At 71.3% G+C, this 54,268-nt stretch carries 54 protein-coding genes and 1 pseudogene (1 of these 55 running past the window's edge); 33 read left to right on the top strand and 22 right to left on the bottom strand.

The features are described 5' to 3' along the window. The 3 genes in view from ACFYZJ_RS16570 to ACFYZJ_RS16560 are tightly spaced (each overlapping or abutting the next) and all read right to left on the bottom strand, a layout consistent with a single transcriptional unit that may run on beyond the window. Positions 1 to 723, bottom strand: partial view of an ABC transporter permease gene (locus ACFYZJ_RS16570; protein WP_388568153.1) — the 5' portion only. 234 nt of this gene lie to the left of the window's left edge; the window shows 723 of its 957 coding nt (coding positions 1–723); it begins with the start codon at positions 721 to 723; its stop codon lies off the left edge, out of view. Next, on the bottom strand, positions 720 to 1,730 hold the full coding sequence (locus ACFYZJ_RS16565) for an ABC transporter permease (protein WP_388568151.1): 1,011 nt from the start codon (positions 1,728 to 1,730) through the stop codon (positions 720 to 722). Before ACFYZJ_RS16565 ends, ACFYZJ_RS16570 begins: the two co-directional genes overlap by 4 nt. Continuing rightward, the gene (locus ACFYZJ_RS16560; protein ID WP_388568148.1) at positions 1,730 to 3,592 is read right to left on the bottom strand and encodes an ABC transporter substrate-binding protein; all 1,863 of its coding nucleotides are present in this window, start codon (positions 3,590 to 3,592) and stop codon (positions 1,730 to 1,732) included. The genes ACFYZJ_RS16565 and ACFYZJ_RS16560 overlap by 1 nt, the downstream gene beginning before the upstream one ends. A 354-nt stretch (positions 3,593 to 3,946) precedes the next feature. Between ACFYZJ_RS16560 and ACFYZJ_RS16555 the strand changes: the two genes are divergently transcribed. From ACFYZJ_RS16555 to ACFYZJ_RS16535, 5 genes are read left to right on the top strand one after another with little or no spacing between them, the layout of a single operon-like run. After that, positions 3,947 to 5,563, top strand: coding sequence for an ABC transporter substrate-binding protein (locus tag ACFYZJ_RS16555; protein ID WP_388568145.1), 1,617 nt, complete (start codon positions 3,947 to 3,949; stop codon positions 5,561 to 5,563). A 33-nt stretch (positions 5,564 to 5,596) separates the two neighbouring features. Further along, positions 5,597 to 6,520, top strand: coding sequence for an ABC transporter permease (locus ACFYZJ_RS16550; protein ID WP_388568142.1), 924 nt, complete (start codon positions 5,597 to 5,599; stop codon positions 6,518 to 6,520). After that, the gene (locus ACFYZJ_RS16545; RefSeq protein ID WP_388568139.1) at positions 6,513 to 7,481 is read left to right on the top strand and encodes an ABC transporter permease; all 969 of its coding nucleotides are present in this window, start codon (positions 6,513 to 6,515) and stop codon (positions 7,479 to 7,481) included. The genes ACFYZJ_RS16550 and ACFYZJ_RS16545 overlap by 8 nt, the downstream gene beginning before the upstream one ends. A 5-nt stretch (positions 7,482 to 7,486) precedes the next feature. Further along, positions 7,487 to 8,467, top strand: coding sequence for an ABC transporter ATP-binding protein (locus tag ACFYZJ_RS16540; RefSeq protein WP_388568136.1), 981 nt, complete (start codon positions 7,487 to 7,489; stop codon positions 8,465 to 8,467). Continuing rightward, positions 8,454 to 9,668, top strand: coding sequence for an ABC transporter ATP-binding protein (locus ACFYZJ_RS16535; protein WP_388568133.1), 1,215 nt, complete (start codon positions 8,454 to 8,456; stop codon positions 9,666 to 9,668). Before ACFYZJ_RS16540 ends, ACFYZJ_RS16535 begins: the two co-directional genes overlap by 14 nt. 130 nt (positions 9,669 to 9,798) lie before the next feature. Here the strand turns inward: ACFYZJ_RS16535 and ACFYZJ_RS16530 are convergent, their stop codons facing one another. Further along, positions 9,799 to 11,919, bottom strand: coding sequence for a prolyl oligopeptidase family serine peptidase (locus ACFYZJ_RS16530; RefSeq protein ID WP_388568130.1), 2,121 nt, complete (start codon positions 11,917 to 11,919; stop codon positions 9,799 to 9,801). A gap of 191 nt (positions 11,920 to 12,110) precedes the next feature. Between ACFYZJ_RS16530 and ACFYZJ_RS16525 the strand changes: the two genes are divergently transcribed. Continuing rightward, on the top strand, positions 12,111 to 12,305 hold the full coding sequence (locus ACFYZJ_RS16525) for a hypothetical protein (protein ID WP_103838433.1): 195 nt from the start codon (positions 12,111 to 12,113) through the stop codon (positions 12,303 to 12,305). Between the two features lie 54 nt (positions 12,306 to 12,359). Here ACFYZJ_RS16525 and ACFYZJ_RS16520 read toward each other — a convergent pair whose 3' ends face one another. Continuing rightward, positions 12,360 to 12,569, bottom strand: coding sequence for a DUF397 domain-containing protein (locus tag ACFYZJ_RS16520; protein ID WP_388568127.1), 210 nt, complete (start codon positions 12,567 to 12,569; stop codon positions 12,360 to 12,362). Next, on the bottom strand, positions 12,566 to 13,441 hold the full coding sequence (locus ACFYZJ_RS16515; RefSeq protein WP_388568124.1) for a helix-turn-helix transcriptional regulator: 876 nt from the start codon (positions 13,439 to 13,441) through the stop codon (positions 12,566 to 12,568). The genes ACFYZJ_RS16520 and ACFYZJ_RS16515 overlap by 4 nt, the downstream gene beginning before the upstream one ends. A gap of 349 nt (positions 13,442 to 13,790) precedes the next feature. Between ACFYZJ_RS16515 and ACFYZJ_RS16510 the strand changes: the two genes are divergently transcribed. The 9 genes from ACFYZJ_RS16510 to ACFYZJ_RS16470 all read left to right on the top strand — a co-directional run bounded on the left by ACFYZJ_RS16510 (position 13,791) and on the right by ACFYZJ_RS16470 (position 22,819). Next, positions 13,791 to 14,660, top strand: a complete 870-nt coding sequence (locus ACFYZJ_RS16510) for a helix-turn-helix domain-containing protein (RefSeq protein WP_388568121.1) — start codon at positions 13,791 to 13,793, stop codon at positions 14,658 to 14,660. A gap of 52 nt (positions 14,661 to 14,712) precedes the next feature. Beyond that, complete coding sequence (locus tag ACFYZJ_RS16505; RefSeq protein WP_388568118.1) at positions 14,713 to 15,333, top strand: Uma2 family endonuclease; 621 nt, start codon at positions 14,713 to 14,715, stop codon at positions 15,331 to 15,333. A 37-nt stretch (positions 15,334 to 15,370) separates the two neighbouring features. Further along, positions 15,371 to 16,255: an N-acetyl-1-D-myo-inositol-2-amino-2-deoxy-alpha-D-glucopyranoside deacetylase gene (gene mshB / locus ACFYZJ_RS16500; RefSeq protein ID WP_388568116.1), complete on the top strand. Its 885-nt coding sequence runs from the start codon at positions 15,371 to 15,373 to the stop codon at positions 16,253 to 16,255. Further along, positions 16,252 to 16,671: a DUF6113 family protein gene (locus ACFYZJ_RS16495; protein WP_388568113.1), complete on the top strand. Its 420-nt coding sequence runs from the start codon at positions 16,252 to 16,254 to the stop codon at positions 16,669 to 16,671. Before mshB ends, ACFYZJ_RS16495 begins: the two co-directional genes overlap by 4 nt. Positions 16,672 to 16,898: 227 nt before the next feature. Beyond that, positions 16,899 to 19,220, top strand: a complete 2,322-nt coding sequence (locus ACFYZJ_RS16490; protein WP_388568110.1) for a hypothetical protein — start codon at positions 16,899 to 16,901, stop codon at positions 19,218 to 19,220. Between the two features lie 131 nt (positions 19,221 to 19,351). Next, positions 19,352 to 20,275, top strand: coding sequence for an ABC transporter ATP-binding protein (locus ACFYZJ_RS16485; protein WP_388568107.1), 924 nt, complete (start codon positions 19,352 to 19,354; stop codon positions 20,273 to 20,275). Next, a complete protein-coding gene (locus ACFYZJ_RS16480) occupies positions 20,272 to 21,003 on the top strand; it encodes an ABC transporter permease (protein WP_388568104.1) in 732 nt (243 codons plus the stop codon). Before ACFYZJ_RS16485 ends, ACFYZJ_RS16480 begins: the two co-directional genes overlap by 4 nt. A gap of 5 nt (positions 21,004 to 21,008) precedes the next feature. Next, a complete protein-coding gene (locus ACFYZJ_RS16475; RefSeq protein ID WP_388568598.1) occupies positions 21,009 to 22,208 on the top strand; it encodes a sensor histidine kinase in 1,200 nt (399 codons plus the stop codon). Beyond that, the gene (locus tag ACFYZJ_RS16470) at positions 22,205 to 22,819 is read left to right on the top strand and encodes a response regulator transcription factor (protein ID WP_388568101.1); all 615 of its coding nucleotides are present in this window, start codon (positions 22,205 to 22,207) and stop codon (positions 22,817 to 22,819) included. Before ACFYZJ_RS16475 ends, ACFYZJ_RS16470 begins: the two co-directional genes overlap by 4 nt. Before the next feature lie 16 nt (positions 22,820 to 22,835). On the opposite strand, the gene ACFYZJ_RS16465 is transcribed toward ACFYZJ_RS16470, so the two are convergent. Next, the gene (locus tag ACFYZJ_RS16465) at positions 22,836 to 23,684 is read right to left on the bottom strand and encodes a transglutaminase-like domain-containing protein (protein ID WP_388568596.1); all 849 of its coding nucleotides are present in this window, start codon (positions 23,682 to 23,684) and stop codon (positions 22,836 to 22,838) included. 17 nt (positions 23,685 to 23,701) lie between these two features. Beyond that, positions 23,702 to 24,787: a GNAT family N-acetyltransferase gene (locus ACFYZJ_RS16460; protein ID WP_388568098.1), complete on the bottom strand. Its 1,086-nt coding sequence runs from the start codon at positions 24,785 to 24,787 to the stop codon at positions 23,702 to 23,704. 140 nt (positions 24,788 to 24,927) lie between these two features. Between ACFYZJ_RS16460 and fdxA the strand changes: the two genes are divergently transcribed. Together fdxA and ACFYZJ_RS16450 are read left to right on the top strand one after the other, a co-directional pair. Then, positions 24,928 to 25,248: a ferredoxin gene (gene fdxA, locus ACFYZJ_RS16455; protein ID WP_043443616.1), complete on the top strand. Its 321-nt coding sequence runs from the start codon at positions 24,928 to 24,930 to the stop codon at positions 25,246 to 25,248. Positions 25,249 to 25,374: 126 nt separating this feature from the next. Next, complete coding sequence (locus ACFYZJ_RS16450) at positions 25,375 to 26,517, top strand: bifunctional succinyldiaminopimelate transaminase/glutamate-prephenate aminotransferase (protein WP_388568095.1); 1,143 nt, start codon at positions 25,375 to 25,377, stop codon at positions 26,515 to 26,517. Positions 26,518 to 26,629: 112 nt separating this feature from the next. Here ACFYZJ_RS16450 and ACFYZJ_RS16445 read toward each other — a convergent pair whose 3' ends face one another. Together ACFYZJ_RS16445 and ACFYZJ_RS16440 are read right to left on the bottom strand one after the other, a co-directional pair. After that, positions 26,630 to 27,064 (bottom strand): ATP-binding protein, encoded by a 435-nt coding sequence (locus tag ACFYZJ_RS16445; protein WP_388568092.1) that lies wholly within the window; start codon positions 27,062 to 27,064, stop codon positions 26,630 to 26,632. A gap of 341 nt (positions 27,065 to 27,405) precedes the next feature. Continuing rightward, positions 27,406 to 28,365 carry a heavy metal transporter gene (locus ACFYZJ_RS16440; protein ID WP_388568089.1) on the bottom strand — a complete coding sequence of 320 codons (960 nt, stop codon included), beginning with the start codon at positions 28,363 to 28,365 and terminating at the stop codon, positions 27,406 to 27,408. Between the two features lie 96 nt (positions 28,366 to 28,461). Between ACFYZJ_RS16440 and dapE the strand changes: the two genes are divergently transcribed. Continuing rightward, positions 28,462 to 29,541: a succinyl-diaminopimelate desuccinylase gene (gene dapE / locus ACFYZJ_RS16435; RefSeq protein WP_388568087.1), complete on the top strand. Its 1,080-nt coding sequence runs from the start codon at positions 28,462 to 28,464 to the stop codon at positions 29,539 to 29,541. A 114-nt stretch (positions 29,542 to 29,655) separates the two neighbouring features. Further along, on the top strand, positions 29,656 to 30,414 hold the full coding sequence (locus ACFYZJ_RS16430; protein ID WP_388568084.1) for a TIGR00730 family Rossman fold protein: 759 nt from the start codon (positions 29,656 to 29,658) through the stop codon (positions 30,412 to 30,414). Between the two features lie 223 nt (positions 30,415 to 30,637). On the opposite strand, the gene folP is transcribed toward ACFYZJ_RS16430, so the two are convergent. Then, positions 30,638 to 31,498: a dihydropteroate synthase gene (folP, locus tag ACFYZJ_RS16425; RefSeq protein WP_388568081.1), complete on the bottom strand. Its 861-nt coding sequence runs from the start codon at positions 31,496 to 31,498 to the stop codon at positions 30,638 to 30,640. 160 nt (positions 31,499 to 31,658) lie between these two features. Here folP and ACFYZJ_RS16420 point away from each other — a divergent pair, with 160 nt between their 5' ends. Together ACFYZJ_RS16420 and ACFYZJ_RS16415 are read left to right on the top strand one after the other, a co-directional pair. Next, complete coding sequence (locus tag ACFYZJ_RS16420; protein WP_388568078.1) at positions 31,659 to 32,006, top strand: DivIVA domain-containing protein; 348 nt, start codon at positions 31,659 to 31,661, stop codon at positions 32,004 to 32,006. Further along, positions 32,003 to 32,584 (top strand): DNA-3-methyladenine glycosylase I, encoded by a 582-nt coding sequence (locus ACFYZJ_RS16415; protein ID WP_388568075.1) that lies wholly within the window; start codon positions 32,003 to 32,005, stop codon positions 32,582 to 32,584. The genes ACFYZJ_RS16420 and ACFYZJ_RS16415 overlap by 4 nt, the downstream gene beginning before the upstream one ends. Positions 32,585 to 32,617: 33 nt before the next feature. On the opposite strand, the gene ACFYZJ_RS16410 is transcribed toward ACFYZJ_RS16415, so the two are convergent. Then, on the bottom strand, positions 32,618 to 33,421 hold the full coding sequence (locus ACFYZJ_RS16410; RefSeq protein ID WP_388568073.1) for an enoyl-CoA hydratase/isomerase family protein: 804 nt from the start codon (positions 33,419 to 33,421) through the stop codon (positions 32,618 to 32,620). Positions 33,422 to 33,793: 372 nt separating this feature from the next. Here ACFYZJ_RS16410 and ACFYZJ_RS16405 point away from each other — a divergent pair, with 372 nt between their 5' ends. Beyond that, complete coding sequence (locus ACFYZJ_RS16405; RefSeq protein ID WP_003966491.1) at positions 33,794 to 33,961, top strand: DUF3117 domain-containing protein; 168 nt, start codon at positions 33,794 to 33,796, stop codon at positions 33,959 to 33,961. A 151-nt stretch (positions 33,962 to 34,112) separates the two neighbouring features. Here ACFYZJ_RS16405 and ACFYZJ_RS16400 read toward each other — a convergent pair whose 3' ends face one another. Beyond that, on the bottom strand, positions 34,113 to 34,907 hold the full coding sequence (locus ACFYZJ_RS16400; RefSeq protein ID WP_388568070.1) for an O-methyltransferase: 795 nt from the start codon (positions 34,905 to 34,907) through the stop codon (positions 34,113 to 34,115). Between the two features lie 129 nt (positions 34,908 to 35,036). Between ACFYZJ_RS16400 and sigE the strand changes: the two genes are divergently transcribed. The 5 genes from sigE (at position 35,037) to ACFYZJ_RS16375 (ending at position 40,265) form a co-directional block, all read left to right on the top strand. Further along, on the top strand, positions 35,037 to 35,738 hold the full coding sequence (gene sigE, locus ACFYZJ_RS16395) for an RNA polymerase sigma factor SigE (RefSeq protein WP_388568067.1): 702 nt from the start codon (positions 35,037 to 35,039) through the stop codon (positions 35,736 to 35,738). Continuing rightward, positions 35,735 to 36,709: an anti-sigma factor family protein gene (locus tag ACFYZJ_RS16390; RefSeq protein WP_388568064.1), complete on the top strand. Its 975-nt coding sequence runs from the start codon at positions 35,735 to 35,737 to the stop codon at positions 36,707 to 36,709. The genes sigE and ACFYZJ_RS16390 overlap by 4 nt, the downstream gene beginning before the upstream one ends. Before the next feature lie 125 nt (positions 36,710 to 36,834). Further along, positions 36,835 to 38,697 (top strand): trypsin-like peptidase domain-containing protein, encoded by a 1,863-nt coding sequence (locus tag ACFYZJ_RS16385; protein ID WP_388568061.1) that lies wholly within the window; start codon positions 36,835 to 36,837, stop codon positions 38,695 to 38,697. Between the two features lie 198 nt (positions 38,698 to 38,895). Next, a complete protein-coding gene (locus ACFYZJ_RS16380) occupies positions 38,896 to 39,360 on the top strand; it encodes a sec-independent translocase (RefSeq protein ID WP_388568059.1) in 465 nt (154 codons plus the stop codon). A gap of 245 nt (positions 39,361 to 39,605) precedes the next feature. Continuing rightward, positions 39,606 to 40,265: a hypothetical protein gene (locus tag ACFYZJ_RS16375; RefSeq protein WP_388568056.1), complete on the top strand. Its 660-nt coding sequence runs from the start codon at positions 39,606 to 39,608 to the stop codon at positions 40,263 to 40,265. Positions 40,266 to 40,371: 106 nt separating this feature from the next. Here the strand turns inward: ACFYZJ_RS16375 and ACFYZJ_RS16370 are convergent, their stop codons facing one another. Genes ACFYZJ_RS16370 through ACFYZJ_RS16360 form a run of 3 tightly spaced genes read right to left on the bottom strand, consistent with a single transcriptional unit; the run spans position 40,372 to position 43,396 of the window. Further along, positions 40,372 to 41,505, bottom strand: a complete 1,134-nt coding sequence (locus ACFYZJ_RS16370; protein WP_388568053.1) for an Mrp/NBP35 family ATP-binding protein — start codon at positions 41,503 to 41,505, stop codon at positions 40,372 to 40,374. Positions 41,506 to 41,547: 42 nt separating this feature from the next. Then, entirely contained in the window at positions 41,548 to 42,126 is a 579-nt protein-coding gene (locus ACFYZJ_RS16365; protein ID WP_388568050.1) for a DUF1003 domain-containing protein, read from the bottom strand. Beyond that, positions 42,116 to 43,396 carry a magnesium transporter MgtE N-terminal domain-containing protein gene (locus ACFYZJ_RS16360; protein ID WP_388568047.1) on the bottom strand — a complete coding sequence of 427 codons (1,281 nt, stop codon included), beginning with the start codon at positions 43,394 to 43,396 and terminating at the stop codon, positions 42,116 to 42,118. Before ACFYZJ_RS16360 ends, ACFYZJ_RS16365 begins: the two co-directional genes overlap by 11 nt. Positions 43,397 to 43,569: 173 nt before the next feature. Between ACFYZJ_RS16360 and ACFYZJ_RS16355 the strand changes: the two genes are divergently transcribed. Further along, on the top strand, positions 43,570 to 44,325 hold the full coding sequence (locus ACFYZJ_RS16355; RefSeq protein ID WP_388568044.1) for a hypothetical protein: 756 nt from the start codon (positions 43,570 to 43,572) through the stop codon (positions 44,323 to 44,325). A gap of 222 nt (positions 44,326 to 44,547) precedes the next feature. On the opposite strand, the gene ACFYZJ_RS16350 is transcribed toward ACFYZJ_RS16355, so the two are convergent. Beyond that, positions 44,548 to 45,069 (bottom strand): hypothetical protein, encoded by a 522-nt coding sequence (locus tag ACFYZJ_RS16350; protein ID WP_388568041.1) that lies wholly within the window; start codon positions 45,067 to 45,069, stop codon positions 44,548 to 44,550. A gap of 34 nt (positions 45,070 to 45,103) precedes the next feature. Beyond that, entirely contained in the window at positions 45,104 to 46,219 is a 1,116-nt protein-coding gene (locus tag ACFYZJ_RS16345) for a magnesium and cobalt transport protein CorA (protein WP_388568038.1), read from the bottom strand. Positions 46,220 to 46,764: 545 nt separating this feature from the next. On the opposite strand from ACFYZJ_RS16345, the gene ACFYZJ_RS16340 reads away from it, so the two are divergent. Then, complete coding sequence (locus tag ACFYZJ_RS16340) at positions 46,765 to 47,349, top strand: suppressor of fused domain protein (RefSeq protein ID WP_388568035.1); 585 nt, start codon at positions 46,765 to 46,767, stop codon at positions 47,347 to 47,349. A gap of 42 nt (positions 47,350 to 47,391) precedes the next feature. Here the strand turns inward: ACFYZJ_RS16340 and ACFYZJ_RS16335 are convergent, their stop codons facing one another. Beyond that, positions 47,392 to 48,657, bottom strand: a complete 1,266-nt coding sequence (locus ACFYZJ_RS16335; RefSeq protein ID WP_388568032.1) for an MFS transporter — start codon at positions 48,655 to 48,657, stop codon at positions 47,392 to 47,394. Positions 48,658 to 48,851: 194 nt separating this feature from the next. Between ACFYZJ_RS16335 and ACFYZJ_RS16330 the strand changes: the two genes are divergently transcribed. The 3 genes from ACFYZJ_RS16330 (at position 48,852) to ACFYZJ_RS16320 (ending at position 51,321) form a co-directional block, all read left to right on the top strand. Then, positions 48,852 to 49,493, top strand: a complete 642-nt coding sequence (locus tag ACFYZJ_RS16330) for a DUF6758 family protein (RefSeq protein ID WP_388568029.1) — start codon at positions 48,852 to 48,854, stop codon at positions 49,491 to 49,493. Positions 49,494 to 49,696: 203 nt separating this feature from the next. After that, positions 49,697 to 50,563 carry a PHP domain-containing protein gene (locus tag ACFYZJ_RS16325; protein ID WP_388568026.1) on the top strand — a complete coding sequence of 289 codons (867 nt, stop codon included), beginning with the start codon at positions 49,697 to 49,699 and terminating at the stop codon, positions 50,561 to 50,563. Positions 50,564 to 50,715: 152 nt separating this feature from the next. Next, the gene (locus ACFYZJ_RS16320; protein ID WP_388568023.1) at positions 50,716 to 51,321 is read left to right on the top strand and encodes a MarC family protein; all 606 of its coding nucleotides are present in this window, start codon (positions 50,716 to 50,718) and stop codon (positions 51,319 to 51,321) included. A 126-nt stretch (positions 51,322 to 51,447) separates the two neighbouring features. Here ACFYZJ_RS16320 and ACFYZJ_RS16315 read toward each other — a convergent pair whose 3' ends face one another. Next, the gene (locus ACFYZJ_RS16315) at positions 51,448 to 51,600 is read right to left on the bottom strand and encodes a hypothetical protein (RefSeq protein ID WP_388568020.1); all 153 of its coding nucleotides are present in this window, start codon (positions 51,598 to 51,600) and stop codon (positions 51,448 to 51,450) included. A 248-nt stretch (positions 51,601 to 51,848) separates the two neighbouring features. On the opposite strand from ACFYZJ_RS16315, the gene ACFYZJ_RS16310 reads away from it, so the two are divergent. Then, complete coding sequence (locus ACFYZJ_RS16310; RefSeq protein WP_388568017.1) at positions 51,849 to 52,745, top strand: NYN domain-containing protein; 897 nt, start codon at positions 51,849 to 51,851, stop codon at positions 52,743 to 52,745. Here ACFYZJ_RS16310 and ACFYZJ_RS16305 read toward each other — a convergent pair. Then, entirely contained in the window at positions 52,742 to 53,629 is an 888-nt protein-coding gene (locus tag ACFYZJ_RS16305) for an alpha/beta fold hydrolase (protein WP_388568014.1), read from the bottom strand. The two genes, ACFYZJ_RS16310 and ACFYZJ_RS16305, sit on opposite strands and share 4 nt — an antisense overlap. Before the next feature lie 96 nt (positions 53,630 to 53,725). Beyond that, positions 53,726 to 54,268 (bottom strand): annotated as a pseudogene (locus ACFYZJ_RS16300) (DEAD/DEAH box helicase); the annotation flags it as partial.

Raw genomic sequence — 54,268 nt, 5'->3', positions numbered from 1 at the left:
GATCATCAGGGTGGTCTGCGCCAGCACCAGCGGCATCACGTTGGGCAGTACGTGCCGGAGCATGATGTGCGCGTGGCCGCCACCGAGCGCCCGCGCCCGCTCGATGTAGGGCCGGGACTCCACCGCCAGCGTCTGCGCCCGCACCAGCCGGGCGGTGGTCGGCCAGGACGTCACGCCGATCGCCAGGATCACCGTGCCGAGCGAGCGGGACATCACGGTGGCGAGCGCGATGGCGAGGACCAGCGTCGGCATCACCAGGAACCAGTCCGTGATCCGCATCATCACGGTGGCGTACGCGCCCCGGAAGTGCCCGGCGGTGATCCCGACCAGTGCGCCGATCGCCACGGACAGCACCGCCGCGAGCAGCCCGACCAGCAGCGAGACCCGCGAGCCCCACACCACCAGGCCCAGCAGGTCCCGCCCGAACCGGTCGGTGCCCAGCGGGAACCCGCCGCTCGGATGCTGAAGCGGCCGGCCCGGCGCCCCGGTCACGCTGGACACGTCGGCACCGACGGTCAGCGGCGCGGTGAGTGCGACCAGGGCGAACAGGACGAGGACGGCCAGGCCCAGGAGCCCGGCGCGGTGCGTGCGGTAGCGCGCCCAGAAGCGGGCGGCCGAGCGGCGGCGGCGCTGCCGGGCGAGGGTGCGCGGGCTCACCTTCGGCGCCGGGCGAGTCGTGTCGGTGGGCGTCGGCCCGCCCGGGGGAGTGGTGTCGGTCGTCATCGGCCCACCCGGGGGTCGAGCAGCGGATAGATCAGGTCGGCCAGCGTGTTCATGAGGATCACCGCCGAGGCGAAGACGAGGAACAGCCCCTGGACCAGGGGCAGGTCGGGCACGCTCAGGGCCTGGTAGAAGAGCCCGCCGAGGCCGGGCCAGGAGAACACCGTCTCCACGAGGATCACCCCCGCCACGGTCCGGCCGAGATTGACGAAGACCAGGGTCACGGTCGGCAGCAGCGCGTTCGGCACGGCGTGCCGGCGCCGGACCAGGTCGTCGCGCAGGCCCTTGGCGCGCGCGGTGGTCAGGTAGTCGCTGCCCATCTCGTCGAGCAGTGCCGAGCGCGCGACCAGCAGCGTCTGCCCGTACTCGACCGCGACCAGGGTGATCACCGGCAGGACGAGATGGTGGGCGACGTCGACGGCGTACGCGAAGCCCTCCTTCCCGCCCGACTCCATGCCGCCGGTCGGGAACAATCCCGGGACGGGGCCCATGCCCACCGCGAACACGATGATGAGCAGCAGGCCGAGCCAGAAGGAGGGGATCGAGTACAGGGTCAGCGCCAGACCGGTGTGGAACCGGTCGCCGAACCGGCCGTGGCGCCATGCCGAGCGGGTGCCGAGCGCGACGCCGAGGACCGTGTAGAGGACGAGCGCGGTGCCGGTGAGCAGCAGTGTGTTCGGCAGCGCCTCGGCGATCTTGTCGATGACGGGGGTCCGGAACTGGTACGACGTGCCGAGGTCGCCGGTGAGCGCCTTGCCGCAGTAGTCCGTGAACTGCCGCCACAACGGCAGGTCGAGGCCGAACTCCCTGCGGTACGTCGCCAGTTGCTCCACCGATACGGGACGGCCCCCCGTCATGAACTTCACGGGGTCGCCCGGGATCAGCCGGAACAGGAAGAAACCCGTCACGAGGACGGCGAGCAGGGAGACGGCGGCGCCGGCCGCCCTGCCCGCCGCGTACCGCAGGTACCCGGTGCCGGCCCGTGTCCGCAGCTCGCGCGCCGGTTCCACTACTCACGGTCCTCGGCGGTGGCGCGGCGCCGCAGAGCGAGGAGCACCCCGGCGCCGACGAGGACCACGACGCCCGCGACGATCCCCACGACGACCCCGGTGGACGAGGAACTGCCGGAGGAGCCACCGGAGTTCGCCGGTACGGCCGACCACCAGCTCCAGTAGCCGTCCTGGCCGTAGATGTTGCCCGCCTTCTCGGGCATGGTGGTGATCGACGCGATCTGGTCCGTCCGGTAGGCCTCGACCGCGTTCGGGTACGCCATGACGTTCATGTACCCGAGGTCGTACAGCCGTGACTCGGCCTGCTTGACGAGGGCCGCGCGGCGGACGGGGTCGTACTCCGCGAGCTGCCGGGCGTAGAGGTCGTCGTAGGCCTTGTCGCAGATGAAGTTGTCCGTGGCGGCCGTGTCCTTGGGGGTCGCCGGGAGTGCCGCGCAGGTGTGGATCGACAGCACGAAGTCGGGGTCGGGATTGACGGACCAGCCGTCGAAGGCGAGGTCGTACTTTCCGGCGAGCCAGGGGTCGGTCACGTTGTCGAGGCAGTTCAGTGTCAGGCCGATGCCGAGCTTGCCCCACCACTCCTTCAGGTACTGGCCGACCGCCTTGTCGTTCGGGTCGGTGGCGTGGCACAGCATGCGGTAGGTGAGGGGCTTGCCGTCCTTGCCCACGCGTCTGCCGTCGGCGTTCCTGCGGTAGCCGGCCTGGTCGAGCAGCCGGGCGGCCTTCGCCGGGTCGTAGGCCAGTTCCTGGCTCGGCGACGGCTTCCAGAAGTAGGTGGAGAAGCGCGGCGGTATGTAGCCCTGGCCCTCGACGGCGTGGCCCTGGAACACCTTGTCGACCAGTGTCCTGCGGTCGACCGCCATGAACAGGGCGTGCCGCACCCGCTCGTCCAGGAGGGACGGGTCGCCGTCGCCGAACTTCTGCCCGTTCCTCGCCCGGGCGCCGGGGTTGGTGGCGATGGCGTAGAAGCGGCGGCCCGGGGCGTCGTTGACCTTGATGTTCTTCTCGCCCTTGAGGGAGGCGGCCTGGGCGGGTGTCAGGGACGGTGAGCCCGCGACGAAGGACACCTCTCCCTTGCGCAGGGCCGCCACCGCCGCGTCCTGGTCCTTGTAGTACCGGAACAGCAGCTCGTCGAACTTCGGGGCGCCGCGCCAGAAGTTCTTGTTGGCCTTGAGCCGCACATAGCTGTCGGGCTTGTAGCCGGTCAGGACGAACGGCCCGTCACCGACCACCGGGAAGCTCTTGTCGTTGGTGAACTTCGAGAAGTCGCCGACCTTCTCCCAGATGTGCTTGGGCACGATCGGCACGTCGAGCGCGGTCATCGTGGCCTGGGGTTTCTTGAGCCGTATGACGAGCGTGGTGGGGTCGGGAGCGGTGACCTTCTCGAAGCCCGCGACAAAGCTGCCGTTGGCGGTGGCCGCCTTCTCGTCGGTCATCATCTTGGTGAACGTCCATGCCGCGTCCTCGGCGGTGACCTTGCGGCCGTCCGACCACGTGGCGTCGGAGCGAATCGTGTACGTCCAGGTGAGCTTGTCGGCGGAGGGCGACCACCTGGTGGCGAGGCCCGGGACCGGGTGGGCGTTCCCCGGGTCGTAGTCGGTCAGGTACTCGTACATCAGCCGGTTGATGCTGGTACTGACCAGACGGGTCGCCAGGAACGGGCTCAGCGAGTCCACGCTCTGGGCGACCGCCACGGTGAGGACCGCGCCACCCTGCTCGGCCTCGGCCGGCTGGGGTAACGCGGTGAGCTGGGTCGTGAGGGCGGCTGAGACCGTGAGGGCGGCGGCGACGAGCCGCGGTGAACGGTGTCGTGGGTGGTCCGGGCGCGAGCGCCCGCTGCCGTGCTGGCCTTGCGTGCTCATCGATGCTGACCTCACGTCATCACTGCACGGGACGGCGGTTCGGGGAACGGCTGGATCGGGCCGGATCGGCTGACGCCGGACGGGTGATGAGTGTGTCTACCAGCGGTGCTCCGTACCCGTCAACGGTGCGTCAAACAGCGTTTGGCCTGCGGAAACGAGGTAGTTGACGGTGGATCGGCAAACCATTGGTCCACACCTGTGAAGCATCGCTGGTGGCGGCCTGACGCCGTACTCCGGACCGGGCGCGGCCAGTCGGGTGGCGTTCCGTGCGATGAGGGCTCTTCGGGTCGATAGTGGCCGATAACGGACAGTTTCTCGGCGTCGAGGCAGGCACACACCCCGAGGAGGCACCCCATGCGTGGAGCCAGGCTCGCCCCGTGGGCGGCGGTGGCCGTGCTCGTGGTGGCCGCCTGCGGCGGGGGCGCGGACGGTGGCGGCACCGCGCCCGGGGTGTTCAGCTCCTCCTGGGGCGATCCGCAGAACCCGCTGGAGCCGGCCAACACCAACGAGGTCCAGGGCGGCAAGGTGCTCGACATGGTCTTCCGGGGGCTCAAGCGGTACAACCCGAGGACCGGCGCGGCCGAGGACATGCTCGCCGAACGGATCGAGACCTCCGACTCGCGGAACTTCACCGTCACCGTCAAGGACGGCTGGCACTTCAGCAACGGGGAGCGCATCACCGCCCGGTCCTTCGTCGACGCCTGGAACTACGGCGCGAGCCTCAAGAACAACCAGAAGAACGCGTACTTCTTCGGCTACATCGAGGGCTACGACAAGGTGCACCCGGCCTCCGGCACCCAGACCGCCGACACCCTCTCCGGGCTGAAGGTGACCGGCCCGCGCACCTTCACGATCCGGCTCAGCCAGAAGTTCTCCACCTTCCCCGACACCCTCGGCTACGTGGCCTTCTCCCCGTTGCCCCGGGCGTTCTTCGACCACCACGCGGACTGGCTGAAGAAGCCCGTCGGCAACGGCCCGTACCTGGTCCGCTCCTACACGCGGGGCTTCATGATGTCCCTGCGGAAGTGGGACGCCTACCCGGGCCCCGACAGGGCCCGCAACAACGGCGTGGACCTGAAGGTCTACACCGACAGCAACACCGCCTACACCGACCTGCTGGCCGGCAACCTCGACCTCAGCGACGACGTGCCCGCCTCGCAGCTCAGAAACGTGAAGTCCGACCTCGGCGGCCGGTACCTCACCGCTCCGGCCGGCATCATCCAGACCCTCGCCTTCCCCTACTACGACCCGCGCTGGAGCAGACCGGGCATGGAGAAGGTCCGCACGGGCCTGTCCATGGCGATCAACCGGTACCAGATCACCGACACGATCTTCCACCACACCCGCACCCCCGCCAGTGATTGGACCTCACCCGTCCTCGGTACCGACGGCGGCTTCAAGGAACGCCTGTGCGGCGATGCGTGCCGCTACGACCCGGCCCGCGCCAAGAAGCTGGTCCAGGAGGGCGGCGGGCTGCCCGGCGGGCAGGTCAGGATCACCTACAACGCGGACTCCGGCTCGCACCGGGAGTGGGTGGACGCCGTGTGCAACTCCGTCAACAACGCCCTCGGCAACGACCGGGCCTGCGTCGGCAACCCGGTCGGCACCTTTGCCGACTTCCGCAACCAGATCGGGCAGCACAAGATGTCCGGGCCGTTCCGCGCCGGATGGCAGATGGACTACCCGCTCATCCAGAACTTCCTCCAACCGCTCTACTACACGAACGCCTCCTCCAACGACGGCAAGTGGTCGGACAAGGACTTCGACCGCCTCGTCGACCGGGCGAACGCCGAGAGCGACAAGGCCGCCGCCGTGCGGCTGTTCCAGCAGGCCGAGGGGGTCGTACGGGACAACATGGCCGCCATCCCGCTCTGGTACCAGAACGGCAGCGCCGGCTACTCCCAGCGCCTCGCGAACGTGGCCCTCAACCCCTTCAGCGTCCCCGTCTACGACCAGATCGAGGTCCGCTGAGCCGCACGCCCGCCCGCCACCTCCGGAGGCCCCATGGGACGGTACGTCGTCCGCCGCCTGCTGCAGATGATCCCGGTCTTCTTCGGCGCCACCCTGCTCATCTTCCTCATGGTCAACGTGATGGGCGACCCCGTCGCAGGCCTGTGCGGCGAACGGCAGTGCGACCCCGCCACGGCCGCCCAGCTGCGCCGGGAGTTCGGCCTCGACAAGCCCCTGTGGCAGCAGTACGCGACCTACATGGGCAACGTCTTCACCGGCGACTTCGGCACCGCCTTCAACGGGCAGAAGGTCACCGAGCTGATGGCGACCGCCTTCCCGCCCACCATCCGGCTCACGATCGTCGCGATCGTCTTCGAGGTCGCCATCGGGATCGCGCTGGGCGTCATCACCGGGCTGCGCCGCGGGCACCCCGTGGACACCACGGTCCTGCTGCTCACCCTCGTCGTGATCTCCGTGCCGACCTTCGTCACGGGTCTGCTGCTCCAACTGCTGCTCGGTGTGAAGTGGGGCTGGACCAGACCGTCCGTCTCCCCGGCGGCCGGCGTCGGCGAGCTGATCGTGCCCGGCCTCGTCCTCGCCTCCGTCTCCCTCGCCTATGTCACCCGGCTCACCCGGACCTCGCTGGCCGAGAACAGACGGTCCGACTACGTCCGCACCGCCGTCGCCAAGGGGCTGCCGCGCCGCCGCGTGATCACCCGGCATCTGCTGCGCAACTCGCTCATCCCCGTCGTCACCTTCATCGGCACCGACATCGGCGCCCTGATGGGAGGCGCGATCGTCACCGAGCGGATCTTCAACATCCACGGCGTCGGCTACCAGCTGTACCAGGGCATCCTGCGGCAGAACACCCAGACGGTGGTCGGCTTCGTGACCGTGCTGGTGCTGGTGTTCCTGATCGCCAACCTGCTCGTCGACCTCCTGTACGCCGTACTCGACCCGAGGATCCGCTATGCCTGAGCAGCCACGGTACGAGCGGAAGGGGGCCGTCGCCGGGACGGGCATGGGCGGTGCCATGGACCTCGCCGCCAGCGAGGCGACCACCCTGGAGAGGGGACCGGAAGGCCCGGCCGGCCGCCCGCGCAGCCTGTGGTCCGACGCCTGGCGCGACCTGCGCCGCAACCCGGTCTTCCTGCTCTCCGCGCTGGTGATCCTCTTCCTCGTCCTGATCTCCCTCTGGCCGTCCCTGATCACCGCCGGCAACCCCCTCAGCTGCGAGCTGTCCAAGGCCCAGGAGGGGTCCCAGCCCGGCCACCCGTTCGGCTTCGACGGCCAGGGCTGCGACGTGTACACCAGGACCGTCTACGGCGCCCGGACCTCCGTCACCGTCGGCGTCTGCGCCACCCTCGGCGTCGCCGTCCTCGGCTCGGTGCTCGGCGGGCTCGCCGGGTACTTCGGCGGCGGATGGGACGCGATCCTGTCCCGGGCCACCGACATCTTCTTCGCCATCCCGGTCGTCCTCGGCGGGCTCGTCCTGCTTTCGGTGGTCACCAGCAACACGGTCTGGCCGGTCGTCGGGTTCATCGTGTTGCTCGGCTGGCCGCAGATCTCCCGGATCGCCCGCGGCGCGGTCATCACGGCCAGACAGCACGACTACGTCCAGGCCGCCCGCGCCCTCGGGGCCTCCGACACCCGCATCCTGCTGCGGCACATCGCGCCCAACGCCATCGCGCCGGTCATCGTCGTCGCGACCATCGCGCTCGGCACCTACATCGCCCTTGAGGCCACCCTGTCGTACCTCGGTGTCGGGCTGAAGCCGCCGAGCGTGTCCTGGGGGATCGACATCTCCGCCGCCTCCCCGTACATCCGCAACGCCCCGCACGCGCTGCTGTGGCCCTCCGGCGCCCTGGCGATCACCGTGCTGGCGTTCATCATGCTCGGCGACGCGGTGCGCGACGCCCTCGACCCGAAGCTGAGGTGACGGCCTTGCTGCTCGAAGTGCGGGACCTGTACGTGGAGTTCCGGACCCGGGAGGGGATCGCCCGGGCCGTCAACGGGGTCGGCTACAGCGTGGACGCCGGTGAGACGCTGGCCGTGCTCGGCGAGTCCGGCTCCGGCAAGTCCGTCACCGCGCAGGCGATCATGGGCATCCTGGACACGCCGCCCGGCAGGATCACCGGCGGCCGTGTCCTCTTCCAGGGACGGGACCTGCTGACCCTCAAGGAGGAGGAGCGGCGCAGGATCCGCGGTGCCGGAATGGCCATGATCTTCCAGGACGCCCTCTCCGCGCTGAACCCCGTCCTCACCGTGGGCGACCAGCTCGGCGAGATGTTCGTCGTGCACCGGGGGATGTCGCGCAAGGACGCCCGCGCCCGGGCGATCGAGCTGATGGACCGGGTACGGATCCCGGCCGCGCGGCAGCGCGTGCGGGACTATCCGCACCAGTTCTCCGGCGGTATGCGCCAGCGCATCATGATCGCCATGGCGCTGGCGCTGGAGCCCGCGCTGATCATCGCCGACGAGCCCACCACCGCCCTGGACGTCACCGTGCAGGCCCAGGTCATGGACCTGCTGGCCGAACTGCGGCGCGAGTACGGCATGGGGCTGGTCCTCATCACCCACGACCTCGGTGTCGTCGCGGACGTCGCCGACCGGATCGCCGTCATGTACGCGGGCCGGATCGTGGAGTCCGCCCCCGTGCACGACATCTACAAGGCGCCCGCCCACCCCTACACCCGGGGCCTGCTCGACTCCATCCCCCGGCTCGACCGCAAGGGCCGTCGGCTCTACGCCATCGAGGGGCTGCCGCCGAGCCTCACCCACATTCCGCCGGGCTGCCCCTTCCACCCCCGCTGCCCCCTGGCCCGCGACGTGTGCCGCACCGACGAGCCGCCGCTGTACGAGGTGGACGAGCGGCGGGGGAGCGCCTGCCACTTCTGGAGGGAGTGCCTGCATGGCCGGTCCTGAGACGATCCTGGAGGTCAGCGGGCTGGTCAAGCACTATCCGCTCACCCGGGGGATCCTCTTCAAGAAGCAGATCGGTGCCGTCAAGGCGGTCGACGGCGTCGACTTCACGCTCGGCCGGGGCGAAACCCTGGGCATCGTCGGGGAGTCCGGCTGCGGCAAGTCGACACTCGCCCGGCTGCTGGTCAACCTGGAGCCCCCGACGGCAGGTTCGATCCGGTACAAGGGCGAGGACATCACCCGGCTGTCCGGGCGCGCGCTGAAGGCGGTGCGGCGCAACATCCAGATGGTGTTCCAGGACCCGTACACCTCCCTCAACCCCCGTATGACGGTGGGCGACATCGTCGGGGAGCCGTACGAGATCCATCCCGAGGTCGCGCCCAAGGGGGACAGGCGGCGGCGGGTGCGGGAGCTGCTGGACGTCGTCGGGCTCAACCCGGAGCACATCAACCGCTATCCGCACCAGTTCTCCGGCGGCCAGCGCCAACGCATCGGCATCGCCCGGGGGCTGGCGCTGCACCCGGAGATCATTGTGGCGGACGAGCCGGTCTCCGCGCTCGACGTGTCCGTGCAGGCGCAGGTGATCAATCTGATGGAGCGCCTCCAGGACGAGTTCGGCCTGTCGTACGTCTTCATCGCGCACGACCTGTCGATCGTGCGGCACATCTCCGACCGGGTCGGGGTGATGTACCTCGGGAAGATCGTGGAGATCGGCACCGACGAGGAGATCTACGAGCATCCCACGCACCCCTACACCCAGGCGCTGCTGTCCGCCGTGCCGGTGCCCGACCCGGCGGCCCGGGAGCGCCGGGAGCGGATCATCCTCAGCGGTGACGTGCCGTCGCCGACGGACATCCCCTCCGGCTGCCGGTTCCGCACGCGCTGCTGGAAGGCCCGGGAGCGGTGCGCGCTCCAGGTGCCGCCGCTCGCGGTGCCGGAGGAGTTCCGGGGGACGACCGGACCGGCCGCGCACGATTCGGCGTGCCACTTCGCGGAGGAGATGCGGGTGGTGCCGCCCGAGGAGCCCCGCGGGGAGCCACCCGGGGAGCCACCCGCGGAGTCCCGCGGGAAGCCGCCCGAGGAGCCCCGCGGGGAGCCACCCGGGGAGCCACCCGCGGAGTCCCGCGGGAAGCCGCCCGAGGAGCCCCGCGGGGAGCCACCCGAGGAGCCCCACAACTCCCCGAACGCACACGAAGTGCGTTAACACGCCAGCAACTTGACTGACGCGATTCCGATATACGGACGCAGGAGAGTGAACAGCGTACGGCCGTGCGGGTGCCGTGAACGGGCCGGGATGCGCCATGTCATCCCGGCCCGTTGCTGTACGGCGCGGCTCAGTTCGACTTCAGCGCGCGGCGCAGGAAGTCCCGCTGGAGCAGCAGCAGGTTCTCCGCGACCGTTTCCTGCGGGGTCATGTGCGTCACCCCGGACAGCGGCAGCACCTCGTGCGGGCGGCCCGCGGCCAGGAGGGCCGAGGACAGGCGCAGGGAGTGGGCCACCACCACGTTGTCGTCCGCCAGGCCATGGATGATCATCATCGGGCGGGCCGGTTCTGCCGCGTCCACCAGGCCGGCGTCGTCGATGAGCGAGTTGCGGCGGTAGACGTCGGGCTGCTCGTCGGGGTGCCCGAGGTAGCGCTCCTGGTAGTGGGTGTCGTACAGGCGCAGATCCGTCACCGGAGCGCCCACCACGGCCGCGTGGAACACATCCGGGCGGCGCAGCACCGCCAGCGCGGCCAGATAGCCGCCGAAGGACCAGCCGCGGATCGCGACCCGGGACAGATCGAGCGGGAAGTCGCCGGCCAGGGCGTGCAGCGCATCCACCTGGTCCTGGAGCACGACCGCCGCGAGGTCGTCCTTGACCGCCTTCTCCCAGGCGGGGGAGCGGCCCGGGGTGCCGCGCCCGTCCGCGACGATCACCGCGAACCCCTGGTCGGCGAACCACTGAGAGGTCAGGTGCGGATTGTGCGCGGCCACCACACGCTGTCCGTGCGGGCCGCCATAGGGGTCCAGGAGGACGGGAAGGGAGGCGTCACCGGAGTAGTCCGTAGGCATAAGCACGGCGCATGGGATTCGGCGTGCGCCCCCCTGGGTCAGCCGCACGCGCGGGGACAAACCGGGGTGTTCCGCATGTGACGGTACGGTGGCCAGACGCTTGCCGTCGCGCAGCACCTCCACCTGCACGCCGGGCCGGTCGAGGACCGAGGAGACGAGCACGGTCACGCCCCCGGCGCGCACCGCCGAGTGGACACCGGGCTCCTGCGACACGCGCTCCACGCCGAGTTCGTTCACGCGGTACACATGGACTTCTCCGACCTCCGGGTCCGTCGCGGCCTCGCCCGCCGACGCGGCCACCAGGACATCGGCGTCCGAGACGTCGAGCACCGCCCGCAGATGCAACTGCGGTCCGGTCAGCGGCCGTTCCCCCACCGCCAGCACCCGCGCGCCGCCCTCGTCGGCGACCCGGACCAGCTGCCCGGAGGGGCTCCAGCACGGCACACCGGCGAAAAGTTCCAGCCAATATGGATCTTCGTCGGCGTGCACCATCCGGGTCGCCCCGTTGTCCGGGTCCACCGCCAGGTACAGCTGGCTGCGCTGGTCCCGCGCCTGCACCAGAATCAGCGGTGCACCCGCCGCTGACCAGTGCACTCGTGCCAGATACGGGTAGCGTGCCCGGTCCCAGACGACCTCCGTGCGCGCCCCGTCGAGCCCCACGACGAACAGTCGTACGTCCGCGTTGTCGGTGCCCGCCGCCGGGTACGGGACTCGCTGCGGCTCCCGGTCCGGACGCGCCGGATCGGAGATCCACCACCGGCGCACCGGCGTGTCGTCCACGCGCGACACGAGCAGCCGGTCGGACTCCGGCGACCACCAGAAGCCCCGCGAACGGCCCATCTCCTCGGCCGCGATGAACTCTGCCAGGCCGTACGTCACCGACTCCGACTCCGGCTCGACGAGCGCCCGGTCGCCGTCGCCCTCAGCGCCGACCAGGCGCAGCGCGCCGCCGCGGACATAGGCGATGTGCCGTCCGTCGGGTGCCGGACGCGGGTCGATCACCGGCCCGGCGACGGGCAGTTCGCGTGCCGTGCCCGCGCGCAGTTCCGCCGTGAAAAGCCGCCCTGACAAGGCGAAAGACGCCAACTCGACAGCCGCGTCGGTGGCATAGCCGACGATGCCGGCGCCGCCCTCGCGGCTGCGCTCCCGGCGGGCGCGCTCCTCGGGCGACAACTGCTCGGCGGCGCCCCCGAGGAGCGCGCCCGGGTCGGCCGCGGGGCGCTCCCTGCCGTCCGCCAGGTCGAGGACCCACAACTGGTGCGCGCGGTCCGTGCCGGAGGTGGACCGCAGGAACACGACACGGGAACCGTCGGGCGCGACGGTGAACGCACGCGGCGCGCCGAGCGTGAACCGCTGGGTCCGCGCGTGCCGTCGGGGGAAGGAAGCAGGCTCGGTGGTCATGCCCCGACCATATTGGCCATGCGCCCCCTTGTGCGGCCGTGCGCCGATCGATGCGCACGTACGGATAGTTATGATCACTAGCGCATAGTGGGTATGAACGTGCTGCCTGTTGTGTGGATTTATCTGCGTGGATCTGTCTGCCCCCATAGTCCGAACCCCCGCGTCCCTGGGATCTTTGGAGGTGAGCCGCCGTGGCACTCTCGATTTCGGCGGTGGTGCTGCTGGCGATCGTCGTCTTCCTTCTGATCAAGAAGTCCGGGCTGAAGGCAGGCCACGCGATCGTGTGCATGCTCCTCGGCTTCTACCTCGCCTCCTCCACGGTCGCACCCACGATCCACGAGCTGACCACGAACATCGCGGGGATGATCGGGAGCATCAAGTTCTAGCGGCTGCGGAGGACGGGCCTCTCTCGCCCGCAGGGGTGACGGCCGGGAGGGCCGTCAGCCTTCGGACGCGTACGCCACGAAGCGCGTCCAGGCCTCCGGGGGCAGTGTGAGCCGGGGGCCCTGGAGGGCCTTGGAGTCGCGGACGTGGACGGCGCGGGGGGCTATGGCGATCTCTACGCAGGAGTCGCCTTCGGGACCGTCGCTATAGCTGCTCTTGAACCACGTCAGGTCGCAGGTGTCGCTGACGGCGGTCTCGCGGATCATGCTTCTCCCAGCAGTTGCTCGATGAAGGCCAGCGACTCCCGTGGGGAGAGAGCCTGCGCCCGGATGGTGCTGTATCGCAGCTCAAGGATGCGGAGCTGCTTGAGATCAGAAGTCGGGCGACCGTTGAACGCTCCATCGGAGCGGCCCACCGCCGTCCCGTCCTCGAACTTCAGCACCTCGATCTTGCCGCTCAACCCGGGATGGGCACCGGAGTCCGTCGGCATCACCTGAAGGGTGACATGGCGTAACGCAGCCACTTCCAGCAGGTGTTCGAGTTGCTGACGCCACACCATTGTGCCTCCGACCCTTCGGCGCAGCGTCACCTCTTCCTGGACGAAACTCAGCATCGGCGCCGGATCCCGTTCGAAGATTGACTTGCGGCCCATACGTGCGGCCACCAGGCGTTCCAACTCGGCTTCCGAGTAGGCCGACTGGGACACCTCGAACAAGGCCCGTGCGTGCTCCGGGGTCTGCAACAGGCCATGGATGCTGAGCCCGACGTAGACGCCCATCTCCACGGCCTTCGCTTCGAGCTCGGCCAGCTCCCGCACCTTCTTCGGGTACCAAACCTTCTCCACGTCCTCCTTCATCGCCGACAGCAGCCCGCCCGCCCCCAACACCTTGTCGGCCTTGTCCAGGTACTCGGGCCGGGGAATCCGCTTGCCGCCCTCGATCTTGTAGACCATGTCCTCCCCGTACCCGACGGCCCTGCCGAACTCGCAGGCCTTCATCCCCACCGACTCCCGGCGCAGCTTCAGCTGCCGCCCGACGGTCGCGATGACCGCGACACCCCAGTCGTCGTCCGGATCGACCTCCCAACCCGGCTCGTCCGTCTCGTCCTTGAGCCGCCCCGCCTCCGCGTCGACCGTCATCAGCGCGCACCCCTCCCTCGTACGTTTTGCCGCGGACAGTCACGGTACGCAATTGCCTGGTCACTCATCACGGCAAACGTCCCGCCGTCACCGGAACCCGCCTCCACGAGCTCCGGTGACACCAGCGGCTGAAAGACAAAGGACCACGGGGAAAGGACCCGACCAAGCCCCACCCCTCCCGCCCGCGTCTCGGCTCACTCGGGCGGGTGAACATCCCTGACTCGGCTGCGTTTCGCGGCCCCGCGCGGCCCTACGCTCAGCGCGACACAACCGCAGACATGCGACGGCCCCCGCCGGGACGGCAATCCCAGTGCGAGGGCCTGACCACCGAGGAAGAGGAAGCTTCCCGATGGGTATCCAGAACCCTAGCGCGCCCGCGCGCGCCCAGTCCCGCGCTGCGGGCAACAAGCACCCGAACCGGGGCCCCCACAGCGGCGGGCTCGTCCACGACAACACCCGCCACACCACCCGCTTCACAGTGGTCGGCAATTACCTGGTCCAGCACCCGGACCTCTCCCTCCTCGCGATCGGTCTGGGCTGCCACATCCAGTCGCTGCCGAAGGGCGCCCGCGTCGACATCAAGAGCCTCGCCGCCCGCTTCCCCGAGGGAGCCACCCGTATCGCCGCCGCGCTGCGCGAGCTGGAGGCGCACGGCTACCTGCGCCGCGAGCGTCACCGCGTCCCCGGCGGCCGTATCGTCACCCGCACGATCTCCTGTAATCAGCCGGCGGTCCGGCGTCACGCCGACCAGCCGCGCCGCGCTGACAAGCCGAGCTGCGTCGACCGCCCCGCCGCCCGCCCCCGCAAACCCCTCCCCGCCGTACCGCAGCCCGCCTGTACCGCCCCGTCCCTCCTCCAGGAGGCCACCGACCTCCTCGCAGACCTGCGCCGCCACGACGCGCGGCTGTTTCTCTCCACCCGCGACACGGCCCACCTGGCCCCCGGCGTCGCAGCCTGGTTGGAGCGCGACGTCAGCCCCGCCGCCGTAGGACGGGCGCTGACCGCCGACCTGCCACCCGAGGGACTGCACCGGCCCGCCGCCCTCCTGGCCCACCGCCTCAGCGAGCAGCTGCCGCCGCCACCCCCGTTCCGTGGACCGGCCGCTCCGCCGCGCGTAAGGCATCCGTTCCAGACCTGCGACGGCTGTGACCGCGCCTTCCGCGCGCCTGGACCCGGCCGCTGCCGCGACTGCCGCCGCGACGCCCAGGAGGCCGCCTAGCATGAGAGCGACGATCCTTGCCCCTGGGCACAGACGACGAGGAGCGAGCGCCATGACCATCGCACAGGGCAACTCACGGCAGGGCGCCTCTCACCTGTACCTGGCCATGCGGGAGGTCGTTCAGTCGCTGGACGAGGTCATCCCGGGAAAGTTTGAGATCACCAGGGAAGGAATCGTTCACGACATGATGTCGCCGGGAGGACCCCACGAGGTCACGGCCGCTCACGTCAGCCGCCGTCTGGAAAAGGTGATGCCGGACGAGTTGCTGGCCCATAACGGCACACCTGATGTGGAAGACGAGCCCGAGGGCATCATGAGACACCCCGATGTCATGGTGATCGCATGGACCGATCTCAACGTCGAAGGGTCCATCGACCCGCGAGCCGTCGTCGCCGCTGTCGAAATCGTCTCCCGCTCCAACCCGGACAACGACTGGGTGGGCAAGGTCCGTGACTACCCCCTGATGGGCATCCCGGTCTACGCCGTCTTCGACCCCCGCACGGGAACCGGCGCCGTCTTCACCGACATCCACCCCACGCCGGACGGCCCCCGCTACGCCACCCGCAAGGACTTCGTCTACGGCGAGGACGTCACCATCGCCGACTGGACCATCCCGACCGACGGCCTGCCGCGTTACAAGGACGAAAGCGCCGAGGAGGAGCATCAGGGGTGACACCGGCGGGGAGCCGAGGCACTCGTAGGGTGGTCCCATGACGGATCTGCCCGACCGGCGTCTGCTCCTGGTGCACGCGCACCCGGACGACGAGTCGATCAACAACGGCGCGACGATGGCCAGGTACGCGGCCGAGGGCGCCCGGGTGACGCTGGTGACCTGCACCCTCGGTGAGGAGGGCGAGGTCATCCCGCCGGAGCTCGCGCACCTCACGCCCGACCGGGACGACGCCCTCGGCCCGCACCGCGTCGGTGAGCTGGCCGCCGCCATGGCTGAGCTGGGCGTCGGCGACCACCGCTTCCTCGGCGGTCCGGGCCGCTACCGCGACTCCGGGATGATGGGCGCCGAGCAGAACCACCGGCCGGGCTCCTTCTGGTCCGCGGACCTCGACGAGGCGGCCGGACACCTTGTCGAGGTCGTCCGGGAGGTAAGGCCCCAGGTCCTCGTCACCTATGACCCGCACGGCGGCTACGGCCACCCGGACCACATCCAGGCCCACCGCGTCGCGATGCGCGCCGCCGACCTGGCCGCCGACCTCGGCGTCCGACCGGACCTCGGCGCGCCCTGGCGGATCAGCAAGATCTACTGGAACCGGGTGCCGCGCTCGGTCGCCCAGGCCGCCTTCGCCCGGCTCGGCGAGGTGCTCGACAAGACGCCCTTCGCCAAGGCCGCGGGCATCGACGACGTCCCCGGTGTGGTCGACGACCCGGTGGTCACCACCGAGATCGACGGTTCCGCGTTCGCTGCCGCGAAGGCCGCGGCGATGCGTGCGCACGTCACGCAGATCGAGGTCGCCGAGCCGTACTTCGCGCTGTCCAACGCCCTTGCGCAGCCCCTGTTCACCACCGAGTACTACGAGTTGGTGGGCGCGGAGCGCACCGGGGCCCGTGAGACGGACCTGTTCCAAGGAGTTGTCCCATGATGGCGTCGAGCAAACAGTCGAGCGCACTCGCACAGCCCCTGGCCCTGCCCTCGGCCGGGCGGATGGCCGCCTACGTCGGGCTGCTGGTGCTCGGTGCGGTCGTCGGAGTGGCGGGCGCTCTGGTGCAGGGCGCCTGGTTCCCGGGCGGACTGCTCCTCGCGCTCGCGGGCGCGGCCGGACTCTTCCTGGGCGGCGCCCGGGCCACCGGGGCCCGCGCGGGGGCGCTCGCGCCCGCCGTCGGGTGGATGGTCGCCGTCCTGCTGCTCACCGCCAGCCGCCCGGAGGGCGACTTCCTGTTCGGTGCGGGCGTCGGCTCGTACCTGTTCCTGCTCGGGGGAATGGCCGTCGCTGTGATGTGCGCCACCCTTGCCCAGGGTCGGCAACCCGGCGGCCCCGACGCCCGACTTGGTAAGTGACGTACCACTTCGTCGCCGGGAGTCATGGGATGTCCCTCGCGAAACGCGGCGCGGACGTGGGGGTCCCGTGCGGGTTTCCCTCGCGGGGGCGGTCTGCCTGGCGCAGGCGGACAGTATGGTGGTGCGCGCCGCCGAGCCTCCCCCACGCTCTCGGCTTCGCTCGAGCAGGGGGGACCCCCACCTGTTGAGGTCGAAACAGGCGGTGGAGCCAACCGGGAGAACCTGCCTTGAGTCGTGAAACTGACAGTTCGTCCGCCGGACCCAACGGGCGTGGCCCAGCCGCGTACCCGTCGGGGACGCCGCCGTACGGGACCCCCCTGGCTGCCGAGGACGGCGTCGACGCGAACCGTTCGGCCTCGCCGTCGGAGGAACGCAAGACCGAGACCACACTGACGACCCGCATCCGGATCAACATCCCCGGATCCCGGCCCATTCCGCCGGTCGTCGTGCGTACCCCCGTCGCGGACGCCGACAGCGCGACGGACGAAGGGGCCCCCGACACACGGGCGACGAGCTCCGTGAGCGCGCTCAGCACCCTCGACACGCCCGCTGAGCCGGCCGTACAGGCCGAGGAGAAGACGGCGACGAGCGACTGGTTCGCCCCGCGCAAGCCCGCGGCGGCCAAGGGCACTCCGGGCAGCGGGGGGACCAACGGCGCGGGAATGCCCGGAGCCTCGGGCATACAAGGCGCGAACGGCGCGTCGGGCGCGGGGGCGTCGGGCGAGGGGGCTGGTGCCGGAGCGGGCGCTGGTGCGGGTGCGCGGGGTGGCAACGGGGCGTTCGGTGGCCGCGGTGCGCCGAATGGTCCCGGCGCGGGCGGCGCGCGGCCAGGCGTTCCGGGGGCGAGTGGCGCGGGTGGCGCGCGCCCCGGAGCTCCCGGCGCGCCGGGCGCACGGCCCGGAGAGGGCGCGGGCGGCGCGGGCCCCTTCGGTAAACGCCCGGGCGGTACGAACGGCGCGGGGCTCCCGGGTGCCACCAGCGCCGGACCGGTCGCGCCGGGGCACGGCGGCGGCACCGGCTCCTTCGACGTGTCCGACGCGGTGGCGGCCAGCACGGCGTCCTTCCCGGTGATCGGCGCCGACGAGACCCCTGAGTCCCGCCGCGACGACCTTCCGTACTTCTCCGAGCCGGGTCGGCGCGGCCCGTCCGGCCCGACCATCGGCCCGGTCACCGGCGACAGCACGGTCGCCTCGGGCCCCGGCGGCCCCGCCCTGACCGCTCCCGGTACCAGCCCCGGCGGCCCGGGCCTCCTGGCACCCGGCATCCAGAGCACCCCCGGCGGACCGCTCGGTCCGGGAGCCCCCGGCGCGTCCGGGGCCCCCGGAGCCGACGCGGGCCAGGGGCGTCCCGGCGGTGGGCTCAGCGACGACACCGCGATCCTCACCCCGCAGAAGCCGGCCCCCGAACCGGGTCCCCAGGGCTTCGGCGGCCCCGGTGGCAACGTCTCCGGGCACACCGTCACCAGCGGCATCCCCGTCGTCCCGCCGGGCGACCGGACCGGCCCGTTCGGGTCGGGCTCCCCGACGGAGGCGCCGGGCCCGCACACGCCCCCGAAGCTGCCCGATCCGCCCAAGCAGCAGAGCGCCGGTGCCGCGAAGCCGGCCAAGAAGAAGGGCCGCAGCAAGCTGGTCCTCCTGGCCGGCGGCGTGGTCCTGGTCGCCGGTGTCGCCTACGGCGCCGGACTGCTCATGAACCACTCCGACGTGCCCAAGGGCACCACCGTGCTCGGCGTCGACATCGGCGGCGGCACCCGGGACCAGGCGGTCGAGAAGCTCGACACCGCGCTGGGCGGCCGTACCGGCAAACCGCTGCAGCTGTCGGTCGACGGCAGGACGGTCCCCCTCACGCCGGACCAGGCGGGCCTCCAGTTCGACAGCAAGGCCACCGTCGCCGCCGCCGCGAAGCCCGACTACAACCCCGTGTCGGTGATCGGCTCCCTGTTCGGGCAGCACCGCGTGGTCCAGCCCGTCATGCCCGTCGACGAGGAGAAGCTGCAGGCCGCCCTGGCGCGCGTCGCGGGCGGCACCGGGTCGATGGTCGAGGGCACCATCAGGTTCGAGGCCGGCCGGGCCGTTCCCGTCTACGGCAAGGCGGGCAAGGGAATCGACGTGTCGGCGTCCGTGGCGGCCGTCGAGGAGGCGTACCGCACCCAGGTGGAGACCGGCTCCGGCACGCCCGTGCGGGTGGCCACCACCACCCGGCAGCCGGCGGTCACCAACGCCGAGGTCGACCGCGAGATGAAGGAGTTCGCGGAGCCGGCGATGTCCGCGAACGTGACGGTGAAGGCGGGCGCGCACTCGATCGCGATGAGTCCGCAGAAGTCGCTGTGGAAGTTCCTCAGGGTGACGGCCGTCGACGGCAAGCTGGTCGACAAGCCCGACCTGGCCGCCCTGAAGGCGCTCTACGGCCAGACGTTCGACGGCGTGCTCATCACCCGGGGCAACGGCCAGAAGACGCCCGTGACACCCCAGGACGTCTATGTCGCCCTGCGCCAGGCCCTGCTGAGCAAGACCAACCGGGTCGCGGTCATCAACACCAAGCCCAGCTGACGGCACCGCACACGGGGCGCCCGGTGACGACCCGGCGCCCCGTGTCATGCCGCCGGCCATGACATCTGTCATGCGGGAGTGGCGACACCTGGCACTGCCGTGGACGCCCCGGCCCCCGGAACGATGGGGCCATGACGACGACAGTGGTGGCCACCGACGTGGTGGTCGGGTTCGATCAGGTGACCAAGGCCTACGGGGACGTACGGGCCGTGGACGGGTTGTCGCTGGAGCTGCACCCGGGGGAGACCGTGGCCCTGCTGGGGCCCAACGGTGCGGGCAAGTCGACCACCCTCGACCTGCTCCTCGGACTGAAGCCGGCCGACAGCGGCTCCGTGCGCGTGTTCGGGACCAGCCCGCGCGAGGCGATCGTCGCCGGGCGTGTGGGCGCCATGCTGCAGAGCGGCGGCCTGATGGACGAGGTGACGGTCGCCGAACTGGTCAAGCTGGCCTGCCACCTGCACCCGAGGCCGTACAAGGTCGGCGACGTGCTCGCCCGCGCGGGCATCGCGCCGATCGCCGACCGGAAGGTGAACAAGCTCTCCGGCGGCCAGGCCCAGCGCGTCCGCTTCGCCCTCGCCACCGCGGGCGACAACGACCTGATCGTGCTGGACGAGCCGACCACCGGCATGGACGTCTCCGCCCGCCAGGCCTTCTGGGCCACCATGCGGGAACAGGCGGACCAGGGGCGTACGGTCCTGTTCGCCACGCACTACCTGGAAGAGGCCGACGCGATCGCGGACCGGGTGCTCGTGCTGCACCGCGGGCGGCTCCTCGCCGACGGCACCGCCGCCGAGATCAAGGCCAAGGCCGGCGCCCGCCGCGTCCGCTTCGATCTGGAGGGCCCGATCGACGAGGCCCGGCTGCGCGCGCTGCCCTTCCTGACCGCAATAGACATTTCCGGGCAGACCGTACGCATCCAGTCCTCCGATGCCGACGCGACCGTCCACGCCCTGTACGGGCTCGGCGTCTACCCCCGCAACCTCGAAGTCGCCGGGCTCGGGCTCGAGCAGGCGTTCGTCGCGATCACCGAGGCCGAGGAGGCCAAGCAGTCATGAACGCGCTCATCAGGCTGGAACTCACCCGCGCCCTGCGCAACCGCAAGTTCCTGTTCTTCTCGGTGATCTACCCCTCGGTGATCTTCCTGCTCGTCTCCAACCAGACGGGCAACGTCGACGGCACCGGCCTGAGCGTCGCGAAGTACGTCATGGTCTCCATGGCCTCCTTCGGCGCCCTGACCGCCGTGCTGATGGGCAACAGCGAGCGCATCGCCAAGGAACGGGAGGGCGGCTGGGTGCGGCAGCTGAGGCTGACCACGCTGCCCGGGCGCGGGTACGTCCTCGCCAAGACGGCAAGCGCGGCCGTGGTGAGCCTGCCGTCCATCGTGGTGGTCTTCCTGGTCGCCGCCGCCGTGAAGGACGTGCGGCTGGACGCCTGGCAGTGGTTCGCCCTCACCGGCGCGATCTGGGCCGGCAGCCTGGTCTTCGCCGCGCTCGGTGTCGCCCTCGGCTACCTCGCCAGCGGTGACGCGGTCCGCCCGATCACGATGATCACCTACTTCGGCCTGTCGATCCTCGGCGGCCTGTGGATGCCGTCCTCCTCCTTCCCCACCTGGCTTCAGGACATCGCCAGGTGGCTGCCCACCCACGCGTACGCTGCCCTCGGACAGGCCATCGAACAGAGCCAGGCCCCGCACGCCAGGGACATCGCGATCCTGGTCGCCTTCTTCGCCCTCTTCGCGGGCGGCGCGGCCTGGCTGTACCGGAAGGACACGCTGAAGGCGTGAGTGCCATGACGGAAGACCAGCGGTCGGACGAGGTCCGGGCGGAGCGGCTGATGCGCATGGGCCAGCCGCCCCGCAACCGGCGCGAGCTGCTGCGCAAGTCCCTCTGGATCGGCGTCTGGCTCATCTTCCTGAGCTCGCCGGTCCAGGACCTCGCCGCCGGCCGCCACACCACCGGCGGCACCGTGGCGGGCTGGCTGGGCCTCGCGGCCTTCGTCGGGGTCTATCTGTCGCTGGTCTTCCGGAACGTCGGCAGGCCGTACACGCAGCGGTTCCTCGTCGGGATACTCGGCGCCCTCGGCGCCCTCGCCGCGCTGCTGAACCTGACGCTGGGCCCCTCGCACTGGCTGGGCCTGTTCGTCTACGTGTCCGTGGCCTGCGGAGCGACGCTCCCGCTGCGGGCGGCGTACTGGGCGATCCCCGCGACGGCCGCCGTGGTGGCCCTGGTCGGCTTCCAGGGCGCCGCGACGGACGAGGTGGAGAACCTGCTGCTCCTGGTGGTGCTCATCGGGTACGCGATGACGGGCGTCGGTCAGCTCGTGCGCACGACGATCGAGTTGCGCGAGGCCCGCGCCACCGTCGCCCAGCTCGCGGCCAACGAGGAGCGGCTGCGCCTGGCCCGCGATCTGCACGACCTGCTCGGCCACTCGCTCTCCCTGATCACGCTGAAGAGCGAGCTGGCCGGCCGTATGCTCCCCGACCACCCCGAGAAGGCGGCCCAGCAGGTCGCCGACATCGAACAGGTCAGCCGCCAGGCCCTCGTCGACGTGCGCGAGGCGGTCACAGGCTACCGGCGTCCGCGCCTGTCCGCGGAACTCGCGGGCGCGCAGGTGGCCCTGACGGCGGCTGGTGTCACGGCCGACATACCCGCGGAACCCGACCTCACGGAGGTCGCGGAGGAGAGCGAGTCCGTTCTCGCCTGGGCGCTGCGCGAGGCGGTCACCAACGTCGTACGGCACAGCGGCGCCGGCCGCTGCACGGTGGAGGTGCTGCGGCGGCAGACCCTGGACGGGCCGATGCTGGAACTCTCCGTCGAGGACGACGGATCGGGCGGGGCGGGCAACGGCCCGGGCAACGGTCTGACGGGTCTGACCGAGCGTCTTCAGAAGGTCGGCGGGACGCTGGAGGCGGGGCGCGTCCGGCGTGGTTTCCGGCTGGTCGCGCGCGTGCCCGTGGGCGCCGCGGTCCCCGTAGGATCCGGGGCATGAGCCGTACGATCAAGGTCCTGCTCGCCGAGGACCAGTCGATGGTCCGGGAGGCGCTGGCCGCGCTGCTGGGCCTGGAGGAGGACATCGAGGTCGTCGCCCAGGTCGCCCGCGGTGACGAGGTGCTGGCGGCGGCGCGCGCCCACGAGGTGGACGTGGCGCTCCTCGACATCGAGATGCCCGGCGCCACCGGGATCGAGGCGGCGGCCCAGCTGCGCCGCGAGCTGCCGGCGTTGAAGGTCGTCGTGCTGACGACCTTCGGCCGCCCCGGCTATCTGCGCTCCGCGATGGAGGCGGGCGCCTCCGCCTTCCTGGTGAAGGACGCCCCCGCGTCCCAACTCGCCGAGGCGGTACGGAAGGTGCTCGCCGGGGAACGGGTCATCGACCCCACCCTCGCGGCGGCCGCCCTGGCCGACGGCGCCAACCCGCTGACGGAGCGCGAACGGGAGGTGCTGCGCGCGGCGGCGAACGGCGCGACCAACGCCGAGCTGGCGGCGACGCTCCACCTTTCCCAGGGAACGGTCCGTAACTACCTGTCCACCGCCATACAGAAGCTCGCGGTCAGGAACAGGGCGGAAGCCGTGCGGATGGCTCGTGAGAAGGGCTGGCTGTAACCCCTGGAGGCGAACCTCAGTTCAGCATGGCCCGAGCCGCCATGGCCTGCCCCCGCACCCGCTCCGCGGCCGTCGCGTCAACGGCGGCGACCACCTCGGCGTAGGCGTCCAACTCCGCGGCCCCCTGCAAGAACTCCCCCCGCTGCACGAGAAGCTGCGCGTGCTCGTAGCGCAACCGGGCCGGATGCGAGGGCACCAGCAAGGACAACTCCACCGCCCACAGGGCCACATCCGACCGCTCGGGCCGAGCCGCGGCCCACGCCCGGATGTTGTTCAGCACCCGCAGCACGACATCCAGCGGATCCGCAGGGCCGAGCATCGAGGGATCGAGCGGTGCCCCCGTCGCCCCGGCGACCAGCATCTCGGCGTCACCCCCGGTCAGCACCCGGCCCCCGTCGAAGGGATCGGCCAGCACCTGCTCGTCCGGCGGCCCGAACCCCACCACGAAGTGCCCGGGCAGTGCGACCCCGTACACCGGTGCCCCCGCCCGCCGCGCCACCTCGATCCACACCACCGACAGCAGGATCGGCAGCCCGCGCCGCCGCCGCAGCACCGCGTGCAGCAACGACGACTCCAGACGCTCGTAGTCCGCGGCCGAGCCGTGGAACCCGAGGCCGCCGAGAACCTCCGCCAGCGCCTCGGCCCAGGCCCGCGGCCCGTCCGGGCGGAACGGCACCAGCCCGGCCAACCGGTCCAGCTCGATCTGCGCGGCGTCGATCCCGGCCTCGTCCAGCCCTCCGTCCGCCGCCGCAGCCACCAGCAGGCACAGCGTCGCGAGATCGGGCCGCTCGGACCGCGCCTCCTCGCCGAACCGCCGCCGCACCTCGGCGGCCCGCTCCGGCTCCGGGGGACGGGGGCCACGCATCACGATCTCGAACCCTCTCACGCCACCGGTCCGCGGGAGCCTTCCGGCTCCCGGTAGTGGTGATATGCATGATGCGCCCGGAAACCCAGTCCCGTGTACAGGGCCCGCGCACCCTCGTTGTCCGTCTCCACCTGGAGCCAGGCCGCCGACGCGCCCTCGTCCAGGGCCTGCCGGGCCAGCGCGGCCATCACGGCGGTGGCCAGACCCCGCCGGCGCTGCTCCGGGTCGACCTCGACCGCCGCGAAACCGGCCCACCGCCCGTCCACCACGCACCGCCCGATCGCCGCCGGAGGCGCGCCCTGAGCCCCCGGCACCGTCGCGAACCACACCGAGGGGCCTCCCCCGCTCTCGGCTCCTCCCCCACTCTCGACTTCGCTCGAGCGGGGGGACCCCCATGAGCGCGGGGACCCCCAGCCCAGCACCTTCAGGGCGACCTCGCTCAGCCCCTTGCGCTGGTAGCGGCCGAGCCACGCCTCGTCCGCCGTACGGGACAGCCGCACCCCGGGCGCCTCGCGGTCCGCGACGGGCGCCAGGGCCCCGGTCCACAGCTCGGCGGTCACCTCGCGCGTCCACCCGCGCGCTTCGAGTTCCGCGCACAGCAGCTCCTGGGTGCCCTCCGCCCCGGTCGCGAGCTGTATGTAGGCGGGCAGCCCGCGGGCCGCGTACCAGCGGCGTACGGCCGCCAGCGCCTCGTCCAGCGGCAGCCCGGGATCGCCGAGGGGCAGCACCGAGTTGGCGCGGCGCGTGAACCCGGCGGCGGCGCGCAGCTCCCACTCACCGAGCCGCTCCCGCTCCACCGGCTGCCACGCCCGGGCGGAGATCCGCGCCAGCTCCTCGTAGGACGCCGCGGGACCCGGGCGACGCGCCGGAGCCGAGGGGACGACCTTGCCCGCGACCAGCGACGATTCCGCGATCCGGACACTTCGGCCGTCGCGCCGTGTGATCAGCAGCACACCGTGATCCCATGATGTGAGAACTCCGACCGTGTCGGTGAACTTCTCACCCTCGGCGGCATGTTCGTTCCACCGCCGTACCGAGACGCGTTTTCCCACGTCAGCGGCGGTGATACGGATCTCGAGCCGACCGCCCGCAGAGATTTCCACAGGTCAGTTCACCCCTCCTGTTCGGATCATGCCCCGGAACGGAGATACTAGGTGCGGGCATCGACGACGCCGCGCTCCCGCGCGCCAGGCGGCGGAGCCTGAGGAGGCCCGCCAGCGCCCTACCGAGGAGGAACGACAGCGTGACCTACGTCATCGCAGAGCCTTGTGTCGACGTCAAGGACAAGGCGTGCATCGAGGAGTGCCCGGTCGACTGCATCTACGAGGGCCAGCGGTCCTTGTACATCCACCCGGACGAATGCGTCGACTGTGGGGCCTGTGAACCGGTCTGCCCGGTCGAGGCGATCTTCTACGAGGACGACACTCCCGAGGAGTGGAAGGACTACTACAAGGCGAACGTCGAGTTCTTCGACGAGCTCGGCTCGCCCGGTGGCGCCAGCAAGCTGGGGCTGATCGAGCGCGACCACCCCTTCATCGCGGCGCTGCCCCCGATGAACCAGTAAGCGGCCCGGAGGCCGGTTGATTCGGTCCCGTACGGTGCCCGCCGCGGCGCCGCACGGGACCGAGGCGTTTGGCCCCCGTACGCTCGTACGGGGGCGCCCGTCGTTCCAGAAAGTGAGCCGATCCCCGTGTCCGCAGTCTCCGACCTCCCTCCCGTCGCCCGCCACCACCCTTCCAAGGAGTCGCTTCGCGACCGCCTTCCTGTGTTCCCCTGGGACAAGCTCGAGCCGTACAAGAAGACGGCCGCCGCGCACCCGGACGGGATCGTCGACCTGTCCGTCGGCACCCCGGTGGACCCCGTGCCCGACCTGATCCAGAAGGCACTGGTCGCGGCGGCGGACTCGCCGGGCTACCCGACCGTCTGGGGCACGCCCGAGCTGCGGGACGCGATCACGGGCTGGGTGGAGCGCCGCCTCGGTGCCCGCGGCGTCACCCACCGCCACGTCCTGCCGGTGGTCGGCTCCAAGGAGCTCGTGGCCTGGCTCCCGACCCAGCTGGGCCTCGGCCCCGGCGACAAGGTCGCCTATCCGCGGCTGGCCTACCCCACGTACGAGGTCGGCGCCCGCCTGGCCCGCGCCGACTACGTGGCCTACGACGACCCGACGGAGCTGGACCCCGGGAACCTCAAGCTCCTCTGGCTCAACTCCCCGTCCAACCCGACGGGCAGGGTGCTGGGCAAGGACGAACTGACGAGGATCGTCGCCTGGGCCCGCGAGCACGGCGTACTGCTGTTCTCCGACGAGTGCTACATCGAGCTGGGCTGGGAGGCCGACCCCGTCTCGGTCCTCCACCCGGAGGTGAACGGCGGCTCGTGCGACGGCATCGTGTCGGTCCACTCCCTCTCCAAGCGCTCGAACCTGGCCGGCTACCGCGCTGCCTTCCTGGCCGGTGACCCCGCGGTCCTCGGCCCGCTCCTGGAGATCCGCAAGCACGGCGGCATGATGACGTCGGCGCCGACGCAGGCGGCCGTGGTGGCCGCGCTGGGCGACGACACACACGTCCGCGAACAGCGCGAACGCTACGCGGCGCGGCGTACGGCGCTGCGCGCCGCCCTCCTGAAGCACGGCTTCCGGATCGAGCACAGCGAGGCGAGCCTGTACCTGTGGGCCACCCGCGACGAGTCCTGCTGGCAGACGGTCGCCCACCTTGCCGACCTGGGCATCCTGGTCGCGCCGGGCGACTTCTACGGCGAGGCGGGCGAGAAGTTCGTACGGGTGGCCCTGACGGCGACGGACGAGAGGGTGGCCGCAGCGGTGGACCGCCTCCGTTAGTGCTGTGGGCACAGCCCACAGTTGCCGGGCACCGTTCCAGCCAAGCTCAGCTGCAACAGACGGAGGGTCCAGGGAAGCTTCCCTGGACCCTCCGTGCGAAAGGAACCCGGCGTCAGCCGCCCAGCGGCAGCCCCTTCGGCAGCCCACCCTTGGTCGTGCCCCCGAGCAGCCCCCCGGCCTGCCCCGCCGCGTCCCCGGCGACCTTCTGCGCGACCGGCGCCGCCGTCCCGACGACCTTCCCGCCGGTCCGGCTCACCGCCGGTACCGCCTTCCTGGCCGCCTGGCTGCCGGCCTTCACCGCGTGGCTACCGGCGTCACCCGCGACCCCGGTGACCTGCTGCGCCGCACCGTCGGCCTGCTGGGCCGCGCCGTCGACGGTGGTGCCGGCCTGCGCGGTGTCCAGGGCGGTCAGCCCACCGAGGTTCGGGGTGGCCGGCAGATCGGTCGTCGCCGCGCTGGCGGAGCCGGCCGCACCGACCACGGGCGCCGCTCCCGCTGCGATCAGCAGCGCGGCACGGGCGATCCGGTGGGTCAGGGGGAGGGACATGATGCTCCTTAGACGGGAGAGAACGGTGAAGTGTTCGACTGCGCCCGGGAGTTCGGCCGATTCGGCTGTTCATCGTTCCGGGCTCGGACGCAGTGACTACCGCTCGAAGCCCGCGAAGGTTGCGGTGATCCAATGTAAAGAGTTGGTAATGCGTCGCATTATCAGGTGGGGATGAAATCGGGCAAACGGCAACCGACCGGAACGTCTGCCGAATCCTTACAGCTCTTTGTTCGCAAGGGACCCGGCGTTTACATCGATGGTCGAGCAAAAAAGGGCGCGCCCCGTCGACGAGGCGCGCCGCGCATTACCCGCAGGGGTGAGAACTCGTACTGCTGCCCGGGCTACTCCCCGGTGACGATACGGACTTCGGCGGCCGACGCCTCCCCGTCGCCGGAGCCGGCCGTACGCCACTCGTCGGCGAAGCCTCCCCGTGACCACTCGCGGCCCGCGAAGGAGACCCGTGCGATGTGCAGCGCCGTGGAGTTGGCCACGGCCCAGTGCGCCAGTTCCCAGCCGCGCTCACGGGCGGTCCCGGAAGCGGTGGACCTCTTGGGCACCGGGATCGTCACCGCCTCTTCGGTGGCCCGCGTCGGCGTGGGTGTGGGGGACGGCGACGGGCGCCGGGAAACCACCTCCGCGCCCGCCGTCTGGAGCACGTCGCGCCCGAAGTCCCGTACCAGCGCGGCCCGCACGGCGTCGGGGCCGCCGGTGGCGGTCGGCGCGGGACGCCCCTGGCAGGTCAGCGTGCCCGCCGCGCGGCCGGTCAGCGCGGCGGCGAGCAGTATGGCGTCCGGCTCGTGCTTCGCGTACGCCTCCGGGAAGCCGCTGCGCTGCACCCGCTGCGCGGCGACCGTCAGCGGCAGAGTCGTGTAGTCGGGCACCTTGGCCAGGTGTTCGTAGAACACGCCCGCCGCGTACGTCGGGTCCATGATCTGCTTCTTGGTGCCCCAGCCCTGGGACGGGCGCTGCTGGAACAGGCCGAGCGAATCCCGGTCGCCGTGCTCGATGTTGCGCAGGCCCGACTCCTGCAGGGCGGTCGCGAGCGCGATGGTCACCGCGCGCTCCGGCATGCCACGGGTGGTGCCGACGGCGGCGATCGTCGCCGCGTTGACCGCCTGCTCGGGTGTGAACTCGTACGAGGCGCCGTCGTCCTTTCCCGAGACGACCCGGCATCTCGGCGCTGCCGAACCGGTGAGGTACTGGACGACGAGATAGCCCGCGACGGCGAGCAGGACCACGAAGGCCGCCCCGAAACGGAGGAGGCGGCCACGTCGGACGGAAGTAGGGGACGGCTCTGACACGCCGTACAAGGTACTGGAGGTGAACAGCGGGTTGCCCGGCGCTGTGGACAACTCCTGGGGCAGGCCCGTGCGGTCGGGCGCGCTAGGGTCGAGGACATGGCCGATACCCCGCTTGACCTCACGCTGGACGCCGCTCGGCTCACCGCGCGGCTTGTCGACTTCCCCTCCGAGAGCGGCACCGAGAAGCCCCTCGCGGACGCCATCGAGGCGGCGCTGCGCGCCCTGCCGCACCTGAGGGTCGACCGGTACGGCAACAACGTGGTGGCCCGTACGGACCTGGGACGGTCGCAGCGCGTCATCCTGGCGGGTCACATCGACACGGTCCCGATCGCGGACAACGTGCCCTCCCGCCTGGACGAGGACGGCGTGCTGTGGGGGTGCGGCACCTGCGACATGAAGTCGGGCGTCGCCGTCCAGCTCCGTATCGCGGCGACGGTCCCCGAGCCCAACCGTGACCTGACGTTCGTCTTCTACGACAACGAAGAGGTCGATGCACACCTGAACGGTCTGAAGCATGTGTCCGAGGCCCACCCCGAGTGGCTGGCGGGCGACTTCGCGGTGCTGCTCGAGCCCTCCGACGGCCAGGTCGAGGGCGGCTGCCAGGGCACGCTGCGGGTGCAGCTGAGGACCAGGGGTGAGCGGGCGCACTCGGCGCGCAGTTGGATGGGCTCGAACGCCATCCACGCGGCGGCCCCGGTCCTGGCCCGCCTGGCGGCCTACGAACCGCGTCACCCGGTGATCGACGGGCTCGAGTACCGGGAGGGTCTGAACGCGGTCGGCATCTCCGGCGGGGTGGCCGGGAACGTGATCCCCGACGAATGCGTCGTGACGGTCAACTTCCGGTACGCGCCGGACCGCAGTGAGGAGGAGGCGGTCGCGCATGTCCGTGAGGTGTTCGCGGACTGCGGCGTGGAGGAGTTCGAGGTGGTCGACCACAGCGGTGGCGCCCTGCCGGGGCTGTCGCACCCGGCCGCGGCGGCGTTCATCGAGGCGGTCGGCGGCACCCCGATGCCCAAGTACGGCTGGACGGACGTCGCCCGCTTCAGCGCGCTCGGCGTCCCCGCGGTCAACTACGGCCCGGGCAACCCGCTCTTGGCGCACAAGCGGGACGAGCGGGTGGACACGGCGAAGGTCCTCGCGGCGGAGGAGCGCCTGCGGTCCTGGCTGACGTCCTGACCCGCCGCCGGCCGTGGGGGACGGTGGCCGGAGCCGGACATACGCAGGTCCCCCCTCCGTAACCCGCGTAGATCTACGCTGGGGTGGAACCACCCCCGAGCGGAGGGAGCGCACATGCCTACCGGCAACCCCGAGGGGAAGAAGATCCCGCCGGATGAGCAGCGGCTCGGTCCGGTACTGCGCAGACGGGGCCAGGTGACGAGGAGCACGACGGACCAGCGGCTGCTGGACGAGCGTGCCCCCACGGACTGGGTCCACACGGACCCGTGGCGTGTCCTGCGCATCCAGTCGGAGTTCATCGAGGGTTTCGGCACGCTGGCCGAACTCCCGCCCGCGATCAGCGTGTTCGGCTCGGCACGGACGCCGGTGGACTCGCCGGAGTACGACGCGGGCGTACGGCTCGGGCGCGGCCTGGTGGAGGCGGGCTGGGCGGTGATCACCGGTGGTGGCCCGGGCGCGATGGAGGCGGCGAACAAGGGGGCGTGCGAGGCGAAGGGCATCTCGGTCGGCCTCGGTATCGAGCTGCCGTTCGAGCAGGGGCTGAACCCGTACGTCGACATCGGCCTGAACTTCCGCTACTTCTTCGTCCGCAAGATGATGTTCGTCAAGTACGCGCAGGGGTTCGTGGTCCTGCCGGGCGGCCTCGGCACGCTGGACGAGCTGTTCGAGGCGCTGACCCTGGTCCAGACCCAGAAGGTCACCCGCTTCCCGATCGTGCTGTACGGCTCGTCGTACTGGGGCGGCCTGGTGGACTGGCTCAGGAACACCCTGGTGGCCCAGGGCAAGGCCTCGGAGAAGGACCTGCTCCTGTTCCACCTCACGGACGACGTCGAGGAGGCGGTCGCCCTGGTCTCCAAGGAGGCGGGACGCTAGGCGCTGGGCCTGAGCCGGGTTCTGCCGGTCACCGGGGTTCGGGCACGTACCCGGCGCGGGGTGCCGCCGCCGGGGGCTCCGCCCCGGGCTCCCATCGGCCTACGGGGTGCACAAGGCGTGGGTGCGGCTGCGGGCCGCCGGTGGCTGGTCGCGCAGTTCCCCGCGCCCCTTCGGGGGCGCGGCCCGGCTTCCGACGGGTGGGGGCGGCGGGGGCGAAACCCTTTCAGGCCAGGCCCCGCCGGGCCACCGCCGGTGGCCGGTGGCCCGCGATCGACGCCACCATGTCCAGCACCTGCCGCGTCTCCGCGACCTCGTGCACCCGGTACACCTGCGCACCCAGCCACGCCGACACCGCCGTCGTCGCCAAGGTCCCCAGCACGCGTTCCTTCACCGGCTTGTCCAGCGTCTCCCCGACGAAGTCCTTGTTCGACAGCGACACCAGTACCGGCCACCCCGTGGCGACCATCTCGTCCAGCCGCCGCGTCGCCTCCAGGCTGTGCCGCGTGTTCTTCCCGAAGTCGTGCCCGGGGTCGATCAGGACCGACTCGCGCGGCACCCCGAGAGCCACCGCCCGCTCCGCCAGCCCCACCGTCACCTTCAGGATGTCGGCCATGACGTCGTCGTACGTCACCCGGTGCGGCCGCGTCCGCGGCAGCGCACCCCCGGCGTGCGTGCACACCAGCCCCACCCCGTACCGCGCCGCCACCTCCGCGAGCCGCGGATCCACCCCGCCCCACGCGTCGTTCAACAGATCCGCGCCCGCCTCGCAAACGGCCTCGCCGACCTCGTGCCGCCAGGTGTCCACACTGATCACGACGTCCGGGAAGCGCCGCCGCACCTCCGCGACGAAACCGACCGTGCGCCGAGCCTCCTCCTCGGCCGTGACCTCCTCGCCCGGCCCGGCCTTCACCCCGCCGATGTCGATGATCGCGGCACCCTCGGCCACCGCTCGCTCCACGCGCGCGAGGGCGGGCTCGTCGCGGAACGTGGCCCCCTGGTCGTAGAAGGAGTCCGGGGTCCGGTTCACGATCGCCATGATCACCGGCTCCTGCTCGCCGAATTCGCGCCTGCCCAGCCTGAGCATCCCCTGTGACCTCTCCCGGTACGTCCCGTTCCTCGGCCGCCTGTGACCTTAATTGTCAGCGTCGCATGGCACGATCTGACCCAGAGAGAAACACAGACTCGACATCGGCACTTCCGCGTCGGCGCGCAGCGCGCCGGCACCGAGCGTGGGGACCCAAGTGATGCTCATGTTCCTGTTCCTGGTGGTCGCGCTCGCCGTCGTGGTCGCCGCGGTGACACTGGCCGTGGTGGGCGGCGGCGAGAGCACCCCCCTGCCGGAGGCGGCCCCGGAGCGGTTCGACGACCCGCTTCCGCCGGACCGCCCCGTCGGCCGTGACGATGTGGAGGCCCTGCGCTTCCCGCTCGCCGTCCGGGGCTACCGCATGGCCGACGTGGACGACGCGCTCGGCCGTCTCGGCGCCGAGATCGCCGAGCGGGACGCCCGGATCGCCGACCTGGAGGCCGCGCTCGCCGGCGCCCGCGCCGCCGGACCGGCCGGGGACGAGCGGGCCGAAGGAGACCCCCAGTGAGCGGTGCGGCCATCGCGGGGCCCGACGGCGTGCTGCGCTGCCCCTGGGCGCTGTCCACCGAGGACTACGTGGCGTACCACGACGAGGAGTGGGGCCGCCCGGTCCACGGCGACGACGCGCTGTACGAGCGGCTGTGCCTGGAGGCGTTCCAGTCGGGGCTGTCGTGGATCACGATCCTGCGCCGCCGCGAGGGCTTCCGGGCCGCCTTCGCCGACTTCCGGATCGCCAAGGTGGCCGGGTTCACAGTAGCCGACCAGGAGCGCCTGCTCGCCGACCCGGGCATCATCCGCAACCGGGCCAAGATCGAGGCGACGCTCGCCAACGCGCGCGTGCTGGCCGAGTGGGCACCGGGGGAGCTGGAGGAGCTGATCTGGTCGTACGCCCCCGACCCGGCGTCCCGCCCCGCCCCGAGGGCCCTGGCCGACGTCCCCGCGGTCACCGACGAGTCGACGGCGCTCTCCAGGGCCCTGAAGAAGCGCGGCATACGCTTCGTCGGCCCGACCACGGCGTACGCGCTGATGCAGGCCTGCGGCCTGGTGAACGACCACCTGGCGGACTGCGCCGCCCGCGGCGACTGACTCCCGGCAGTCGGCGGGGGCGACGACCGCCGCCTATCGGCCGAGGTACTTCGGCTTCTCCTTGTTCACGAACGCCTGTACCGCGATCGCGTGGTCGTCGGACGAGCCCGCCCGTGTCTGCAGCTCGTCCTCCTTGTCCAGGGTCTCCTCCAAGGAGTGGGTCAGCCCGTACGCCACCGCCTCCTTGATCGCCGCGTACGCCACCGTCGGCCCCTCGGCGAGCGCCAGGGCCACCTTCTGCGCCTCGGCCCGCAGCTCGTCCGCGGGGACGACCCGGTTCGCGATGCCCAACTCCAGCGCCTCCTGGGCGCCGATGCTCCGCGGGAAGAGCAGGAGGTCTGCGGCGCGCCCGGGGCCGACCACGCGAGGCAGCGTCCAGGAGATGCCCGAGTCGGCCGTCAGCGCCACCCCCGCGAACGACGTGTTGAACGATGCGGTGCCCGACACGATCCGGTAGTCCGCGGCCAGCGCGAATCCGAGGCCGGCTCCGGCCGCGACCCCGTTCACCGCGGCCACCACCGGCTTGGGCGCACCTGCCAGCGCCCGCACGATCGGGTTGTAGTGCTCCCGGACCGTGCTCATGGTGTGGCTCGAGCCGGTCTCCCGGTCGGCGGCCAGCAGCCCGATGTGCTCCTTGAGGTCCTGCCCCACACAGAAGGCCCGGTCCCCGGCGGCGGTGAGCAGGATCGCCCGTACCGAACCGTCGTCCGCCGCGGACCGCACCGCGTCCCGCAGGGCGACCTTGGTCGCGATGTTCAGCGCGTTCATCGCCTCGGGACGGTTCAGCGTGATCGTCGCGAGTCCGTCGCTCACCTCGTAGAGCACGGTGTCGGCCATGGTGGTCCCCTCCGGTGTCGCGGCTCGGTCGTACCGGTCGGTACGCCTGCGTCCGAAGACAGCATGGCCGAGATCACCGTCCGCGGAACGGACCGTACGTGTGACCTGCGTCAAAGAATTCACGCCGAGATCCGGTCGGCGGATGACCGTGCGGGGGCGAAGTATCACAGTCACATCGCCGAATTGAGTGGTTTTGCTCGCGCGTGTTGCTCAAGCGATGCCCACTGATGTTGGTCATCGGGTCATGAGATGCGGGATAATGGCCTGGAAGCAATGTGTTCGATGCCGGTGTCGCGTGTCCTGTGCCAGGACCGCGTGCCCTTCAAGGGGCCGTCGGCAGACGATGAGCTGGTTTCAGGAAGGGGAACGAGCATGGCGGCCATGAAGCCGCGGACGGGCGACGGCCCGCTCGAGGTGACCAAGGAGGGGCGGGGCATCGTCATGCGCGTTCCGCTCGAAGGCGGCGGTCGGCTCGTCGTCGAGCTGACCCCGGACGAGGCCGACGCGCTCGGCGACGCCCTCAAGAAGGTCGTCGGCTGACGCGGCAGATCCAGGATTTCAGCTGCCCCGGCATCGTACGCGGTGCCGGGGCAGCTTGTTCCAGGGGGCTTCCGGCGGGTGTTCCGGTGGCTTCCCACAGGGGCCTCGACCCGGACGGCCACGGCCCGTCCGCCCCGCCCCACGGCCATGCTCACCTTCTGACCGCGCACAGCAGTCCGTCCCCCACGGGCAGTAACGAGGGCACGAGGTCCGGGCTCTCGCGCACCGTCCGCAGCAGCTCCCGCAGCCGCAGCACCTCGGTCGGCTGCGGGCCCGAGCCGACCGTGCGGCCGTTGGCGAAGGCGCCCTCGAAGACGACGAGCCCGCCGGGACGCAGCAGACGCAACGATTCAGCGAGGTAGTCGAGCACCTCGAGCCGGTCGCCGTCGCAGAAGACGAGGTCGTAGCCGGCGTCCGCGAGCCGCGGCAGGACGTCCAGGGCGCGCCCCGGGATGAAGCGGGCCCGGTTGCCGGCGAAGCCGGAGGCGCGGAAGGCCTGGCGGGCGAACTGCTGGTGCTCCGGCTCCGGATCCACGGTGGTCAGCACGCCGTCCGGCCGCATGCCGTGCAGCAGATGGATCCCGGAGACACCGCATCCCGTCCCGATCTCCGCGACCGCCTTGGCGTCCACGGCGGCGGCGAGCAACCGCAGCGCGGCGCCCGTGCCGGGCGACACCGAGCGCAACCCTGCCTCACGGGCCCGTTCGCGGGCCCAGCGCAGCGCGTCGTCCTCGGCGACATAGGCGTCGGCGAACGCCCAGCTCGTCTGCCGGTTGCCGGTAATGACCCTCTCCTGTCCCCGTGATTGCTTGGGCGTGACTGTATCCGTTGACGGCGGGAACCCGCAGATGGGACCGGGCGTTGAGGAGGGTGGGAACAGAGCGCGGGAAAGGACGGGGGCGGACGCGTGGACCTGCGTGTCGAGCAAGTGCTGACGCAGCCGCATCAGCGCGCATCAAATTCTCGTAAAACCGCTTATCCGGAGCTAACGGGCGAGGTGGCTATGGTAGGGGCTCCACTGGACACCACCAGAGCCGACAGGGGAGGTGCGGCTGCGCCTGTGGATCGGGGAGGGGTGCTACGGCGCCTTCTCAGGTCGTCGGGTGAGCCGAAATCCGTGACTGACATCGCTGACACCCACCACGCTGCCGACACCGCGCAGATCGCGACCTTCGCCACCGACGCGGACGCGCAGGCGTGGACTCCGCCCACCTGGGAGGAGATCGTCAGCACTCACAGCGGCCGGGTCTACCGGCTGGCGTACCGCCTGACCGGAAACCAGCACGACGCGGAGGACCTGACCCAGGAGGTCTTCGTGCGGGTCTTCCGCTCCCTGTCGACGTACACACCCGGCACGTTCGAGGGCTGGCTGCACCGCATCACCACGAACCTGTTCCTGGACATGGTCCGCCGTAAGCAGCGCATCCGCTTCGACGCGCTCGGCGAGGACGCGGCGGAGCGCCTGGCCAGCCGCGAGCCGACGCCGCAGCAGGTCCTGCACGACGCGCACTTCGACGCGGACGTCCAGCAGGCGCTGGACACACTCGCGCCCGAGTTCCGCGCGGCCGTCGTCCTGTGCGACATCGAAGGACTGTCCTACGAGGAGATCGCCGCGACTCTCGGCGTCAAGCTCGGCACGGTGCGCTCCCGGATCCACCGCGGCCGCTCGCAGCTGCGCAAGGCGCTCGCGCACCGGGCGCCTCAGTCCCGCGCGACCGAGCGCCGTTCCTTCGTGCCCCGGGTGCCCGCGCTGGGGGGAGGGGGCGCGACCGCGTGAGTGGATCCCGTCGCCCCACACCGGCAGAGCAGCACCTGGGAGACCGCCTCTCCGCCCTGGTGGACGGAGAGCTCGGTCATGAGATGCGCGAGCGTGTGCTGGCCCACCTGGCCACGTGCGCGAAGTGCAAGGCAGAGGCCGACGCCCAGCGCCGGCTGAAGAACGTCTTCGCCGAGGCGGCCCCGCCGCCGCCCTCCGAGAGCTTCCTGGCCCGCCTCCAGGGCCTGCCCACGGGCGGTGACGTCGACGGCGGTGGCACGCCGCTCGGCGGGGGAGGATCCGGCAGAAGGCTCCAGACCACCACCGGGCTGCCCGCGAGGCCCGGCGTCTTCGGAGTGAGGGGCGAGCCCTTCGGCTACGTCCCGTCGGGCCCGCACGCCACGGCGCTGTCGCCCGCCGAGGACCGTGTCCTTCCCGAGGACCGCGGCTTCCGTATCCATCACGTCGGCCGGCCGGAAGGCGATCGGTCGGCGTCCCGTGGGCTGCGGTTCGTGTTCGTCGCCGCAGGTGCCGTGTCACTGGCCGCGCTGGCGCTCGGCGGTGTGTCGGGTGTGGCCGGTGACACCGGCGTGGAGGCACGGGGCGGTTCCGGGGCCGGCAGCAATGTGACCCCGATGCGCTCGCCGGGCACCGGTGGTGTCACGTCGCCCGAGGCGCAGCGGCGGCGTTCCACCGGAGCGCTGCTCGGGCAGCGCGCGCTGGACCGGGCGCCCGTCGCGCCCACGCAGTCCTCGGCGCCGCTGCTGCCCGGAGTCCCCGCTCCCGGCGTCCAGGACGTCTCGGAGATCCGTGCGCTGACCGCTCCCGTGGTGGCCGGTGCTGCCGCGATGTCCCCGCTCATACGTCCGCTCTCCGAGACCGGACCGTTCGCGTTGTCGACCGCCCCTCAGCTGACGGCTCCCGGCCTGCTGGCCCGGCCGGTTCCGTCCACGTCCATCACGCCCTCCGCCGCCGCCGGCACCGGCCACTGAGCGGCCGCGCGGCTGCGCGGGGAACCTGGTTGAATCCATGGTGCCCGCGCCCGTGCGAGCGGTTCGGGCGCGGAATCGACAACGCAACGGCGACCTGCGTGCCGCCGGCCGGGTGTGGGGAGACCATGAACGAGGGGAAGCCGGTCCCGGCGGGGGGATCTGAGCAGGGGACGAGCGGCCCCGGGGCCGAGGGTTCGATGAGCGGCGGTACGGCGCCGGACGGAGAGTCCGGCGGCGACTTCGAGCTGCCCGCCCCTGCCGGGGCGAGCTCTCGCGGTGGGGCCGACGCCGAGCGTGACTTCGAGCTGGAGCCCCCGGCCACGGCGGGGACCGGGGACAGGGCCGCCAGTGCCGTAGCGGAGCCCGGGGCGGCCGACGGGGACGACGATTCCGAACGGGAGCGTCCGGCCGCCCTCAGCGCGGCGCAGGAAGGTTCAGCCGGGCACGTCGACCCTCGGCAGGCCGGCGATGCGCCCGATGCCCTGGACGGTCGCACCAAGCCCCTGCACGAGCCCGACCCCTACAACACCCCGCCCTACGGCGAACCGGGCCCCTGGGCGCCCGCCCCGCCGGTCCAGCACCCGGTGGTGACGTCGCCGCACGCCGCCGACCCGCAGAGCACGCCCATGCCCCCGGGCGCGCCGACGCCTTCGGGTGCCCCCGTGCCCGGCGCGACGGCGACGCCGACGCCTCCGGGTGCCTGCGTGCCCGGCGCGACGGCGACACCCACGCCGCCCGTCGCACCGGTGCCGGGCGGCGGCCCCGCCGACCCGGGTGGTGCCCCCTCGTCCCCTTCGCCCTGGCAGAACTACGACCCGTGGGCGCCCCGGGCCCCCTTCCAGCACAGCGGCGCCGCGCTGCTCGGCACGGAGCAGCGGGTCAAGCAAGGACGGAAGGCGCTCGTTCTCGTCGGCGTGTTGATCGCACTGGCGTCCGGAGGGATCGGCGGTGTCGTCGGCGCCGCGTGGGAGCGGGACGGCGGAGTCGGGGAGGTGCGGCTGCCGCAGGCCGGGAAGGAGCCCCCGGGGCGCGCACCGGACAGTGTCGCCGGGATCGCCGCTCGGGCGCTGCCCAGCGTCGTCACCCTGCACGTCAAGGGCGCCTCCGAGGAGGGCACCGGCACCGGCTTCGTCCTCGACGGACGCGGACACATCCTCACCAACAACCATGTCGTCCAACCCGCCGCGGCCGGCGGCGAGATAACGGTGACGTTCAACGGCGGCCAGAGCGCCAAGGCCACCGTCGTCGGGCATGACACCGGCTACGACCTCGCCGTGGTCGAGGTCACCGGCGTCCGCGGCCTCACCCCCCTGCCCCTCGGCAACTCCGACAACGTGGAGGTCGGTGACCCCGTCGTCGCCATCGGCGCGCCCTTCGACCTCGCCGGCACCGTCACCTCCGGCATCATCAGCGCCAAGGAACGGCCCATCACCGCGGGCGGCGAGAAGGGCGACGGCAGCGACGTGTCCTATGTCGACGCCCTGCAGACCGACGCCCCGATCAACCCGGGCAACTCCGGCGGCCCCCTCCTCGACGGCAAGGGCCGTGTCGTCGGCATCAACTCCGCCATCCGTTCGGCCGACAGCGGATCCGACCAGGGCGGCCAGGCCGGTTCCATCGGGCTCGGCTTCGCCATCCCCGTCAACCAGGCCAAGCGCGTCGCCGAGGAGTTGATCAACACCGGAAGGGCCACCCACCCGGTGATCGGTGTCACGCTCGACATGAAATACACAGGGGACGGCGCCCGTGTCGGCGCCAAGGGCACCGACGGCGGCCCCGCCGTCACCCGGGGCGGGGCCGGCGACAAGGCCGGCATCAAACCCGGGGACGTCATCACGGAGGTCGACGGCGTACGCGTCCACTCCGGGGAGGAGCTCGTCGTCAGGACCCGCGCCCACCGCCCCGGCGACCGCCTGGAGCTGACCGTGGTCCGCGGCGGCGCCGAACGGAGGATCACGCTCGTCCTCGGCTCGGCGGACGGCAGCTGACGCGAACCCCGCAAGGACGGGACGAGACCCGGCCCACAAGGCAAACAACCCGGAAAACCCGTCGTGTACACGCGGCCGGTGTGCCGGGACAGTACCGGTACGGCAGGAACGCCGGGTACCGTGGAGCCGGCCCGGACCACGGAAGACCCGCACAGACCACCGAGGGCCGAGGACCGAGGACATCGCAAGGAGCTTCAGGTGTTCAATGACATAGGGCCGCTTGAGCTGCTCACGCTCGTGGTCATCGCCGTGCTCGTCTTCGGCCCGGACAAGCTTCCGAAGGTCATCCAGGACGTCACGCGCACGATCCGCAAGATCCGCGAGTTCTCGGAGAGCGCCAAGCAGGACATCCGCAACGAACTGGGGCCGGAGTTCAAGGACTTCGAGTTCGAGGACCTCAACCCCAAGACGTTCATCCGCAAGCACCTGGACGGCGACGAGCTGGGTCTCAAGGAGATCCGCAACGGCTTCGACCTGAAGAAGGAGATGGCCGAGGTCACGGACGCGGTCCACGGCCGCGAGTCCGAGTCGTCGTCCACTTCCTCCACATCGTCCTCCTCGCCGACGTCCTCCGGCTCCGCCGGCGGCACCGTCGACATGACGAAGAGGCCCGCGAGCACCGACCCCGACGAGCGCCCGCCCTTCGACGCGGACGCCACCTGAGCCGCGCGCCGCGCCGGCCCGGCGTCCACCGGAACGGCGTGACGTGATGTGACGCAGGCCATACGTCTATCGGCGTGCGTACGGTCGTATTGCGCCGCGCTGGGGGTGGTACGCGCCGGGCGTTTCCCTGCTGTTCGGAGCGCTGTGGCTATGCTGCCCAGTTGTTGTGCGGACCGTTTGGAGCGAGGACGCCCGTGGGGGGCGGGCCGCTCGGGTCCGACGAGAGCGAGGAGGCGTCCGGGCAGATGGAGACGACGAGTCGGGTGGACGCGCAGGCGTCGGCCGCGGAGGGCGGACCACAGCTCCCCTTCGCCCGCCGCACGGTCGACGGCTATCTCCGGGCACCCTTCCCGTGGTACGGCCTCGACGAGGCGTTCACGGGGCCGCGCTGGCTGATGCAGGTGGGCACCGCCGCCGACGGAACCGTGGAACACGGGTCCATCGGACACGGGGACGAGCCGTCCGTGCGCAACGAGGCCACCGAGGACAAGGAGAAGTTCGCAGTCGTGGTCACCGTCGCCGCGAACCCCGTGCGGCGCAGTCCGGACGGCACCGGCGTGCTGGAGGCCACGTCGGTCTCGTCGGCGGCCTGGCTGGCGGGTGTGGGGCTGCTGTCGTTCACCTGGCCGGGCCAGCTGGACCACACGCTGCGCGACGACTGGCTGGACCAGCAGACGGAGACCGCGTGGGTCCTCGCGGACGACCTGACCGGACCCGCTTGGTCGACGCTGTCCCTGCCGGTGGACGGTGTGCCCACGCCGTTCCACTACCGGGAGTCCGAGTTCGGCTGGGTGCTCGCAGGGCCGACGGAGGCCGGCGTGCATGTGGGGGCGTACGGCAGAGGCATGAGCGCGTACGGCTTGGGCTTCGCCGTGATCAAGGACATCACCGCTTACGCCGCCTAGCCGGACGTACGACGAGGGGGCGCCGTCCGTGTGACGGCGCCCCCTCGTCGTACGGACCCGGGTCGTACCGGGCCTAGAAGTGGCCTAGAACTGACCTAGAACTGGCCTAGAACTTGTTCTTCGGCGTGATCCCCAGCGACATCCCCGCCAGCCCCCGCTGCCGTCCCCCGAGCTTGCCCGCGATCGCGCGCAGGGCCGAGCCCGCCGGGGAGTCCGGGTCCGTGAGGACCACCGGCTTGCCCTCGTCGCCGCCCTCACGCAGGCGGACGTCGATGGGGATGTTGCCGAGGACCGGGACCGTCGTGCCCGTGGTGCGGGTGAGGCCGTCGGCGACCAGCTGGCCGCCGCCCGTGCCGAAGACGTCGACCATCTCGCCGCAGTGCGGGCAGGGCAGGCCGGACATGTTCTCGACCACGCCCACGATCTTCTGATGGGTCTGTACGGCGATCGATCCCGCCCGCTCGGCCACCTCCGCGGCCGCCTGCTGCGGGGTCGTCACGACCAGGATCTCGGCGTTCGGGATCAGCTGGGCCACGGAGATGGCGATGTCGCCGGTGCCGGGCGGCAGGTCGAGCAGCAGCACGTCCAGGTCGCCCCAGTACACGTCCGCGAGGAACTGCTGGAGCGCACGGTGCAGCATGGGGCCGCGCCAGACGACCGGGGCGTTGCCCGGGGTGAACATGCCGATCGAGATGACCTTCACGCCGTTCGCGGACGGCGGCATGATCATGTTCTCGACCTGGGTGGGGCGGCCGTCCGCGCCCAGCATGCGCGGCACGCTGTGGCCGTAGATGTCGGCGTCCACGACACCGACCTTCAGCCCGTCGGCGGCCATCGCCGCCGCCAGGTTCACCGTCACCGAGGACTTGCCCACACCGCCCTTGCCGGACGCCACCGCGTACACCCGGGTGAGCGAGCCCGGCTTGGCGAAGGGGACCTCGCGCTCGGCCTGGCCGCCGCGCAGCGCGGTCGCCAGCTCGCGGCGCTGCTCGTCGCTCATCACGTCGAGCGTGACGTCGACGCGGGTGACGCCCTCGACGCGCGAGACGGCCTCGGTGACGCGCTGGGTGATCGTGTCGCGCATCGGGCAGCCGGAGACCGTCAGGTACACGGTGACCGCGACCGCTCCGTCCGCGCCGATCTCCACCGATTTGACCATCCCCAGCTCGGTGATGGGTCGATGGATCTCGGGGTCGTTCACCGTCGCCAGCGCTTCGCGCACCGCGTCTTCCGTAGCCATAAGGAGATGGTACGGCCCGCCCCGGTGGCCGGGGTAAGCCTGTCAGCGGTCGTCTACGTCACGTCCGTGCGCCCGTTCCGCCGGGAACACGACACGCCCGTCGGAGCGTCGCCGGTCCTCCAGCTCTTTCATGAGGTCCTGGAGTTCGGAGCGTATCCAGTCCCGGGTGGCGACCTCGCCGAGGCCCGTGCGCAGCGCGGCGATCTCGCGGGTCAGGTACTCGGTGTCCGCGATCGACCGCTCGTTCTGCTTGCGGTCCTGCTCCAGGTTCACCCGGTCGCGGTCGTCCTGGCGGTTCTGCGCGAGCAGGATCAGCGGGGCGGCGTAGGAGGCCTGCAGCGACAGGACCAGCGTCAGGAAGATGAACGGGTACGGGTCCCAGCGCAGATGGGCCGGGGCGGTGATGTTCCAGCCCAGCCACACGATGATGACGCCCGTCATCCAGACGATGAACCGCCCCGTGCCCAGGAAGCGGGCGATGCGCTCCGACAGGCGTCCGAACGCCTCCGGGTCCCACTCGGGCAGCAGGCGGACGCGCCGGCGTGGCTGGGGCTGGTCGAGCCTGAGGCGCCGGGTGGCGGCGGTCGCGCCGGAGGGGAGCTTCTCGCGGTCAGGCGTCATCACTGACCCCCTCCTCGTCCAGGTGGAACTCCGTCTCCCGCCAGTCGTCGGGGAGCATGTGGTCCAGCACGTCGTCCACGGTCACCGCGCCGAGCAGCGAGCCGGCCTCGTCGACGACGGGCGCCGCGACCATGTCGTAGGTCGCGAAGAAACCGGCCACCACGGGCAGCGGCGCGTCGGGGGCGAGCGGCTGCAGGTCGTCGTCGACGAGCGAGCTGACCAGCGTGTACGGCGGGTCCCGCAGCAGGCGCTGGAAGTGCACGGTCCCCAGGTACTTGCCGGTGGGCGTCTCGTCCGGCGGACGGCAGACGTACACCTGCGCGGCGAGCGCGGGGGACAGGTCGGGGTTGCGGACCCGGGCGAGCGCGTCGGCGACGGTGGCGTCGGGCCGCAGCACGATCGGCTCGGTGGTCATCAGGCCGCCCGCGGTCTTCTCCTCGTACGCCATCAGACGGCGCATGTCGGCCGCGTCGGCGGGCTGCATCAGGCTCAGCAACCGCTCCTTCTCCTCCTCCGGCAGCTCGGCGAGCAGGTCGGCGGCGTCGTCCGGGTCCATCGCCTCCAGGACGTCCGCGGCGCGCTCCTCCTTCAGCTTGCCGAGGATCTCGATCTGGTCGTCCTCGGGAAGCTCTTCGAGCACATCGGCGAGCCGGTCGTCGTCGAGGGCGGCGGCGACCTCCGCGCGACGCTTGGGCGACAGGTGGTGCAGGACGTTGGCGAGGTCGGCGGCCCGCAGCTGTTCGAAGGTGGCCAGCAGGCTCTCGGCGCCCTGCCCGTGCTCCTCCAGGGAGAACCCGGTGACCGCCGACCACTCCACCGTCAGCGTCTCACCCTTGCTGCGCCGGAAGGCACCGCCCCTCCCCTTGCGTACGAAGACCCGGTCGATCTCCCAGTCGCGGCGGGCCGGCAACTGTTGCACGGACAGGTCGAGGACGGTGACCTCCTCGCCGGTCTCGACAAGGGTGACGTGCCGGTCGAGCAGCTCCCCGAAGACGAGCCGCTCGGTGGGCCGCTGCTCGAAGCGGCGCACGTTGAGGACGCCGGTGGTGATGACCTGGCCGGACTCGATGCCGGTCACCCGGGTCATGGGCAGGAAGATACGGCGGCGGGTGGTGAGTTCGACGACCAGGCCCAGCAGCCGTGGGGGTCGTCGCCCCACCCGCAACATGACGACCAGATCGCGCACGCGCCCCACCTGGTCGCCGGTGGGGTCGAAGACGGCGACTCCGGCCAGGTGTGAGACGAAGATCCGAGGGGCGCTCGCGGCCATGCCCGCGCCTCCTTTTCCTGCCGTTTTGTCCGCTCGCGTGGGCTTCAGGCTAGCCCGTCCCGGTGCGCCGTGCCCTGGCGGGGGTGCGGACGGACCGGCTCCGGAAGGCCTCCCGGGCACCGGTACTCTGCGGTACGCCGATGAGGACTCCCGTATGAGAGGTAGCCCCGCCTGTGACTGCCATTCCCCAGGGCCGTAACCGCAGGGCCGCGCTGGTGCGCGGGATGTGCGCGCTGGTCGTCACGGGGGCGGGACTCGCGGGGTGCGGCAGTAGCGACCCGGACGCCGGGACCAACGGGGTCGGAAAGCTGCCCGCCGACAAGATCCAGAGCCGGACGCGTACGGCGGCCAAGTCGGCGTCGTCGGTCCATCTGTCCGGCACCGTCGTCAGCGACGGCGGCACCTACACCCTGGACATGCGGCTGAAGGGGGACGGGGGCAGCGGGTCGGTCACCTCGAAGAACGGAACGTTCCGGCTGCTGCGGGTGGGCAAGCACCTCTTCCTGAAGGCCGACGCGGCGTTCTGGAACCAGCAGGCCGGTTCGGGGGACGGCGGCGGCTCGGCGGCAGCGGCGGGCAAGCTGGACGGGAAGTACGTGAAGGTGCCGTCGGGCGACCCGGCCTACCAGCGCTTCAGCGGCTTCACCGACAAGGACGTCCTGTTGGACGGACTCCTCACGCTGCACGGCACGCTGGGGACGGACGGGCACCACGAGCAGGACGGCGTCCGCACGATCCGCATCACCGGCGACAAGGGCGCCGGCGGCAGCCTGGACGTCTCCCTGGAGGGGAGCCCGTATCCGCTGCGCCTGGCCCGGGCCGGCAACGCGGGGACGCTCCGCTTGTCGGAGTGGGACAAGGACTTCTCCTTGGTGGAGCCACCGAAGGATCAGACGGTGGACTACGGGAAGCAGCTGCCGTCGTCGTAGCCGGCGCGGCTGAGGGCAGCCGACTGCTACCGCCGCGGGCAGCCGTCCTGGCTGCGGGCAGTCGTGCCTCCCCAGAGCCCTAACGGCCTGGGGGGACCCCAGGACGGCACGGGTGGGCGCTGGGGGTACCCCCGCTCGAAGAGCTTCGGGGAAGCATCCCGTAGCGCCGGGGTGCGCAGCCTCCACCCGGCCGGCCCCCATGCCGGGAACCCGTACCGGCGGTCAGCCGTCGCGCTTGCGCCGCAGCAGCCGCGGCAGCGCCGCCGGAATCGGGTGCCGCGTCGTGGCCGGGGTCGGCACCGGACGCGCCGCCTGGGAGTCGGACGGCAGCGGCACCGTCGCCCCCCGCGGCTCCAGGCGGAGCACCCGGCACTCCCGGCGCCACCGCTCCGGCATCTCCTCCCCGTCGGGTGCGTTGAGCCGCTTGCCCTTCAGCTCCGCGACCGCGCCCTCCCACTCGGGCGACCCCGGCGACAACTCCACCACCCGCGCGGGCCAGGTGACGATCCGGCCGCCCTTGTCCTTGCTCCGCACCGTCACGACCGCGTCCCCGCCGTCGACCAGGCCGGGCAGCGGCTGCTCGCCGGGTCCGTCGCCCACCACGCAGGCCGCCCCCTCGTACCACACGTGCCACAGCGCACGCGTGGTCGTGCCGGCGGACGGCGTCGCGCCCTGGACCCAGATGAGCCCGGACTTCTTGGTGGCCTCCTCGACCAGCGCCCTTTCCAGCAGCTCGCTTGTCATGCGCCCAGCCTAGGACAGGACCTGGCAGGGGCCCTCACAGCCAGCCGTTCCGCTTCAGCATGCGGTGGATGCCCGCACAGATGGCCACCGTGATGCCCATGATCGCCGGGTAGCCGTACTTCCAGTGCAGCTCGGGCATGTACGTGAAGTTCATGCCGTAGACCCCGCACACCATCGTCGGCACGGCGATGATCGCCGCCCATGCGGTGATCTTCCGCATGTCCTCGTTCTGCGCGACGGACGCCTGCGCCAGGTTGGCCTGGAGGATCGAGTTCAGCAGTTCGTCGAAGCCCACCACCTGCTCGTTGACGCGGGCCAGGTGGTCGGCGACGTCGCGGAAGTACTTCTGGATGTCCGGGTCGATCAGCCGCATCGGCCGCTCGCTCAGCAGCTGCATCGGTCGCAGCAGCGGCGCCACCGCCCGCTTGAACTCCAGGACCTCGCGCTTGAGTTGGTAGATCCGGCCGGCGTCCGTGCCGCGCGGCGTGCCCTTGCGGCCCGGCGAGAACACCTCGGTCTCCACCTCGTCGATGTCGTCCTGCACCGCGTCCGCCACCGCGATGTACCCGTCGACGACGTGGTCGGCGATCGCGTGCAGCACGGCAGAGGGGCCCTTGGCGAGCAGTTCGGGCTCGTCCTGCAGCCGGTGCCGCAGCGTCCTGAGCGAGCCCTTGCCGCCGTGCCGGACGGTGATGAAGAAGTCCCGGCCGGTGAAGCACATGACCTCACCGCTCTCGACGACCTCGCTGTTGGCGGTGAGCCGGTCGTGGTCGACGTAGTGGATGGTCTTGAAGACGGTGAAGAGGGAGTCGTCGTACCGCTCCAGCTTGGGGCGCTGGTGCGCCTGTACCGCGTCCTCGACGGCCAGCGGGTGCAGCCCGAACTCGCGGGCGATACCGGCGAATTCGGCCTCGGTCGGCTCGTGCAGCCCGATCCACGCGAACCCTCCGTCGCGCCGCACCAGCCGCATCGCCTCGCGCGGGGACAGCGGCGCTTGCGTCTGGACGCGGACGCCGTCGCGGTAGACGGCGCAGTCGACGACGACGGACGGCGTCGCGGGGTCACGCGTGGTGTCGTACGCGCCGTTGTCCTTCCGCGGGGTGGTGCGGGACGGGCGGACCACGGCGCGCAGGTCACGGATCATCGACATGGCAGGGCTCCTTCGCGACGAGCAGCGAAAGGCCACGGAAAACGGGTGGAACTACCCGGAATGGGGACGTCCTGGCTGCGGAGGTTTGGCACGTCCACAAAGCGGGGAGCACCGCACCGTCACGGTGGCGGGCTTCGCTGCTGATTCAGCTACTGACTGAGATCAGACAGATCAGGCAAAGCGAAACGAAGTGCTCTTCCGTGGTGACGCGAACGCGAGATGCGAGAGGTGACAGCCGACGGGAGTCAGAACAGCTGCGTCAGCGGCCGGAAGAGCGGGTGGTACTGCACGGTCGACTTCGATCCATGACAGCCCCACCTCCTCCGGCCGGTCCCTGGTGAGGGACGATCCATACCCCTGAACAAGAGGGTGCCCCCTGAGGGGGAGTCTCATGGGTGCCGGGCCTGGAAAGGCTTCCTCCGTGCCTTGAGAGCCTGGGAGGTACCCCTACTGAGTGCTGCCCGGAACCACCGGTCAAGAATATCAGCCGACAGAAGTGTCAAGGCGCCGCTTTGCCCGGTGCTGACGAGTTCTATGCTCGCCGCATGGTTGATGTTCTTCCTCTGGTCGAGGCCCGGTTGCGCAGCGCGCTGGGCGAACCGGACGCGCGCGCCGCGGTCACCTTCCTGGGCACGGACCGCATCGAGGTGCTCCGCTTCCATGAGGGCGACATCGTCCGCTACGCCACCCTCGGTATGTCCGCGCAGCCCATGACGGACCCCGCCGCCATGCTCGCCGACCCCGTCAAGGGGCCCCGCGCGGAGCTGGTCCTCTCCGTGCGCGGCGGCCTCGCCGAGACCGACAAGGTGCTCCGCCCGCTCGCCGTGCTGGCCGCGTCCCCGCAGGTCGAGGGTGTGGTCGTGGCCCCCGGCGCCTCGCTGGACGTGGGTGAACCACTGTGGCCCGGCGCCCCGTTCACCTCCGTCCTGGTGGCCGAGCCCGGTGGCCTGGTCGAGGACCTGGAACTCGACGAGCCGCTGGATCCCGTACGGTTCCTGCCGCTGCTGCCGATGACCGCGAACGAGGCCGCCTGGAAGCGGGTGCACGGTGCACAGGCACTTCAGGAACGCTGGCTGACGAACGGAACGGACCTGAGGGATCCCTCCCGCAGGTCCGTCCCGCTGGACTGAGGCCGCACGTGAGCAAGCTCACCAACGCCCGTCCGCGAAAGCTCACTTGGCAAAGACGGTGACACCGTCCTCGGTCGCGTGCCGCGTCTCGAGCATCTCCGCCTCGTGCGTGAGCGCCTTGCGCCGTACGACGACCACGACCGCCCCGAGGAGCGCCGTGAGCGCCCCCGCCACGAACGGCATGTGGATGTCGCTCCACTCCTCGATCTTCGGCGCCAGGTAGGGCGCGGCGGCCGCCGCGAACCAGCGCACGAAGTTGTACCCCGCGCTCGCCACCGGGCGCGGCGCGTCCGAGACGCCGAGAGCCAGCTCGGTGTAGACGGTGTTGTTCACGCCGATGAACGCGCCGGACAGGATCGTGCAGACGATCGCGGTGGTGTGGTCGCCGTAGCCGAGCACGGCCACGTCGGCCGCGAGCAGCACCAGCGAACCGCCGAGCACCTTCAGCGAGCCGAACCGCTCCTGCATGCGCGGCGCCACGATCACCGAGAAGACGGCGAGCAGCACACCCCAGACGAAGAACACCGCACCCGACTTGTACGGGGTCATGTTCAGCACGAAGGGCGTGAAGGCCAGCACGGTGAAGAACGTGTAGTTGTAGAAGAACGCCGAGACCGCCGCCGAGGCGAGACCCCCGTGACCGAGCGCCTTGATCGGGTCCAGCAGCGAGGTCTTCCGCGCGGGCTTCGGCTGCTCCTTCAGGAACGTGGTGATGCACAGGAAGCCGATCGCCATCAGCGTGGCCGTGCCGAAGAAGGGGTAGCGCCAGCTGACGTTCCCGAGCAGCGCGCCCAGCAGCGGGCCGCAGGCCATGCCGAGGCCGAGCGCGGACTCGTACAGCAGGATGGCCGCGGCGCTGCCCCCGGCCGCCGCGCCGACGATCACGGCGAGGGCCGTGGAGACGAAGAGCGCGTTGCCGAGGCCCCAGCCGGCCCGGAAGCCGACGAGCTGGGCGACCGAGCCCGAGGTGCCCGCGAGGCCTGCGAAGACCACGACGAAGGCGAGGCCGAGCAGCAGGGTCTTCCGGCCGCCGATGCGGCTGGAGACGAAGCCGGTGACCAGCATCGCGACGGCGGTGATCAGGAAGTACGAGGTGAACAGCAGGGAGACCTGGCTGGGTGTCGCCTGAAGGCCCCTGGCGATGGACGGCAGGATCGGGTCGACCAGTCCGATGCCCATGAACGCGACGACGGACGCGCCGGCGGTCGCCCACACGGCCTTCGGCTGCCGCAGGATGCCGCCGGCTCCCGCGTCGAACGGGTCCGCCTCGACTGCTGTGGCGGGTTCTCCTCCTGTGGTGCTCTTCATGTTCTCCTCACGAGTCCGTCGATGGATGGCTGGGGTGGCTGGCCGGGGTGGTTGGCTTATGCACATATTAAGTTAGCGGTGCTAATTAGTGCAAGGGACATCTAGTTCGCGCAGGTGAAGCGGCCGTGAGGAGCACACGCCGGACGGGTGATCGTCCTTGACGCGGCGCGGGACGGGGAGGACCGTGGGGGCCTATGAGGGGCGAACCCAGTTGCCCGAAGTGCGGTGGTCGGGTCAGGGCTCCCGGACTCTTTGCCGACTCCTGGCAGTGTGATGTGCACGGCACCGTGCATCCGCTGCAGCCCGTGATCCCGCCCAGCGTCGAGGCCCTCAGCGTCGTGGTGCACCGCGCCCGGGTGCCGGTGTGGATGCCGTGGCCGCTGCCGGTCGGCTGGCTGTTCACGGGTGTGGCCTACGCGGGAGACGACCGCAGCGGGGGTCGTGCCACCGCCGTGGCCTGCTCGGGTCCGGGGCCGCTCGGCGGCATGGGTGAGCTGATCCTGGTCGCGGAGGAACTGGGGGTGGGGCTCGGAGCCCGGTACGCGGGCATCGACGGGCCGGACCCGGGTCCGTACCTGAACGTCGAGAAGCCGCCCCAGGCCAAGGTGCTCGCCGTCGGCCGCCCCACGCCGCTGTGGCATGTCTCGGGCGCCCCCGGCGACCGCGCGGTCTTCGCGGGCGAGGCGCGCGGCCTGTGGCTGTGGGCGGTCGTCTGGCCGGAACAGTCGGGTCTGCTGATGTATGACGAGTTGGTCCTGACGGATCTGCGGGACGCGGGGGCGGAGGTCGATCTGCTGCCGATCGGGGCGCTGTCGCCGCGCCTGCTGGAGCCGTGACGCGAGCCTGACAGGAGCCGGCGTCGGGGACGGGGCGCCGTAGGAAGTGCCGACGCCGGGGGAAGGGGTGCCCTACGGGGCGCCCGCGTCGGGGATGGGGTGCCGTAGGGGGCGCCGGCGTCGTGCGGGTGTGACAGGGGTCCAGGGACTGCCGTTATCCTTGAGCGTCCCCTTCCGTCCCGTCACCGCCTGGAGTACGTGTCGTGCGCATAGACCTGCACACCCACTCCACCGCCTCCGACGGTACGGACACCCCGGCGGAGCTGGTGCTGCGCGCCGCTGCCACCGGACTGGACGTCGTCGCGCTCACCGACCACGACACCACACGCGGCCACGCGGAGGCGATCGAGGCGCTGCCCGAGGGGCTGACGCTCGTCACCGGCGCCGAACTCTCCTGCCGGTACGACGGCATCAGCATGCACATGCTGGCCTACCTCTTCGACCCCGAGGAGCCTGATCTGCTCGCCGAGCGCGAGCTGGTGCGGGACGACCGGGTGCCGCGCGCCCACGCCATGATCGCGAAGCTCGGGGAGCTGGGCGTACCGATCACCTGGGAGCAGGTGGCCCGCATCGCGGGCGACGGCTCGGTGGGGCGCCCGCACATCGCCTCCGCCCTGGTGGAACTCGGCGTTGTCAGCAGCGTCTCGGAGGCGTTCACGCCCGAGTGGCTGGCGGATGGCGGGCGCGCGTACGTGGAGAAGCACGAGACCGACCCGTTCGAGGCGATCCGGCTGGTCAAGGCCGCGGGCGGAGTGACCGTCTTCGCGCACCCGGCCGCCTCCAAGCGCGGGCGTACCGTGCCGGAGTCCGCCATCGCCGAGCTGGCCGCCGCCGGGCTCGACGGCATCGAGGTCGACCACATGGACCACGACCCGGCGACCCGGGCCCGGCTGCGCGGCCTCGCCGCCGATCTGGGACTGCTGGTCACCGGCTCCTCCGACTATCACGGCAGCCGCAAGACGTGCGTCCTCGGCGAGTACACCACCGACCCGGAGGTGTACGGCGAGATCATCCGGCGAGCCACCGGCGCGTTCCCGGTCCCGGGCACCGGCGGACCCCGCAACGCGTGATCCTGCCGTAGCTCCCCTCTTTCCCCTTTTCAAGGCACCCGGCTCCCGCCGCCGTGTCGAGCCGTCGCGCGCCCGATCGCGCGCCGACGGCACCCGGCGGTCGCGGAACGCCCGCCGCCGCATGCCCGTCCGTACCTCATCGCAAGGCACCCATGTTCGACGTCGCCGTCTTCGGTTCCCTCTTCCTGACCCTGTTCGTGATCATGGATCCCCCTGGGATCACCCCGATCTTCCTCGCTCTCACCGCCGGCCGCCCCGCCAAGGTGCAGAAGCGCATGGCCTTCCAGGCCGTCTGTGTGGCCGGCGGCGTCATCGCCGTGTTCGGTGTGCTCGGCCACCAGATCCTGAACTACCTGCACGTCTCCGTGCCCGCGCTGATGATCGCCGGCGGGCTGCTGCTTCTGCTGATCGCCCTCGACCTGCTCACCGGCAAGACGGACGAGCCGAAGCAGACCAAGGACGTCAACGTGGCCCTGGTGCCGCTCGGCATGCCGCTGCTGGCCGGACCGGGGGCGATCGTCTCGGTGATCCTCGCGGTGCAGAAGGCGGACAGCGTGAGCACCCAGGTGTCCGTGTGGACGGCGATCCTCGCGATACATGTGGTGCTCTGGCTGGTCATGCGCTACTCGCTGCTGATCATCCGCGTCATCAAGGACGGCGGGGTGGTCCTGGTGACCCGGCTCGCGGGCATGATGCTCTCCGCGATCGCCGTGCAGCAGATCATCAACGGTGTCACCCGCGTCATCCACGGAACCTGACGGCGGCGGGCCCGGCACCGGTGTGCGCGGAGCCCCGTACGGCACCATGCCGTACGGGGCTCCGAAGCCGTCCACGCCGTAGGACGCGTATGTATCGTCGCTACGCCTATGTATCGTTGACGCCGTCTACGAGGCGGACGTTTCGGCCGGGCGGATCCACAGCCGCTGCCCGATGGCCGCGGCCTGCTGAACGATCTGGTTGACGGAGGCGGCGTCCACGACGGTGGTGTCCACGGGGGTACCGTCGACATCGTCGAGTCGCATGATTTCGAAGCGCATGGGCTTCTCCCTTCGTCTGGTCATCCTCCTGCGGAGAACTACTGGTGAGTGGAGCGCGGAGCGTCTGTTGCCCCCTCCTGTGAGTAGTCAACGGGGTGCTTGTTACAAACATTCCCTACGCTAAGGAAATTTTTCGAGTCTCTAATTACTGAGCGGTAATCAGTCGAGTCGACGAGCAGTTTGTGCTCATGGTGCACTGACGGGGATCGGTTGTGTTCGCAGCGTGACCGCCGGGAGAATGGAGGCATATGAACGACGACCTGGCGGCGCTCGGCGCCCGCATCGACCGAACGAACGAGCTGCTCCAGCGCATGCTCGCCGAGGTGGCGAAGACACCCTCGACTCATGCGATCTTCGTCGACGCCGGCTACCTGTACGCCGCCGCCGGACGGCTCGTCGCCGGCACCGAGGACCGCCGGGCCTTCGACCTCGACGCGGAGGGACTGATCGACGCCCTCATCGACAAGGCGCGCACGGTCTTCGCGGACAGCCGGTTGCTGCGCGTGTACTGGTACGACGGTGCGAGACGCCGCATCCACACCGCGGAACAGCAGTCCATCGCCGAACTCCCGGACGTGAAGGTCCGGCTCGGCAACCTCAACGCCAACAACCAACAGAAGGGCGTCGACTCCCTCATCCGCACGGACCTCGAGTCACTGGCCCGGCACCGCGCCATCAGCGACGCGGCGCTCATCGGCGGCGACGAGGACCTGGTGTCGGCGGTCGAGGCGGCGCAGGGGTATGGGGCCCGGGTGCACCTGTGGGGCATCGAGGCGCCCGAGGGCCGCAACCAGGCGGAACCGCTGCTGTGGGAGGTCGACAGTCAGCGCACCCTCGAACTGGACTTCTTCAAGCCGTATGTGAGCCGCCGCACGGCCGCGACCTACGAGCCCTCCTCCACGGCCCGCCCCACCCGTGACGACGTCCGGTTCGTGGGCGCGCAGGTGGCCGCCAAATGGCTCGTGGAGCGCGGCCGGGACTCACTGGCGGACCTGCTGCCCGGCCACCCGTACCTGCCCGGCTCCATCGACCAGGACCTGCTGGTCGAGGCGGAGGGCCTGCTGCAGTACTCGCTGCGCGGCCAGGCGGACCTGCGCCGCGCCCTCAGGGACGGCTTCTGGGAGCACCTGCAGGCGCAGTACTAATCGCCCGGGGGTTCTTGGCGGAGCCGGTCCCAGAAGGCGGCGAGAGCGCGCGCCGTCCCATCCGGCCGGTCGGTGTTGGGGGAGTGCTCCGCGTGCGGGACGACGGTGCGGTGGGCGCCGAGCCGGTCCGCCATGTCGTCCAGCAGCGGGACGGGCCAGGTGTCGTCACGGTCGCCGGACAGCACGTGCACGGGCAGCCCGACGGCGGCGAGTTCGGCCACGCGGTCCGGTTCCTCGCACAACTGCCGCCCCGTTGCGAGGAGCTGGGCGGGACTGTTGCTCAGCCAGCGGCGGCGCAGGTCCTCCCCGTCGGAGAGCCCCTCGTCGAGGTCCCCGGCATCCGTGTCCTCCGGCGGCTCGAACGCCTGGATGGCGTCCCACACCCCCGCCAGGTCAAGGACGGCGAGCGCGTCGTGCAGCAGCTTGACGCGCTGCTGCTGGGGGAGGGAGATCTGGGCCGGGCCGGAGGCCATCAGGGTGAGCGAGAGGAACGGGGAGGCGTCGAGGAGGACGGCGGCCCGGGCGATCTGGCCACCGAGGGAGTGCCCGAGCAGATGCACCGGCGCTCCGACGGCCTGAGCCTGCGCGATCACGTCGCGCGCCAGCTCGGCCTGCGCGTACGGTGCCTGGTCGTCCTTCGGCCCGGGGGACTCGTACTGTCCGCGCCCGTCGACGGCGACGGTACGGTATCCGGCCGCCGCGAGCAGCGGCTGCAGGAGCAGGAAGTCCTCCTTGCTGCCGGTGAAACCGGGCAGCAGCAGAGCGGTCCCCTTCAACCGCGCCGTCATCGCGTCGGCCTCGAGCACGGCGAACTCCCCCCGCTCCGTGGCGAGCCGGTGGGCACGGACGCCGGGGGGCGGGGTGAAGCTGGGGGGACGACTCATGGGGGTGAGGGTACCGGGCTGGAGAACACCGATGGCCCGCCCCTGTGGGTGACAGGAGCGGGCCATCGATGCGGAGTGCGTGGCCTTCCGCTGGCCTCAGCCCTCAGCGGGCTCCGTGGCCTTGCGCGTACGGCGTCGCGGCTTGGCCTCGGCGGCGTCGTCCGCCTGCGCCGGAATCTCCGCCTCCGTCGCGACGGCCTTCCGCGTACGGCGCCGGGGCTTGGCCTCGGGCTCGTCGGCGGCCTGCGCGGGAATCGCGGCCTCGGCGGCCTTGCGGGTACGGCGCCGGGGCGCGACCTCGGCGACCTCCACGCCGTCCACGGCGGGGGCGGCCTCGGCGGTCTTGCGGGTCCGTCGGCGGGGCTTGGCGTCGACGGCTTCGACGGTGTCGACAACCGCCTCGGCGGTCTTGCGGGCCCGCCGCGGCTTGGCCTCGGTGTCCTCCGCGGGAGCGGCCTCCGCCGTCTTGCGGGCCCGCCGCGGCTTGGCCGGAGCCTCGACCTGCGCCGCTACGCCCTCGACTGTCTCGACGTCGGTTTCGGCGGTCTTGCGGGTGCGGCGGCGCGGCTTGGCCTCCGCGGCTTCCGCGGTGTCCACGGCCTGCGTGGCCTCGGCGGCGGTGTCGGCGACCGGTGCCGA

It is taken from the genome of Streptomyces sp. NPDC001848 (genome assembly GCF_042891915.1).
Classification (GTDB): domain Bacteria; phylum Actinomycetota; class Actinomycetes; order Streptomycetales; family Streptomycetaceae; genus Streptomyces.
Note: the sequence above shows the minus strand (reverse complement) of the source record. Positions and strands in the feature narration are given on the sequence as shown.

Bases quoted from the DNA above. Each gene is read 5' to 3' on its own strand.
- ACFYZJ_RS16495 (WP_388568113.1), top strand. From the start codon at position 16,252: ATGATGGCGTCGAGCAAACAGTCGAGCGCACTCGCACAGCCCCTGGCC.
- ACFYZJ_RS16405 (WP_003966491.1), top strand. From the start codon at position 33,794: ATGGCGGCCATGAAGCCGCGGACGGGCGACGGCCCGCTCGAGGTGACC.
- ACFYZJ_RS16315 (WP_388568020.1), bottom strand. From the start codon at position 51,600: ATGCGCTTCGAAATCATGCGACTCGACGATGTCGACGGTACCCCCGTG.
- ACFYZJ_RS16535 (WP_388568133.1), top strand. From the start codon at position 8,454: ATGGCCGGTCCTGAGACGATCCTGGAGGTCAGCGGGCTGGTCAAGCAC.
- ACFYZJ_RS16480 (WP_388568104.1), top strand. From the start codon at position 20,272: ATGAACGCGCTCATCAGGCTGGAACTCACCCGCGCCCTGCGCAACCGC.
- ACFYZJ_RS16340 (WP_388568035.1), top strand. From the start codon at position 46,765: ATGGTTGATGTTCTTCCTCTGGTCGAGGCCCGGTTGCGCAGCGCGCTG.
- ACFYZJ_RS16350 (WP_388568041.1), bottom strand. From the start codon at position 45,069: ATGACAAGCGAGCTGCTGGAAAGGGCGCTGGTCGAGGAGGCCACCAAG.
- ACFYZJ_RS16445 (WP_388568092.1), bottom strand. From the start codon at position 27,064: ATGTCCCTCCCCCTGACCCACCGGATCGCCCGTGCCGCGCTGCTGATC.
- ACFYZJ_RS16335 (WP_388568032.1), bottom strand. From the start codon at position 48,657: ATGAAGAGCACCACAGGAGGAGAACCCGCCACAGCAGTCGAGGCGGAC.
- ACFYZJ_RS16550 (WP_388568142.1), top strand. From the start codon at position 5,597: ATGGGACGGTACGTCGTCCGCCGCCTGCTGCAGATGATCCCGGTCTTC.
- ACFYZJ_RS16365 (WP_388568050.1), bottom strand. From the start codon at position 42,126: ATGACGCCTGACCGCGAGAAGCTCCCCTCCGGCGCGACCGCCGCCACC.
- ACFYZJ_RS16520 (WP_388568127.1), bottom strand. From the start codon at position 12,569: ATGATCCGCGAGACCGCCGTCAGCGACACCTGCGACCTGACGTGGTTC.
- ACFYZJ_RS16515 (WP_388568124.1), bottom strand. From the start codon at position 13,441: ATGACGGTCGACGCGGAGGCGGGGCGGCTCAAGGACGAGACGGACGAG.
- ACFYZJ_RS16400 (WP_388568070.1), bottom strand. From the start codon at position 34,907: ATGCGGCTGCGTCAGCACTTGCTCGACACGCAGGTCCACGCGTCCGCC.
- ACFYZJ_RS16305 (WP_388568014.1), bottom strand. From the start codon at position 53,629: ATGAGTCGTCCCCCCAGCTTCACCCCGCCCCCCGGCGTCCGTGCCCAC.
- ACFYZJ_RS16465 (WP_388568596.1), bottom strand. From the start codon at position 23,684: ATGCGTGGCCCCCGTCCCCCGGAGCCGGAGCGGGCCGCCGAGGTGCGG.
- ACFYZJ_RS16360 (WP_388568047.1), bottom strand. From the start codon at position 43,396: ATGGCCGCGAGCGCCCCTCGGATCTTCGTCTCACACCTGGCCGGAGTC.
- ACFYZJ_RS16385 (WP_388568061.1), top strand. From the start codon at position 36,835: ATGAACGAGGGGAAGCCGGTCCCGGCGGGGGGATCTGAGCAGGGGACG.
- ACFYZJ_RS16505 (WP_388568118.1), top strand. From the start codon at position 14,713: ATGACCATCGCACAGGGCAACTCACGGCAGGGCGCCTCTCACCTGTAC.
- ACFYZJ_RS16555 (WP_388568145.1), top strand. From the start codon at position 3,947: ATGCGTGGAGCCAGGCTCGCCCCGTGGGCGGCGGTGGCCGTGCTCGTG.
- ACFYZJ_RS16470 (WP_388568101.1), top strand. From the start codon at position 22,205: ATGAGCCGTACGATCAAGGTCCTGCTCGCCGAGGACCAGTCGATGGTC.
- ACFYZJ_RS16370 (WP_388568053.1), bottom strand. From the start codon at position 41,505: ATGGCTACGGAAGACGCGGTGCGCGAAGCGCTGGCGACGGTGAACGAC.
- ACFYZJ_RS16475 (WP_388568598.1), top strand. From the start codon at position 21,009: ATGACGGAAGACCAGCGGTCGGACGAGGTCCGGGCGGAGCGGCTGATG.
- dapE (WP_388568087.1), top strand. From the start codon at position 28,462: ATGGCCGATACCCCGCTTGACCTCACGCTGGACGCCGCTCGGCTCACC.
- ACFYZJ_RS16510 (WP_388568121.1), top strand. From the start codon at position 13,791: ATGGGTATCCAGAACCCTAGCGCGCCCGCGCGCGCCCAGTCCCGCGCT.
- folP (WP_388568081.1), bottom strand. From the start codon at position 31,498: ATGCTCAGGCTGGGCAGGCGCGAATTCGGCGAGCAGGAGCCGGTGATC.
- ACFYZJ_RS16410 (WP_388568073.1), bottom strand. From the start codon at position 33,421: ATGGCCGACACCGTGCTCTACGAGGTGAGCGACGGACTCGCGACGATC.
- ACFYZJ_RS16345 (WP_388568038.1), bottom strand. From the start codon at position 46,219: ATGTCGATGATCCGTGACCTGCGCGCCGTGGTCCGCCCGTCCCGCACC.
- ACFYZJ_RS16545 (WP_388568139.1), top strand. From the start codon at position 6,513: ATGCCTGAGCAGCCACGGTACGAGCGGAAGGGGGCCGTCGCCGGGACG.
- ACFYZJ_RS16485 (WP_388568107.1), top strand. From the start codon at position 19,352: ATGACGACGACAGTGGTGGCCACCGACGTGGTGGTCGGGTTCGATCAG.
- ACFYZJ_RS16320 (WP_388568023.1), top strand. From the start codon at position 50,716: ATGTTCGACGTCGCCGTCTTCGGTTCCCTCTTCCTGACCCTGTTCGTG.
- ACFYZJ_RS16310 (WP_388568017.1), top strand. From the start codon at position 51,849: ATGAACGACGACCTGGCGGCGCTCGGCGCCCGCATCGACCGAACGAAC.
- ACFYZJ_RS16420 (WP_388568078.1), top strand. From the start codon at position 31,659: ATGCTCATGTTCCTGTTCCTGGTGGTCGCGCTCGCCGTCGTGGTCGCC.
- ACFYZJ_RS16330 (WP_388568029.1), top strand. From the start codon at position 48,852: ATGAGGGGCGAACCCAGTTGCCCGAAGTGCGGTGGTCGGGTCAGGGCT.
- ACFYZJ_RS16530 (WP_388568130.1), bottom strand. From the start codon at position 11,919: ATGACCACCGAGCCTGCTTCCTTCCCCCGACGGCACGCGCGGACCCAG.
- mshB (WP_388568116.1), top strand. From the start codon at position 15,371: ATGACGGATCTGCCCGACCGGCGTCTGCTCCTGGTGCACGCGCACCCG.
- ACFYZJ_RS16375 (WP_388568056.1), top strand. From the start codon at position 39,606: ATGGAGACGACGAGTCGGGTGGACGCGCAGGCGTCGGCCGCGGAGGGC.
- ACFYZJ_RS16560 (WP_388568148.1), bottom strand. From the start codon at position 3,592: ATGAGCACGCAAGGCCAGCACGGCAGCGGGCGCTCGCGCCCGGACCAC.
- ACFYZJ_RS16430 (WP_388568084.1), top strand. From the start codon at position 29,656: ATGCCTACCGGCAACCCCGAGGGGAAGAAGATCCCGCCGGATGAGCAG.